The organism is Enterobacter sp. 18A13 (assembly GCF_007035975.1).
GTDB lineage: Bacteria > Pseudomonadota > Gammaproteobacteria > Enterobacterales > Enterobacteriaceae > Enterobacter > Enterobacter vonholyi.
Genome location: NZ_AP019634.1, coordinates 4,341,635 through 4,399,305, shown reverse-complemented (window position 1 = coordinate 4,399,305; position 57,671 = coordinate 4,341,635). Strand labels below are relative to the sequence as shown.

Annotated in this window: 50 protein-coding genes (2 of these 50 running past the window's edge); 27 read left to right on the top strand and 23 right to left on the bottom strand. The window is 57.0% G+C overall.

Annotation, left to right across the window (positions count from 1 at the left end; genetic code table 11):
- The 7 genes from bcsA to FOY93_RS21250 all read left to right on the top strand — a co-directional run.
- On the top strand, window positions 1-1,503 hold the 3' portion of the coding sequence (gene bcsA, locus FOY93_RS21280; protein WP_143345642.1) for a UDP-forming cellulose synthase catalytic subunit. It extends 1,113 nt beyond the left edge of the window; the window shows 1,503 of its 2,616 coding nt (coding positions 1,114-2,616); its start codon lies beyond the left edge, outside the window; the stop codon is at window positions 1,501-1,503.
- 10 nt (window positions 1,504-1,513) lie between these two features.
- Window positions 1,514-3,934: a cellulose biosynthesis cyclic di-GMP-binding regulatory protein BcsB gene (bcsB, locus tag FOY93_RS21275; protein WP_133295302.1), complete on the top strand. Its 2,421-nt coding sequence runs from the start codon at window positions 1,514-1,516 to the stop codon at window positions 3,932-3,934.
- 6 nt (window positions 3,935-3,940) lie between these two features.
- On the top strand, window positions 3,941-5,047 hold the full coding sequence (gene bcsZ / locus FOY93_RS21270; RefSeq protein ID WP_133295480.1) for a cellulose synthase complex periplasmic endoglucanase BcsZ: 1,107 nt from the start codon (window positions 3,941-3,943) through the stop codon (window positions 5,045-5,047).
- Window positions 5,029-8,511 (top strand): cellulose synthase complex outer membrane protein BcsC, encoded by a 3,483-nt coding sequence (bcsC, locus tag FOY93_RS21265; protein WP_143345641.1) that lies wholly within the window; start codon window positions 5,029-5,031, stop codon window positions 8,509-8,511. The genes bcsZ and bcsC overlap by 19 nt, the downstream gene beginning before the upstream one ends.
- A gap of 119 nt (window positions 8,512-8,630) precedes the next feature.
- On the top strand, window positions 8,631-10,637 hold the full coding sequence (gene hmsP / locus FOY93_RS21260) for a biofilm formation regulator HmsP (protein WP_143345640.1): 2,007 nt from the start codon (window positions 8,631-8,633) through the stop codon (window positions 10,635-10,637).
- Between the two features lie 159 nt (window positions 10,638-10,796).
- On the top strand, window positions 10,797-12,083 hold the full coding sequence (locus FOY93_RS21255; RefSeq protein WP_023309587.1) for a dicarboxylate/amino acid:cation symporter: 1,287 nt from the start codon (window positions 10,797-10,799) through the stop codon (window positions 12,081-12,083).
- Between the two features lie 227 nt (window positions 12,084-12,310).
- Window positions 12,311-13,804: a M16 family metallopeptidase gene (locus FOY93_RS21250; protein ID WP_143345639.1), complete on the top strand. Its 1,494-nt coding sequence runs from the start codon at window positions 12,311-12,313 to the stop codon at window positions 13,802-13,804.
- A 63-nt stretch (window positions 13,805-13,867) separates the two neighbouring features.
- On the opposite strand, the gene kdgK is transcribed toward FOY93_RS21250, so the two are convergent.
- The gene (kdgK, locus tag FOY93_RS21245; protein WP_143345638.1) at window positions 13,868-14,797 is read right to left on the bottom strand and encodes a 2-dehydro-3-deoxygluconokinase; all 930 of its coding nucleotides are present in this window, start codon (window positions 14,795-14,797) and stop codon (window positions 13,868-13,870) included.
- Window positions 14,798-15,026: 229 nt separating this feature from the next.
- Between kdgK and pdeH the strand changes: the two genes are divergently transcribed.
- The gene (pdeH, locus tag FOY93_RS21240; RefSeq protein ID WP_115876804.1) at window positions 15,027-15,800 is read left to right on the top strand and encodes a cyclic-guanylate-specific phosphodiesterase; all 774 of its coding nucleotides are present in this window, start codon (window positions 15,027-15,029) and stop codon (window positions 15,798-15,800) included.
- Window positions 15,801-15,865: 65 nt separating this feature from the next.
- A complete protein-coding gene (locus FOY93_RS21235; protein ID WP_143345637.1) occupies window positions 15,866-17,908 on the top strand; it encodes an AsmA family protein in 2,043 nt (680 codons plus the stop codon).
- Window positions 17,909-17,968: 60 nt separating this feature from the next.
- On the opposite strand, the gene FOY93_RS21230 is transcribed toward FOY93_RS21235, so the two are convergent.
- The 3 genes from FOY93_RS21230 to FOY93_RS21220 all read right to left on the bottom strand — a co-directional run bounded on the left by FOY93_RS21230 (window position 17,969) and on the right by FOY93_RS21220 (window position 21,527).
- Window positions 17,969-19,291 carry an MFS transporter gene (locus FOY93_RS21230; RefSeq protein WP_111963705.1) on the bottom strand — a complete coding sequence of 441 codons (1,323 nt, stop codon included), beginning with the start codon at window positions 19,289-19,291 and terminating at the stop codon, window positions 17,969-17,971.
- Window positions 19,292-19,551: 260 nt separating this feature from the next.
- Window positions 19,552-20,577 carry an inner membrane protein YhjD gene (yhjD, locus tag FOY93_RS21225; protein ID WP_115876806.1) on the bottom strand — a complete coding sequence of 342 codons (1,026 nt, stop codon included), beginning with the start codon at window positions 20,575-20,577 and terminating at the stop codon, window positions 19,552-19,554.
- Window positions 20,578-20,627: 50 nt separating this feature from the next.
- Window positions 20,628-21,527, bottom strand: a complete 900-nt coding sequence (locus FOY93_RS21220; RefSeq protein WP_115876807.1) for a LysR family transcriptional regulator — start codon at window positions 21,525-21,527, stop codon at window positions 20,628-20,630.
- A gap of 119 nt (window positions 21,528-21,646) precedes the next feature.
- Between FOY93_RS21220 and FOY93_RS21215 the strand changes: the two genes are divergently transcribed.
- Complete coding sequence (locus tag FOY93_RS21215; RefSeq protein WP_136195983.1) at window positions 21,647-22,405, top strand: SDR family NAD(P)-dependent oxidoreductase; 759 nt, start codon at window positions 21,647-21,649, stop codon at window positions 22,403-22,405.
- A gap of 264 nt (window positions 22,406-22,669) precedes the next feature.
- Here FOY93_RS21215 and FOY93_RS21205 read toward each other — a convergent pair whose 3' ends face one another.
- On the bottom strand, window positions 22,670-23,209 hold the full coding sequence (locus FOY93_RS21205) for a GNAT family N-acetyltransferase (protein WP_143345636.1): 540 nt from the start codon (window positions 23,207-23,209) through the stop codon (window positions 22,670-22,672).
- A 148-nt stretch (window positions 23,210-23,357) separates the two neighbouring features.
- Here FOY93_RS21205 and FOY93_RS21200 point away from each other — a divergent pair, with 148 nt between their 5' ends.
- Complete coding sequence (locus tag FOY93_RS21200) at window positions 23,358-24,947, top strand: STY4199 family HEPN domain-containing protein (protein ID WP_143345635.1); 1,590 nt, start codon at window positions 23,358-23,360, stop codon at window positions 24,945-24,947.
- A gap of 61 nt (window positions 24,948-25,008) precedes the next feature.
- On the opposite strand, the gene FOY93_RS21195 is transcribed toward FOY93_RS21200, so the two are convergent.
- The 3 genes from FOY93_RS21195 to FOY93_RS21185 all read right to left on the bottom strand — a co-directional run bounded on the left by FOY93_RS21195 (window position 25,009) and on the right by FOY93_RS21185 (window position 29,106).
- Window positions 25,009-26,658 (bottom strand): alpha,alpha-trehalase, encoded by a 1,650-nt coding sequence (locus FOY93_RS21195; protein WP_133295295.1) that lies wholly within the window; start codon window positions 26,656-26,658, stop codon window positions 25,009-25,011.
- 181 nt (window positions 26,659-26,839) lie between these two features.
- Window positions 26,840-28,192 (bottom strand): glutathione-disulfide reductase, encoded by a 1,353-nt coding sequence (gene gorA / locus FOY93_RS21190; protein ID WP_143345634.1) that lies wholly within the window; start codon window positions 28,190-28,192, stop codon window positions 26,840-26,842.
- 71 nt (window positions 28,193-28,263) lie between these two features.
- Entirely contained in the window at window positions 28,264-29,106 is an 843-nt protein-coding gene (locus tag FOY93_RS21185; protein WP_047652937.1) for a 23S rRNA (adenine(2030)-N(6))-methyltransferase RlmJ, read from the bottom strand.
- A gap of 207 nt (window positions 29,107-29,313) precedes the next feature.
- On the opposite strand from FOY93_RS21185, the gene prlC reads away from it, so the two are divergent.
- Window positions 29,314-31,356, top strand: a complete 2,043-nt coding sequence (gene prlC / locus FOY93_RS21180) for an oligopeptidase A (protein ID WP_143345633.1) — start codon at window positions 29,314-29,316, stop codon at window positions 31,354-31,356.
- A gap of 7 nt (window positions 31,357-31,363) precedes the next feature.
- Complete coding sequence (gene rsmJ / locus FOY93_RS21175; protein ID WP_017384177.1) at window positions 31,364-32,116, top strand: 16S rRNA (guanine(1516)-N(2))-methyltransferase RsmJ; 753 nt, start codon at window positions 31,364-31,366, stop codon at window positions 32,114-32,116.
- A 92-nt stretch (window positions 32,117-32,208) separates the two neighbouring features.
- On the opposite strand, the gene uspA is transcribed toward rsmJ, so the two are convergent.
- A complete protein-coding gene (gene uspA, locus FOY93_RS21170; RefSeq protein WP_003861223.1) occupies window positions 32,209-32,646 on the bottom strand; it encodes a universal stress protein UspA in 438 nt (145 codons plus the stop codon).
- 283 nt (window positions 32,647-32,929) lie between these two features.
- Between uspA and uspB the strand changes: the two genes are divergently transcribed.
- Complete coding sequence (gene uspB / locus FOY93_RS21165; RefSeq protein ID WP_003861224.1) at window positions 32,930-33,265, top strand: universal stress protein UspB; 336 nt, start codon at window positions 32,930-32,932, stop codon at window positions 33,263-33,265.
- 43 nt (window positions 33,266-33,308) lie between these two features.
- Here uspB and FOY93_RS21160 read toward each other — a convergent pair whose 3' ends face one another.
- The 3 genes from FOY93_RS21160 to pitA form a co-directional block, all read right to left on the bottom strand.
- Complete coding sequence (locus FOY93_RS21160) at window positions 33,309-33,716, bottom strand: hypothetical protein (protein WP_136195968.1); 408 nt, start codon at window positions 33,714-33,716, stop codon at window positions 33,309-33,311.
- A complete protein-coding gene (locus FOY93_RS21155; RefSeq protein ID WP_197737686.1) occupies window positions 33,694-34,083 on the bottom strand; it encodes a polymorphic toxin type 44 domain-containing protein in 390 nt (129 codons plus the stop codon). The genes FOY93_RS21160 and FOY93_RS21155 overlap by 23 nt, the downstream gene beginning before the upstream one ends.
- 173 nt (window positions 34,084-34,256) lie before the next feature.
- Entirely contained in the window at window positions 34,257-35,756 is a 1,500-nt protein-coding gene (gene pitA, locus FOY93_RS21150) for an inorganic phosphate transporter PitA (protein WP_143345632.1), read from the bottom strand.
- Window positions 35,757-35,984: 228 nt separating this feature from the next.
- Between pitA and FOY93_RS21145 the strand changes: the two genes are divergently transcribed.
- Entirely contained in the window at window positions 35,985-37,181 is a 1,197-nt protein-coding gene (locus FOY93_RS21145) for a BaiN/RdsA family NAD(P)/FAD-dependent oxidoreductase (protein ID WP_136195967.1), read from the top strand.
- A gap of 32 nt (window positions 37,182-37,213) precedes the next feature.
- Here FOY93_RS21145 and FOY93_RS21140 read toward each other — a convergent pair whose 3' ends face one another.
- A complete protein-coding gene (locus FOY93_RS21140) occupies window positions 37,214-38,152 on the bottom strand; it encodes an NAD(P)-dependent oxidoreductase (protein WP_133295287.1) in 939 nt (312 codons plus the stop codon).
- Complete coding sequence (locus tag FOY93_RS21135; RefSeq protein WP_133295286.1) at window positions 38,152-38,844, bottom strand: RraA family protein; 693 nt, start codon at window positions 38,842-38,844, stop codon at window positions 38,152-38,154. Before FOY93_RS21135 ends, FOY93_RS21140 begins: the two co-directional genes overlap by 1 nt.
- Window positions 38,845-39,013: 169 nt before the next feature.
- Between FOY93_RS21135 and FOY93_RS21130 the strand changes: the two genes are divergently transcribed.
- On the top strand, window positions 39,014-39,751 hold the full coding sequence (locus FOY93_RS21130; RefSeq protein WP_133295478.1) for an IclR family transcriptional regulator: 738 nt from the start codon (window positions 39,014-39,016) through the stop codon (window positions 39,749-39,751).
- A 37-nt stretch (window positions 39,752-39,788) separates the two neighbouring features.
- Here FOY93_RS21130 and FOY93_RS21125 read toward each other — a convergent pair whose 3' ends face one another.
- On the bottom strand, window positions 39,789-41,123 hold the full coding sequence (locus tag FOY93_RS21125; RefSeq protein WP_143345631.1) for an MFS transporter: 1,335 nt from the start codon (window positions 41,121-41,123) through the stop codon (window positions 39,789-39,791).
- A gap of 317 nt (window positions 41,124-41,440) precedes the next feature.
- On the opposite strand from FOY93_RS21125, the gene FOY93_RS21120 reads away from it, so the two are divergent.
- Window positions 41,441-41,839, top strand: a complete 399-nt coding sequence (locus FOY93_RS21120; RefSeq protein WP_133295284.1) for a potassium channel family protein — start codon at window positions 41,441-41,443, stop codon at window positions 41,837-41,839.
- A 169-nt stretch (window positions 41,840-42,008) separates the two neighbouring features.
- A complete protein-coding gene (locus FOY93_RS21115) occupies window positions 42,009-43,034 on the top strand; it encodes a TerC/Alx family metal homeostasis membrane protein (RefSeq protein WP_023309545.1) in 1,026 nt (341 codons plus the stop codon).
- A gap of 60 nt (window positions 43,035-43,094) precedes the next feature.
- On the opposite strand, the gene FOY93_RS21110 is transcribed toward FOY93_RS21115, so the two are convergent.
- Window positions 43,095-43,757, bottom strand: coding sequence for an HAD family hydrolase (locus tag FOY93_RS21110; protein ID WP_111963721.1), 663 nt, complete (start codon window positions 43,755-43,757; stop codon window positions 43,095-43,097).
- 321 nt (window positions 43,758-44,078) lie between these two features.
- Between FOY93_RS21110 and FOY93_RS21105 the strand changes: the two genes are divergently transcribed.
- Window positions 44,079-44,525, top strand: a complete 447-nt coding sequence (locus FOY93_RS21105; RefSeq protein ID WP_232057358.1) for an NlpC/P60 family protein — start codon at window positions 44,079-44,081, stop codon at window positions 44,523-44,525.
- Between the two features lie 5 nt (window positions 44,526-44,530).
- Here the strand turns inward: FOY93_RS21105 and FOY93_RS21100 are convergent, their stop codons facing one another.
- Together FOY93_RS21100 and FOY93_RS21095 are read right to left on the bottom strand one after the other, a co-directional pair.
- Window positions 44,531-45,325 (bottom strand): SDR family NAD(P)-dependent oxidoreductase, encoded by a 795-nt coding sequence (locus tag FOY93_RS21100; RefSeq protein ID WP_115876820.1) that lies wholly within the window; start codon window positions 45,323-45,325, stop codon window positions 44,531-44,533.
- Between the two features lie 32 nt (window positions 45,326-45,357).
- Entirely contained in the window at window positions 45,358-46,239 is an 882-nt protein-coding gene (locus tag FOY93_RS21095) for a LysR family transcriptional regulator (protein WP_115876821.1), read from the bottom strand.
- Between the two features lie 99 nt (window positions 46,240-46,338).
- On the opposite strand from FOY93_RS21095, the gene FOY93_RS21090 reads away from it, so the two are divergent.
- From FOY93_RS21090 to arnF, 8 genes are all read left to right on the top strand, one after another.
- Window positions 46,339-46,842 (top strand): phenolic acid decarboxylase, encoded by a 504-nt coding sequence (locus FOY93_RS21090; protein ID WP_008503103.1) that lies wholly within the window; start codon window positions 46,339-46,341, stop codon window positions 46,840-46,842.
- Window positions 46,843-47,168: 326 nt separating this feature from the next.
- Entirely contained in the window at window positions 47,169-48,308 is a 1,140-nt protein-coding gene (gene arnB / locus FOY93_RS21085; protein ID WP_133295282.1) for a UDP-4-amino-4-deoxy-L-arabinose aminotransferase, read from the top strand.
- Window position 48,309: 1 nt separating this feature from the next.
- Entirely contained in the window at window positions 48,310-49,293 is a 984-nt protein-coding gene (gene arnC / locus FOY93_RS21080) for an undecaprenyl-phosphate 4-deoxy-4-formamido-L-arabinose transferase (protein ID WP_115876823.1), read from the top strand.
- On the top strand, window positions 49,290-51,272 hold the full coding sequence (gene arnA, locus FOY93_RS21075) for a bifunctional UDP-4-amino-4-deoxy-L-arabinose formyltransferase/UDP-glucuronic acid oxidase ArnA (RefSeq protein WP_133295281.1): 1,983 nt from the start codon (window positions 49,290-49,292) through the stop codon (window positions 51,270-51,272). Before arnC ends, arnA begins: the two co-directional genes overlap by 4 nt.
- Entirely contained in the window at window positions 51,269-52,171 is a 903-nt protein-coding gene (gene arnD, locus FOY93_RS21070; protein ID WP_143345630.1) for a 4-deoxy-4-formamido-L-arabinose-phosphoundecaprenol deformylase, read from the top strand. The genes arnA and arnD overlap by 4 nt, the downstream gene beginning before the upstream one ends.
- Window positions 52,168-53,823, top strand: coding sequence for a lipid IV(A) 4-amino-4-deoxy-L-arabinosyltransferase (gene arnT / locus FOY93_RS21065; protein WP_143345629.1), 1,656 nt, complete (start codon window positions 52,168-52,170; stop codon window positions 53,821-53,823). The genes arnD and arnT overlap by 4 nt, the downstream gene beginning before the upstream one ends.
- On the top strand, window positions 53,823-54,158 hold the full coding sequence (gene arnE, locus FOY93_RS21060; RefSeq protein WP_232057400.1) for a 4-amino-4-deoxy-L-arabinose-phosphoundecaprenol flippase subunit ArnE: 336 nt from the start codon (window positions 53,823-53,825) through the stop codon (window positions 54,156-54,158). The genes arnT and arnE overlap by 1 nt, the downstream gene beginning before the upstream one ends.
- On the top strand, window positions 54,155-54,544 hold the full coding sequence (arnF, locus tag FOY93_RS21055; protein WP_115876827.1) for a 4-amino-4-deoxy-L-arabinose-phosphoundecaprenol flippase subunit ArnF: 390 nt from the start codon (window positions 54,155-54,157) through the stop codon (window positions 54,542-54,544). Before arnE ends, arnF begins: the two co-directional genes overlap by 4 nt.
- On the opposite strand, the gene acpT is transcribed toward arnF, so the two are convergent.
- The 5 genes in view from acpT to FOY93_RS21030 are tightly spaced (at most 2 nt apart) and all read right to left on the bottom strand, a layout consistent with a single transcriptional unit that may run on beyond the window.
- Window positions 54,492-55,109 carry a 4'-phosphopantetheinyl transferase AcpT gene (acpT, locus tag FOY93_RS21050; protein ID WP_127732533.1) on the bottom strand — a complete coding sequence of 206 codons (618 nt, stop codon included), beginning with the start codon at window positions 55,107-55,109 and terminating at the stop codon, window positions 54,492-54,494. The two genes, arnF and acpT, sit on opposite strands and share 53 nt — an antisense overlap.
- 2 nt (window positions 55,110-55,111) lie before the next feature.
- Window positions 55,112-56,341, bottom strand: a complete 1,230-nt coding sequence (locus FOY93_RS21045; protein WP_048960810.1) for a beta-ketoacyl-ACP synthase — start codon at window positions 56,339-56,341, stop codon at window positions 55,112-55,114.
- Window positions 56,338-57,069 carry a 3-ketoacyl-ACP reductase FabG2 gene (locus FOY93_RS21040; protein ID WP_111963734.1) on the bottom strand — a complete coding sequence of 244 codons (732 nt, stop codon included), beginning with the start codon at window positions 57,067-57,069 and terminating at the stop codon, window positions 56,338-56,340. The genes FOY93_RS21045 and FOY93_RS21040 overlap by 4 nt, the downstream gene beginning before the upstream one ends.
- Window positions 57,066-57,539: a hotdog family protein gene (locus FOY93_RS21035; protein WP_133295278.1), complete on the bottom strand. Its 474-nt coding sequence runs from the start codon at window positions 57,537-57,539 to the stop codon at window positions 57,066-57,068. The genes FOY93_RS21040 and FOY93_RS21035 overlap by 4 nt, the downstream gene beginning before the upstream one ends.
- On the bottom strand, window positions 57,536-57,671 hold the end of the coding sequence (locus FOY93_RS21030; RefSeq protein ID WP_127732530.1) for a beta-ketoacyl-[acyl-carrier-protein] synthase family protein. Its footprint extends 1,034 nt past the window's final position; 136 of the gene's 1,170 nt are visible here — the last part of the coding sequence; the start codon falls outside the window, past its right edge — the gene reads right to left on this strand; the stop codon is at window positions 57,536-57,538. The genes FOY93_RS21035 and FOY93_RS21030 overlap by 4 nt, the downstream gene beginning before the upstream one ends.

Below are 57,671 nucleotides of genomic sequence, written 5' to 3'. Positions count from 1 at the left end.
ATGACCATGGGCTGGTTCCTGAAGGAGAAAGAGCTGGCGATGATGCAGACGCCGCACCACTTCTTCTCGCCGGACCCGTTTGAACGTAACCTTGGCCGCTTCCGTAAGACCCCGAACGAAGGCACCCTGTTCTATGGCCTGGTGCAGGACGGGAACGACATGTGGGATGCCACCTTCTTCTGCGGCTCCTGTGCGGTTATCCGCCGTAAACCGCTGGATGAAATTGGCGGTATCGCCGTCGAAACGGTAACTGAAGATGCGCACACCTCTCTGCGCCTGCACCGTCGTGGCTATACCTCTGCCTATATGCGTATTCCTCAGGCAGCCGGTCTGGCAACGGAGTCACTGTCGGCGCACATTGGCCAGCGTATTCGCTGGGCGCGCGGGATGGTGCAGATTTTCCGTCTCGATAACCCTCTGATCGGGAAAGGACTCAAGCTGGCGCAGCGTCTCTGCTACGTCAACGCCATGTTCCACTTCTTGTCCGGCATTCCGCGGCTAATCTTCCTGACCGCGCCGCTGGCGTTCCTGCTTCTTCACGCTTATATCATCTACGCTCCCGCGCTGATGATTGCGCTGTTTGTTCTGCCGCACATGATCCACGCGAGCCTGACGAACTCGAAGATACAGGGTAAATACCGCCACTCCTTCTGGAGTGAAATCTACGAAACGGTGCTGGCCTGGTACATCGCGCCGCCGACGATGGTGGCGCTGATTAATCCGCACAAAGGTAAATTCAACGTCACCGCGAAGGGCGGGCTTGTGGAGGAGGAGTACGTCGACTGGGTGATCTCCCGGCCGTATATCTTCCTGGTGCTGCTGAATATCGTGGGCGTCATTGCGGGTATCTGGCGTTACTTCTACGGCCCGGAAAACGAAATCCTGACCGTCTTCGTCAGTATGGCATGGGTCTTCTACAACCTGATTATCCTCGGCGGCGCGGTGGCGGTGTCGGTGGAAAGCAAACAGGTTCGTCGTGCGCATCGTGTTGAAATCTGCATGCCTGCGGCGATTGCCCGTGAAGATGGCCACCTCTTCTCCTGTACCGTGCATGACTTCTCTGACGGCGGTCTGGGGATCAAAATCAACGGCCAGGCGAAGGTGCTGGAAGGGCAAAAAGTTAACCTGCTGCTTAAGCGCGGTCAGCAGGAGTATGTCTTCCCGACGCAGGTTGTTCGCGTGGCGGGCAATGAAGTCGGTCTGCAGCTGATGCCGTTGACCAAAAAGCAACATATCGATTTTGTGCAGTGTACGTTTGCCCGCGCGGATACGTGGGCTCTCTGGCAGGACAGCTTCCCGGAAGATAAACCTCTGGAAAGCCTGCTGGATATTCTGAAGCTGGGGTTCCGTGGCTATCGTCACCTTGCAGAATTTGCCCCGTCGTCGGTGAAATTAATTTTCCGGTCACTTACTTCGCTGGTTTCCTGGGTCGTGTCGTTCATTCCTCGTCGTCCTGAGCGGGATGAGGCGAAGCAGGCGGACCCGGTTATGGCTCAACAATGATGATAACGCGATGAAAACAAAACTTTCCTGGTTATGTGCAGTGGCAATGGGGATGAATGCGATCCCCGCAACAATGGCTAACGCAGCCCCGGGTAACGCAGCGGCAACGCCTGCGCCAACGGTACCTGTCGTCGCGCAAGCAACCGATCCGGTTGTCACCGCGGCACCTGGCCAAACAGAAAATATCACGCCGAACCAGCCGACGGAGGGGAACACATTGCCGGCAGACGGCCAGGTCATCGGGCAGGTGATGCCGGGCGTCCGGGGGGCGAATGCGCCCGTCGTTGCGGACAATGCGCCGTCGCGCGACGTGAAGCTGACCTTCGCGCAAATTGCGCCGCCTCCGGGCAGCATGGTGCTGCGCGGCATCAACCCTAACGGCGGCATTGAGTTTGGCATGCGCAGCGATGAGGTCGTCTCTAATGCGGTGCTGAACCTTGAATACACCCCGTCGCCGTCCCTGCTGCCGACGCAGTCTCAGCTGAAGGTCTACCTGAATGACGAGCTGATGGACGTACTGCCGGTCACGAAAGAGCAGCTGGGCAAGAAAACTCAGGCTCAGGTGCCGATCAACCCGCTGTTCATCACCGATTTTAACCGTATTCGCCTGGAGTTTGTCGGTCACTACCGCGATGTCTGCGAAAACCCGGCCAGCAACACGCTGTGGATGGACGTCGGACGTAACTCCTCGCTGCAGATGACCTACCAGTCGCTGGCGCTGAAAAACGATCTCTCCGCATTCCCGGTTCCGTTCTTTGATCCGCGTGATAACCGTCCGCTCACGCTGCCGATGGTGTTTGCCTCGTCCCCGGACGTGACCGAACAGCTGGCGGCCACCATTGTGGCGTCCTGGTTTGGTTCACGCGCGGGCTGGCGTGGACAGAGCTTCCCGGCGATGTATGACAAACTGCCGGACAGAAATGCCATTGTGTTTGCGACCAACGCGAAACGCCCGGCCTTCCTGCGCGATCGTCCGGACGTCAAAGCGCCGACCGTTGAGATGATAAGCCACCCGGAAAACCCGTACGTGAAGCTGCTGGTGGTCTTTGGTCGTGATGATAAAGACCTGGTGCAGGCAGCAAAAGCCATTGCTCAGGGTAACGTCCTTTTCCGCGGCAACAGCGTGGTGGTGGATGAGGTCAAACCGCTGCTGGCGCGTAAACCTTATGATGCGCCAAACTGGGTGCGTACCGACCGTGCGGTGACATTCGGTGAGCTGAAAACCTATGAAGAACAGCTGCAGGCGACGGGGCTTGAGCCAGCGCCGATTAGCCTGTCGCTGAATCTGCCGCCGGATCTGTACCTGCTGCGTACCAACGGCATTGATATCAATCTGAACTACCGCTATACCGCGCCAGCGACCAAAGACAGCTCGCGCATGGATATCAGCCTGAACAACCAGTTCCTGCAATCCTTCAGCCTGCAAAGCACGCAGGATACTAACCGCCTGATGCTTCGCCTGCCGGTGCTGCAGGGTCTTCTGGATGGCAAAACGGATGTCTCTATTCCGGCACTGAAGCTTGGCGCGATAAACCAGCTGCGCTTTGACTTCCAGTACATGAACCCAATGCCTGGCGGTTCTGCGGAAAACTGCATCACCTTCCAGCCCGTACAGAACCACGTTGTGATTGGCGATGAGTCGACCATCGACTTCTCGAAGTACTATCACTTCCTGGCGATGCCGGATCTGCGCGCCTTTGCTAACGCGGGCTTCCCGTTCAGCCGCATGGCCGATCTTTCTGAGTCCATCGTAGTAATGCCAAAAGCGCCAACTGAAGGGCAGGTAACGACCCTGCTGGATACCATGGCGACCGTTGGAGGACAGACGGGATTACCGGCGATTAACGTTACGTTGACGGACGATGGCAGCCAGATTCAGAACAAAGACGCTGACATCATGCTGATCGGAACCATTCCGGACAAGCTGAAGGATGACAAACGTATCGATCTGCTGGTGAAAGCGGCCCAATCCTGGGTTAACACGCCGCTGCGCCAGACCGAGTTCCCGAGCATTATGCCGGATGTGAACGACCGTCAGGCCAGCGCGCAGACGACGGTAACGTCTCAGGGGGCAATGGCCGCGGTGGTCGGCTTCCAGTCACCGTACAACGAACAGCGTAGCGTGGTGGCTCTCCTCGCGGACAGCCCGCGCGGGTATGAACTGCTCAATACGGCTATGAACGACAGCGGTAAACGTGCCGCGATGTTTGGTTCCGTGTCGGTGATCCGTGAGTCCGGCGTCAATAGCCTGCGCGTGGGCGACGTGTACTACGTGGGCCATCTGCCGTGGTTCGAACGCCTGTGGTATGCGCTGGCTAACCATCCGGTTCTGCTCGCTATCCTGGCTGCGGTCAGCGTGGTCTTGCTGGCATGGGTGCTGTGGCGTCTGCTGCGTATCATCAGCCGTCGTCGCCTGAACCCGGATGAGTAAGATGTGATGAAAGCCTTTCGCTGGTGTGCATTAGCAGCGTTGATGCTGGCGGCGCTTCCTCTTCGCGCCGCCTGTACCTGGCCTGCCTGGGAGCAGTTTAAAAAGGATTACATCAGCGAGGGCGGGCGTGTCGTTGATCCCAGCGACACGCGCAAAATTACGACCTCGGAAGGGCAAAGCTACGCCCTGTTCTTTGCCCTGGCGGCGAACGATCGCAAATCTTTTGACCAGCTGCTGACCTGGACGCGCGATAATCTTGCCAGCGGCGATCTCAACGACCATCTGCCTGCCTGGCTATGGGGTCAGAAAGATAAAGAGACGTGGGCGGTGATTGATACTAACTCCGCCTCTGACGCCGATGTCTGGATCGCCTGGTCACTGCTCGAAGCGGGTCGACTGTGGAAACATCCGGATTATACCCGCACGGGTAAAGCGCTGCTGAAACGCATTGTCAGCGAGGAAGTGGTGAAAGTCCCGGGGCTCGGCGCAATGCTGCTTCCCGGTAAAGTCGGCTTTGCCGATGAGAACGTATGGCGCTTTAATCCCAGCTATCTTCCTCCGCAGCTAGCGAGTTATTTCACGCGTTTTGGTACCCCGTGGACCACGCTTCGTGAAACCAATCAGCGCCTGCTGCTGGAGAGTGCGCCGAAAGGATTTTCGCCGGACTGGGTGCAGTATCAGAAAAACAAAGGCTGGCGGTTACAGCAGGATAAATCGCTGGTGGGCGGCTACGATGCCATCCGCGTTTATCTCTGGGTGGGAATGATGAGTGATAAAGATCCTCAGAAAGCCCGGCTGCTGACGCGCTTCCAGCCGATGGCGGCCAAGACAATGAAACGGGGTGTGCCGCCGGAGAAAGTGGATGTGGCGACGGGTAAACGCACCGGGAATGGTCCGGTCGGGTTCTCTGCCGCCATGCTGCCGTTTTTACAACAACGTGATGCCCAGGCGGTTCAGCGCCAGCGCGTTGCAGACCATTTTCCCGATAATAATGCCTATTACAGCTACGTGCTGACTCTCTTTGGGCAAGGATGGGATCAGCATCGTTTTCGCTTCACCGCAAAAGGTGAATTAATACCGGATTGGGGCCAGGAATGCGCAAGTTCACAATAAATCTACTCACTTTATCGCTTGGCCTGGCGCTTATGCCGTGGGCCCAGGCCGCCAACTCACCGCAGCAGAAACAGCTGCTGGAACAGGTTCGGCTGGGCGAATCGACACAGCGTGAGGATTTGGTTCGTCAGTCGCTTTATCGTCTTGAGCTGATTGACCCGAACAACCCTGACGTCATTGCCGCACGCTTTCGCTACCTGCTGCGCCAGGGCGATAACGCCGGCGCGCAAAAAGAGCTGGACCGTCTGAAAGGGATAGCACCGGGCTCGAGCGCGTACCAGTCATCACGCAACACGATGCTGCTGTCCACGCCGGATGGCCGCCAGCAGCTCCAGCAGGCGCGATTGCTCGCTACCACGGGACACACGCAGGAGGCGATTGCAGCCTATGACAAGCTGTTTGACGGTAACCCACCGGGCGGCGACGTGGCGACGGAATACTGGAACGTGGTGGCGAAAGATCCTGCTCGCCGGAATGCAGCCATTAACCAGCTCAAGAAAATAAACAGCAGCAGCCCCGGAAATACACAGCTGCAGGCGACGCTGTCCCAGCTTCTGTTCCAGAGCGGACGCCGTGACGAAGGCTTTGCGCTATTGCAGGAGATGGCCAAATCCACCAACGGGCGCAGCCAGGCGTCTGATATGTGGTATGACCAAATCAAAGACCAGCCTGCCAGCAGCGCGAGCGTTAGCGCGCTGCAAAAATACCTGAGCGTATTCAGCGACGGTGATAGCGTCGCGGCGGCGCGTGCCCAGCTTGAAGCCCAGCAAAAACAGCTCGCTGACCCTGCATTCCGCGCGAAAGCGGAAGGGCTGGCGGCGGTGGATGCCGGGCAGGGCAGTAAGGCGGTGGCGGAGCTGCAAAAAGCCGTCAGCGCCAACCATGCCGACAGTGAAGCGGTGGGTGCCCTGGGACAGGCTTATTCCCAGAAAGGCGACCGCGCCCGCGCGGTGGCACAGTTTGAAAAGGCAATTGCCCTCGATCCCCAGAGCGATAACCGGGGTAAATGGGACAGTTTGCTGAAGGTTAACCGCTACTGGCTGCTGATCCAGCAGGGCGATGCGGCGCTGAAGGCGAATAACCCGGCGCAGGCGGAGCGTTACTATCAGCAGGCACGCAGTATCGACAATACCGACAGCTATGCCGTGCTGGGGCTGGGCGACGCCGCCGCGGCGCGTAAAGATAACGACGCGGCGGAGCGTTATTACCGTCAGGCGCTGCGAATGGACAGCGGCAACAGCAATGCGGTCCGCGGTCTGGCCAATATTTACCGTGCGCAGTCCCCGGAGAAAGCCTCGCAGTTTATCCAGTCTCTCTCCGCCAGCCAGCGCAGAAGCATAGATGATATTGAACGTAGCCTGACCAACGAACAGCTCTCCGCCCAGGCCGAGCAGCTTGAAAATCAGGGGAAATACGCTCAGGCGGCAGAGATTCAGCGTCGTCGTCTGGCGCTCTCTCCCGGCGATGTATGGATAACCTATCGTCTCTCGCGCGATCTCTACAGCGCGGGTCAGCGCAGCCAGGCGGATACCCTGATGCGTCAGCTTGCCAGCCAGAAACCGTCCGACCCGGATCAGGTTTATGCCAACGGGCTCTATCTTTCCGGAAACGATCAGGACCGCGCCGCGCTGGCGCATCTGGATACGCTGCCGCGAAGCCAGTGGAACGGCAATATTCAGGAGCTTGCTGACCGTCTGCAAAGTAACCAGGTGCTGGAAACCGCCAACCGTCTGCGCGACAGCGGCAAAGAGCAGGAGGCTGAAAACCTTTTGCGCCAGCAGCCAACCTCCACCCGCATCGACCTGACGCTGGCGGACTGGGCGCAGCAGCGTGGCGATCTGGACTCGGCAAAAACGACGTACAACGCCGTTCTGCAGCGTGAACCGCAGAACGAAGACGCCATCCTCGGCCTGACCGAGATTTATAGCGCTCAGGGTAACAAAGATGCCGCGCGCTCGGAGCTGGCGAAGCTGCCCGCCGCGCAAAACGGTCAGCCGCTGTCGCTCAATATGCAGCGCCGCATCGCGATGGCGCAGGCGGGTCTGGGCGATTCCGCCGCCGCAGAACAGACCTTCAATAAAATTATTCCGCAGGCTAAATCGCAGCCCGGCTCCATGGAAAACGCGCTGGTGCTGCGTGATGCCGCGCGTTTCCAGGCGCAAAACGGGCAGCCTCAGCAGGCACTGGAAACCTACAAAGACGCGATGGTGTCGTCTGGCATCACCACGACGCGTCCGGTGGATAACGACAGTTTCACTCGTCTGACGCGTAACGATGAAAAAGACGACTGGCTGAAACGCGGCGTGCGCAGTGATGCCGGTGACTTGTACCGTCAGCAGGATGTTAACGTCACGCTGCAGCACGACTACTGGGGCTCCAGCGGCACGGGCGGCTATTCCGACCTGAAAGCGCATACTACCATGCTGCAGGTGGATGCCCCGCTCTCTGACGGGCGCATGTTCTTCAGAAGCGATCTGGTCAACATGGACGCTGGTTCATTTGATAACAATAACGGAACCTACGATCCTAAATGGGGGACCTGCTACGAAACGCCGTGTAGCGGCAATACCCATCAGTCCGACAATGGCGCAAGCGTTGCCGTCGGCTGGCAGAATAAAACCTGGGCGATGGATATTGGCACCACGCCGATGGGCTTTGACGTTGTCGACGTGGTGGGCGGCATCAGCTACAGCAGCGATCTGGGCCCCATCGGCTATACCGTTAACGCCCATCGTCGCCCAATCTCCAGCTCTCTGCTGGCGTTCGCCGGGCAAAAAGATACCAACACCGGCACCACCTGGGGCGGCGTACGTGCCACCGGTGGCGGCGTAAGCATGAGCTATGACAAAGGTGAAGCGAACGGCATCTGGTCGAGCCTGAATGCGGAAACGCTGACGGGTAAAAATGTTGAGGATAACTGGCGCGTCCGCTGGATGACGGGTTACTACTACAAGCTCATTAATAAAAACAATGAGCGCCTGACGGTCGGCGTCTCCAATATGCTCTGGCACTACGACAAAGACCTGAGCGGGTATACCCTGGGTCAGGGCGGTTACTACAGTCCGCAGGAGTACGTCTCCTTCGCACTGCCGGTGACCTGGCGTAAACGCACGGAGAACTGGTCCTGGGAGCTGGGTGGCTCGGTCTCCTGGTCTCACTCGAAAACCAAAGACGAACTGCGCTACCCGATCCAGAATCTGATCCCGACCGATGAGCCAGACCGCTATACCGACCGGGGCGCAATGGAAACCGGCAGCAGTTCATCAGGAACGGGTTATACCGCGCGGGCCATTATCGAGCGCCGCGTAACGTCCAACTGGTTTGTAGGCATGGGCGTGGATATTCAGGAGGCGAAAGACTATACCCCAAGCCATGCGCTGATCTATGTGCGCTACTCTGCCGCAGGCTGGCAGGGCGATATGGACTTACCGCCGCAGCCGCTCATCCCTTACGCGGACTGGTAATCGGATTTTCCTTAATCCATTTGTAAGTCTCTCTTAATAGCGCGGCAATCGGGTATACTCAGGCGCGCCGGGTTTACACCCTGGCGCGCCCTGCGCTTCGAGTTTTGTGGAGAGTCATTTTGCGTGTCAGCCGTTCCTTAACAATCAAACAGATGGCGATGGTCTCTGCCGTCACCATGCTGTTTGTCCTGCTCTTCTGCGTAATTTTGCTGTTTCATTCCGTACAGCAGAATCGCTATAACACGGCTTCGCAGTTAGAAAGTATCGCCCGCTCGGTGCGTGGCCCGCTTTCTGCCTCTATCCTGAAAGGGGATATTCCCGAAGCGGAAACCATTTTAAAACGTATTCAGCCTGCCGGCGTCGTTAGCCGCGCCGATGTCGTCTTGCCCAACCAGTTTCAGGCGCTGCGGATGAGCTTTATCCCGGAGCGTCCCGTCCCGATGATGGTGATGCGCCTGTTTGAACTGCCGGTGCAAATTTCGCTTCCCGTTTATTCGCTTGAACGCCCTGCGAATCCGCAGCCGCTGGCCTACCTGGTTTTGCAGGCGGACTCCTACCGCATGTATAAATTCGTCATGAGCTGGGTGGTTACGTTAGTGACCACTTGCTTACTTATGACGCTTATTCTCAGCGTGGCGCTCACCTGGTGCATTAACCGGCTGATTGTTCATCCGCTGCGCCGTATCGCCCGTGAGCTGAATACGCTTGCGCCGCAGGATCAGATGGGACATCAGCTTGAGCTGCCGCGTCTGCATCATGACGATGAGATAGGTATGCTGGTGCGCAGCTACAACCTCAATCAGCAGCGCATCCAGCGTCAGCAGGATGAATTAAACAGCAGCGCCACCCGTTTTCCGGTATCGGAGCTCCCCAATAAAGCCTTCCTGATGGCGATGCTGGAGCAGACCGTTGCCCGTCAGCAAACTACGGCGCTGATGGTTATCGCCTGTGAAACCTTGCAGGACACGGCTGGCGTGCTTCAGGAGAGCCAGCGCGAAATGCTGCTGCTCACCCTGGTGGAAAAGATCAAATCTGTCCTTGCCCCGCGCATGGTGCTGACCCAGGTCAGCGGTTACGATCTGGTGGTGATTGCCAACGGCGTAAAAGAACCGTGGCATGCGATCACCTTAGGTCAGCAAGTACTCACTGTCATTAATGAGCGGTTGCCCATTCAGGGTATCCAGCTTCGTCCGAGCGCCAGTATCGGTATCGCCATGTACTATGGTGATTTAACGGCGGAGCAGCTTTATCGTCGCGCGTTCTCGGCGGCGTTTACCGCCCGGCGCAAAGGGAAAAATCAGATCCAGTTCTTTGAACCGGAGCAGATGGAAAAGGCGCAGCAGCGCCTGACGGAAGAGAGCGACATCCTGACCGCGCTGGATAACCGGCAGTTTGCCCTCTGGCTACAGCCGCAGATGAATTTGCTGACGGGAGAAGTGAAAAGCGCCGAGGCACTGCTGCGCGTGCAGCAGCCGGATGGTTCATGGGAACTGCCGGAAGGGCTGATTGAGCGCATTGAGTCCTGCGGCCTGATGGTTACCGTCGGCTACTGGGTGCTGGAAGAGTCCTGCCGTCAGCTGGCCGCCTGGCAGGAGCGCAGCGTGACGCTGCCGCTGTCGGTCAATTTGTCTGCTATGCAGCTTATGCACCCGACCATGGTTTCAGAGATGCTGGAGCTGATCCATCGTTACCGAATCAAGCCTGATACGTTAACTCTGGAAGTGACGGAGAGCCGACGCATCGACGATCCTAATCAGGCGGTCGCGATTCTCAAACCGCTGCGTAATGCCGGTATTCGTATTGCCCTGGACGATTTTGGCATGGGATACGCCGGGCTGCGTCAGCTTCAGCACATGAAAACCCTTCCGGTAGATGTGCTCAAAATTGACAAAGCGTTTGTCGACGGTCTGCCGGGCGACAGCAGCATGGTGCAGGCGATTATCCAGATGGCGCGTAGCCTCAACCTGCATCTTATTGCCGAGGGGATTGAAACCGAAGCGCAACGCGCCTGGCTGGCAGAGGCGGGCGTGGAGAGCGGACAAGGCTTCCTTTTCGCCCCTGCTGTTCCTTCGGATGTCTTTGAAGAACGATACCTTTCTGGTGCTGACAATAACGCAAAAGTGTAATTTTGTTGCTGGCTTGTGCGAGCCAGCTCAAAGTTCTTAACATTTGTGTTTCAAATTTGAACTGAGTTTATTTCTGTCCTGTTATGTGGGTGTTATTTTAAAGCCGCAGGTTAACCATAACCTTACAAAGCCTGTGGTTTTTCTTCCCAAGGACACCTTATGAAAACCTCACTCTTCAAAAGTCTTTATTTCCAGGTCCTGACAGCCATCGCCATCGGTATTCTGCTGGGTCACTATTATCCTGAGCTGGGCGCGCAAATGAAACCGCTTGGCGACGCGTTCGTTAAGCTCATTAAAATGGTCATCGCTCCGGTGATCTTCTGTACCGTCGTGACGGGCATCGCTGGCATGGAAAGCATGAAGGCGGTCGGTCGTACCGGTGCAGTGGCGCTTCTCTATTTTGAAGTGGTCAGTACCCTTGCGCTGATTATCGGTCTGATCATCGTCAACGTGGTGCAGCCGGGCGCGGGGATGAACGTAGACCCGTCAACGCTGGATGCCAAAGCGGTCGCGGTGTATGCCGAGCAGGCGAAGGATCAGGGCGTGGTGGCATTCCTGCTGGACGTAATCCCGGGCAGCGTCATTGGCGCGTTCGCCAGCGGAAACATCCTGCAGGTTCTGCTGTTTGCCGTGATGTTTGGTTTTGCCCTGCACCGTCTGGGCAGCAAAGGCCAGCTTATCTTTAACGTAATCGAAAGCTTCTCGCAGGTGATCTTCGGCATCATCAATATGATCATGCGCCTGGCGCCGATCGGTGCTTTTGGTGCGATGGCCTTCACCATCGGTAAGTATGGCGTCGGTACGCTGGTGCAGCTGGGTCAGCTGATTATCTGCTTCTATATAACCTGTATCCTTTTCGTGGTCGTGGTGCTGGGCTCCATCGCCCGCGCGACGGGTTTCAACATCTTCAAATTTATCCGTTACATCCGCGAAGAGCTGCTGATTGTTCTGGGGACCTCCTCTTCAGAATCGGCGCTGCCGCGTATGCTCGACAAGATGGAAAAGCTGGGGTGCCGTAAATCGGTGGTCGGGCTGGTGATCCCGACGGGCTACTCCTTCAACCTGGACGGTACCTCGATATACCTGACGATGGCGGCCGTGTTTATCGCTCAGGCGACCAACAGCCATATGGATATTTTCCACCAGATTACCCTGCTGGTGGTGCTCCTGCTCTCTTCTAAAGGCGCTGCAGGGGTGACGGGCAGCGGCTTTATCGTGCTGGCTGCTACTATTTCCGCTGTGGGTCACCTGCCGGTGGCGGGTCTGGCGTTGATTCTCGGTATTGACCGCTTCATGTCAGAGGCGCGTGCGTTAACCAACCTGGTGGGTAACGGCGTGGCAACGGTGGTGGTGGCGAAATGGGTGAAAGAGCTGGATCACAAAAAGCTCGACGATACTCTGAATAATCGTTCAACTGACAGCAAAAATCCTGGCTTAACCTCTTAATCTTGTCACAAATGCCCGTATTCCCTTGTCGGGATGCGGGCTCCTGCGCATAATAACTGTTCGTACCTGTCATAATTCGACAAGATTTTTTTTGGGTATATTTCACTTCTGACCGTGACGTTTTGCCGAACGCGCGGTCTAATCGACGTGTTTTCATCGTCATCTTTAAGAGTGAAGCGCGTCGCGAGGCACTCTTTTTTAACCAGGAATGTTGATCAGGGGTTCACATGCAGGGCACAAAAATTCGACTCTTAACCGGCGGTTTGCTGATGATGGCAGCAGCCAGTTATGTGCAGGCAGATGCGCTCCAGCCAGACCCGGCCTGGCAACAAGGGACATTAGCGAACGGTTTTCAGTGGCAGGTGTTAGCCACTCCGCAACGTCCCAGTGACCGTATAGAAATCCGTCTGTCCATTAATACCGGTTCCCTCACGGAAAGCACCCAGCAAACCGGTTTTAGCCATTTTATTCCCCGGCTGGCGCTCACGCAGAGCGGCAGCCTGCAAGCGGTTCAGGTGCGTTCACTTTGGCAGCAGGCCATCGATCCGAAGCGCCCGCTTCCTCCGGCTGTTGTCTCGTATGACTACACCATGTTTAACCTGAGCCTGCCTAATAACCGTAACGACCTGCTGAAAGAAGCGCTTACGTATCTCTCCGATGCCTCTGGCAATCTGGCGATTACGCCGGACACCGTTAACTATGCGTTGAGCAACAGTGACATGGTGGCGACCTGGCCCGGAGATACCAAAGAGGGCTGGTGGCGCTACCGCCTGAAGGGCTCAACGTTACTGGGACATGACCCGGCCGAACCGCTGAAACAACCGGTCGATGCCGAACAGGTAAAATCGTTCTACCAGAAGTGGTACACCCCGGACGCCATGACGCTGATCGTGGTAGGTAACGTGGACAGCCGCGCGGTGGTGGAGCAGATCAACAAAGCGTTTGGTGATTTGAAAGGTAAGCGTGAAACGCCAGCCCCTGTCCCGACGCTCTCTCCGCTGCGTGCAGAGCCTGTCAGCATTATGACGGACGCCGTGCGTCAGGATCGCCTCTCCGTCATGTGGGATAACGCTTGGCAGCCCATCCGTGAGTCAGCGGCAATGCTGCGCTACTGGCGTGCCGATCTGGCGCGTGAGGCGCTGTTCTGGCACGTTCAGCAGACGCTGAGCAAGAACAACGTCAAGAATATCGGTCTTGGCTTTGACTGCCGCGTGCTGTTCCAGCGCGCGCAGTGTGCCATTAACGTTGAATCGCCGGGCGATAAGCTGAATGCCAATCTGGGCGTGGTCGCGAAAGAGCTGGCAAAAGTGCGTAAAGAGGGGCTTTCCGAAGAGGAATTCAATGCTCTCGTGGCTCAGAAAAAACTCGAGCTGCAGAAGCTGTTTGCGACCTACGCACGTGCCGATACCGACATTCTGATCAGCCAGCGTATTCGCTCCCTGCAGAATCAGGTGGTGGACATTGCGCCGGAACAGTACCAGAAACTGCGTCAGGACTTCCTGAACGGTCTGACCGTCGAGATGCTCAATCAGGACCTCCGTCAGCAGCTGTCACAGGAGATGGCGTTGATCCTCCTGCAGCCGAAGGGCGAGCCGGAATATGACATGAAGGAACTTCAGACGACCTGGGATTCCATTATGGCCACCGCGTCGCAGCCAGCGCAGGCCGCCACGGCGGATGATTTACATCCGGACGCGACGGATATTCCGCAGGGGCAGTAATGCTTAAACATTCCCTCTCCCTGTGGGAGAGGGTTAGGGTGAGGGCATCAGCCCGCACCTTACTTAAACTGGCATCGCCTCGCGCGGAATAATCGCCCCGCGATACTGAATCACCGTGCTGGCCGTCAGGTGCCCACGCTGTGCCGCCGCTTCCGGCGTTCCACCCGTCAGACGTACCGCCAGATAGCCCGCGCTGAATGAATCCCCCGCCGCCGTGGTATCAATCACTTTCTCTTTGGCAAGCTTCACCGCCGGAACGTCAACCAGCGTTTCACCCGCAATCGCGACCAGACAAGACTCCGCACCGCGCTTAATCACCACTTCGCTCACGCCAGCCGCCTGCGTGCGTGCAATCACGTCCTCTACCGGTTTCTCACCCCACAGGGCGTCTTCATCGTCGAGCGTGAGGAAGGCGATGTCGGTGCACTGCAGCATCTGTTGATAGACCTGCTGCGTCTCTTCGCGGCTGCCCCACAGGCGCGGGCGGTAGTTGTTATCGAAAATAACCTTGCCGCCGTTTGCACGGCATTCGCGCAGCAGCGAGAGCAGCTTTGCACGGCTGGTGGGGCTTAAAATCGCAAGGCTAATCCCGCTCAGATAGAGATAGTCAAAGGTCGCCAGCTCTTCGCAGATGGCCGCAGCCGCGTCGCTCTCCAGCCAGAATTTGGCCGCGGCTTCGTTACGCCAGTAATAAAACGTGCGTTCGCCGGTGCTGTCGGTCTCGATGTAATAAAGTCCCGGGAGGCGGTTTTCCATACGCTGAATCAGCGACGTTTCAACATGTTCACTCTGCCACGCCTCCAGCATCTGCTGGCTGAAGCTGTCCGTTCCCAGGGCGGTAACGTAGTTCACGGTGAGCGCCTCAGGCGCGACCTGGCGGGCAATATAAACGGACGTGTTTAACGTATCGCCACCAAATCCGCGGCTGACTTCAGCGCCTTTTTGTGACAGTTCAATCATGCATTCGCCAATCACGGCAATTTTTTTGGACATAGTCGTGAACCTGAACAGAAGAATTATCAGCAGTGTGCGCTGAGTGAATTAACCGGTCAACTATATTAAAACAACGTTCCATTATTTTATTTGAGCCAGCGCGTGTTCCCGCGCATTTCTGTCATCTTAATTTCATTTTCCCGGTGAATTGAACATAAAGTTCTCAATTGTCGCGCCGATAATCCTGTGACGAGTCCAGAAAGGCTATCCCAACAACAGGACATCTGAAATGAAGTCAGAGCAGGTTATCCAGCGGCTGAGCACTACGCCTGAGGCAAGTATTGAGAACTTGCAGGAGCATCGCTACTGGCTGCAATGTGAGCGTGCATACACCTATCAGCCGATCTACCGAACAGATGGTCGACTGATGGCAATTGAAATTTTGACCGTCGTTACGCACCCCTCAAACCCCACTCAGCGCATCGCGCCGGATCGCTATTTTGCCGAAGTTGCCGTTCGCCAGCGTCTGGATGTGCTGGAAGAACAGCTTCGCATGCTGGCGACGAAGCAGTCCTTTTTCGAACAGCACGATATCCTCGCCTCGGTGAACGTCGACGGCCCAACCCTGCTGGCGCTGCGGCAGAACGCAAAATTGCAGGAGCTGATCGCCACCCTGCCGTGGATGCGCTTTGAGCTGGTGGAGCATGTCCGTCTGCCGCAGGATTCCTCGTTTGCTTCGATATGCGAATACGGCCCGCTGTGGCTGGATGACTTTGGCACCGGCATGGCGAACTTTTCGGCTCTGAGTGAAGTGCGCTACGACTACATTAAAGTGGCCCGCGATCTGTTCATTATGCTGCGTCAGACCCCGGAAGGGCGGAACCTGTTTACGCTGTTATTACAGCTGATGAACCGCTATTGCCAGGGCGTGATTGTTGAAGGTGTGGAAACGCTGGAAGAGTGGCGTGATGTGCAAAGCTCGCCTGCCGCGGCGGCGCAAGGCTATTTCCTCTCCCGACCGGTACCCATGGATCGCCTCGATAGCGTGATTACTACCCTCTGATAAGCCCGCTTCCCTTTGTCTGGACTATAGTTTTACAGGACAGGTCATCAGGAAAGGGGATAAAAATGACAAGAACAACCAGGGTAATCTCCTGGACAGCAGGGATTTTCTTGTTGTTGATCGTGGTCGTCGCCATCATTATCGCGACGTTTGACTGGAACCGTCTTAAGCCGACCATCAACCAGAAAGTCTCAACCGAACTGAACCGCCCCTTCGCCATACGCGGTGATTTAGGTGTGGTATGGGGGCGTCAGAAAGAGGAGCCCGGCTGGCGAAGCTGGATCCCCTGGCCACACGTCCATGCCGACGACATCATTCTCGGCAACCCGCCGGACATCCCGGACGTCACCATGGTCCACCTGCCGCGCGTGGAGGCCACGCTAGCGCCGTTAGCGCTTCTGACCAAAACCGTTTATCTGCCGTGGATCAAACTTCAGCAGCCTGATGCGCGTCTGATCCGACTCTCAGAAAAAACCAACAACTGGACGTTTAACCTTGCCAGCGATGGCGACAAGGATCCGAATGCCCAGCCTTCTTCCTGGTCATTCCGTCTCGACAATATTCTTTTCGATCGCGGACGGATCGCCATCGACGATAAGGTCAGCAAGGCGGATATGGAGATCCTGGTCGATCCGTTGGGCAAACCGCTGCCGTTTAGCGAGGTCACGGGCACGAAAGCAAAAGGCGACGCGGCAAGCGTAGGTGACTATGTCTTCGGCCTGACGGCAAAAGGACGCTACAACGATCAGCCTCTCAGCGGTAAAGGGAAAATCGGCGGCATGCTGGCGCTACGGAGCGAGGGCACGCCGTTCCCGGTGCAGGCGGACTTCCGTTCCGGTAACACCCGCGTGGCGTTCGTGGGAACGGTTAACGACCCGATGAACATGGGCGGCGTTGACCTTCAGCTTAAATTTGCCGGTGATTCGCTGGGCGAGCTGTATGAACTGACCGGCGTACTGCTGCCGGATACCCCGCCATTCGAAACGGACGGGCATCTGGTCGCCAAAATCGATACCGAAAAATCGTCCGTTTTTGACTACCGGGATTTTAATGGCCGCATTGGCGACAGCGACATCCACGGCACGCTGACCTACACCACCGGAAAACCGCGCCCGAAACTGGAAGGGGATGTTGAATCCCGTCAGCTGCGTCTGGCCGATCTTGGTCCGTTGATTGGCGTGGATTCGGGCAAAGGCACAAAGTCCAAAGAGGTCAAAAAGGACGTTCAGCCTGCGGGAAAAGTATTGCCTTACGATCGTTTCGAAACCGACAAATGGAACGTAATGGATGCGGATGTACGTTTCAAAGGCGGGAAAATTGAACATGGCAGTACGCTGCCGATCAGCAATCTTTCGACCCATATCCTCCTCAAAAACGCCGACCTGCGCCTTCAGCCACTGAAGTTCGGCATGGCGGGTGGGACGATTTCCTCGAACATTCACCTGGAAGGCGATAAGAAGCCGATGCAGGGACGGGCGGAGATCCAGGCGCGTCGATTGAAGCTGAAAGAGCTGATGCCGAACGTAGAGCTGATGCAGAAAACCCTCGGTGAAATGAACGGTGATGCCGACATTCGCGGCGTGGGGAACTCGGTGGCGGCGCTGTTGGGCAGCGGCAACGGAAACCTGAAGCTGCTGATGAACGACGGACTGGTGAGCCGAAACCTGATGGAGATCCTGGGGCTGAACGTCGGTAACTACGTCGTCGGGCAAATCTTCGGCGATGACGAGGTGCGGGTGAACTGCGCGGCGGCCAATCTGGATCTGGTGAACGGCGTGGCGCGCCCGCAGATTTTTGCCTTCGACACGGAAAACGCGGTGATTAACGTGACCGGTACCGCCAGCATGGCTTCGGAGCAGCTTGATCTGACGATTGACCCGGAGAGTAAGGGGATCCGTATTATCACGCTGCGCTCGCCGCTGTACGTGCGCGGGACCTTCAAAAATCCGCAGGCGGGCGTGAAGCCAGGGCCGCTGATTGCGCGCGGTGCCGTGGCTGCGGCCCTTGCGACGCTGGTTACCCCAGCTGCAGCGCTGCTGGCACTGATTTCGCCGTCAGAGGGCGAGGCGAATCAGTGCCGGACCATTTTGTCGCAGATGAAGAAATAGCTCCCTTTCTCCCTCTCCCTGTGGGAGAGGGCCGGGGTGAGGGCATCAGGCCGCAGTGAATTACAGAGCCTGGTGCTTCGTCTCGTGCGTCAGCAGCAGCGCAATCAGCGTCAGCGCCGCCATGGCCGCAAGATAGACGCCCACATAGAACAGACCATAGTTTGCCTGCAGCCAGGTGGCGATATATGGCGCAACGGACGCACCCAGAATAGACGAGACGTTATAGGAGAACGACGCGCCGGTATAACGTACTTCAGTCGGGAACAGCTCGGGCAGCAGCGCGCCCATCGGGCCGAAGGTCAGCCCCATCAGGCTCAGGCCAATCAGCAGATAGGCCATCACCAGCGCCGGGCTACCTGAACCCAGCAGCGGCGGGAAGACGAACAGGGCAAACAAAACGATCAGCGTGGTGATCGTAATCATGCTCGCACGACGACCGAATTTATCCGCCAGCAGGCCGGCAATCGGAACCATCACGCCAAACCCGATCACCGCCATCATCAGCATCCACAGCACTTCGTTACGCGGCAGCCCCAGCCCAACCGGCGCGGCGGCGGTACTGAACGTCATGGAATAGACGGTCATGATGTAGAACAGCGTATAGGTGGCGAGCATGATAAACGTGCCCAGCACGGTCACGCGAACGTGTTTGGTCAGAAGCGTACCCAGCGGCACTTTCACCTGCTTGTTCGCCGCGGCCACTTTCGCGAAGACAGGCGTTTCATGCAGAGAAACACGCACATACAGGCCAATCAGCACCAGCACGGCTGAGAAGATAAACGGAATACGCCAGCCCCAGCTCATGAACTGTTCATCCGTCAGCAGCCAGGAGAGCAGCAGGAACGTCCCGTTGGCAAAGAAGAAGCCAATCGGAGCGCCAAGCTGTGGGAATGAACCGTACAGCGCGCGCTTGCGCGCCGGGGCGTTCTCGGTGGCCAGCAGCGCCGCGCCGCCCCATTCACCACCCAGCCCCAGACCTTGACCAAAACGCGCCAGCGCCAGCAGGACCGGCGCCAGAATACCGATGGTTTCGTAGGTCGGCAGCAGGCCGATGGCTACGGTGGAGATCCCCATCGTCAGCAGCGAGGCCACCAGCGTGACTTTGCGGCCGATGCGATCGCCAAAGTGTCCAAACAGCGCAGAGCCAATCGGACGCGCAACAAACGCAATCGCAAAGGTCGCCAGAGACTGCAGCGTGGCCGCCGTCGGATCGCCCTGCGGGAAGAAAATGTGCGGGAATACGATGACCGCGGCGGTGGCATAAATATAGAAGTCGAAGAACTCGATGGCGGTGCCAATCAGCGATGCGACAACGACTTTATTGCGCGAATTTACTGGAACGTTTTCCGTTTCTGAGTCGAGTGTGGTGGCGGTTGCTTGCATAATATTTTCTTATTTTTGTCGAACGAAAGGCCATATTACGCACAGCAAAAGCGACATTTCAATCTGTAACAAAGCCGCGACCCGGTGATAAAAACAGCAAAAAGCGGATAATTTTCAGACCAGCCAAAACACGTCTATGAAATGCTTCACAGATTTTAAATATCAGTCAATTAAACTGGTTTTCGGTTAAATAAAAGTTACGGGCTGGATTTATATGCTGAAATGATGAATCGGGCTGAAATTTCAGCCCGATGGCGGGGCTAGCGGTGCGTTTTGCCGGGCATTCGCGTGTCGCCTTTGTACTCGGCGGTGGCAATCCATGCCGCGCAGAACAGTGTCAGGCGGGCGAAGAAGTAGAAGAAGGCCATCAGTCCCAGCACCGAGCCAAACGCCGCGCCGGAAGGGGATTTAACCAGTGACGGCAGGGTGTAAGTCATCACGATTTTGATCACCTCAAAGCCGATCGCCGCAATCAATGTGCCGCGGAGCAGCGCCTTCTTGCGCGGCCGATGCCGGGGCAAGCGCCAGAAGATCCAGAAGAACAGCAGGTAGTTGGCGAAGATGGAAATAGCCAGCCCAATGCCGCGCCAGGCGGGCTTCAGCCATTCGATGTAATCCAGATAGAGCGCGGAGATGATCATCTGCTGCGCCGAGCCCGCCACGGAGGTAATGGAAAGCGTCACGATGAGCGCGACCAGCAGGCCAATCAGCGAAACAAAGTCGCGGAGATACTTGACCCAGATTTTCTCCTGGTCCTGCGGCTTACGCTCCCAGACGTCGCGCGACTGGGCGCGAATGGCCTCGCGCAGGTTGCCCATCCAGTTAACGCCGGAGTAAAGGGCAATCAGCAAGCCGACGATGCCGACGGTGGTACGCTGCTGAACGGCGGTATTGATAGTGCTTTTGAGCGTACTGGCAAGGGTCGGGTCACTGACGTTATTCAGGATCTTATTGAAGATATCCTGCAGCAGCGTCGGGTGCGACGCGAGGACAAAACCGGCTGCCGCGAACGACACCATCAGGATCGGTATCATAGACAGGAAGGAAAAATAGGTGATGGCGGCACCAAACTGGTTTCCCATGCGGTCATTAAAGCGTTCGGTCGCGCGTATCAGATGCGCAATCATGGGAAACTGCTGAATTCTCGCGGCGATGCCGGTTACGGTTCCCAGCGCTTTGCTGGCGGTACCTGGCGTTTTGGCCTCTTCGGGTCCTGTTTCCATCTTTTTGACGGGCTCATACTCTAAATGTTGGGTGGGTCGTTGCGGGTTGTTTTCCGGCGTCACGCGTCTTTTCCTTTTCGTTTGGCTGGATGTTATTGAATTATAGCTTGCGACTAGTCCACGTAAGCTTTTGTGAGTTCGGTTAGCCACTCCATGAACAGATGGACCCGGCGGGAGAGGTTGCGCCGGTGGGGATAAATCAGGGAAACAGGCATCGGTTCGGCCCGGTATTGCGGGAGGATCTCAATCAGCTTCTTCGCGCGCAGTAAATCGCGCACCCCAACCCGCGGCACCTGAATAATGCCCAGTCCGGCGAGACAGGCAGCCTGGTAAGTTTCCGTGCTGTTGACGGTTAAGACCCCGCCCGTTTTTATCCACTGTGTTGTACTGCCGTTATAAAACTCAAAGCCCTGTGGGCGTGTTCCCAGCGTAGCGGTGTAGTGAATAACGGCGTGCGAGCCTAAATCGTCCAGGGTTTCCGGGTAGCCAAAACGCGCCAGATAGTCCGGGCTGGCGCAGTTAATCACCGACAGCTTGCCCAGTGGACGGGCAATCAGCCCTGAATCCTTCAGCGTGCCGACGCGTACCACGCAATCAAACCCTTCGCGGATCACATCCACCAGACGATCGCTGCTGCTGAGCTCCAGTTCAATGCCAGGATAGTGCTGCAGAAAAGCAGGCAGTTTGGGGATGACCAAATTTCGAGCAACGCCGACGGGCATATCCACGCGGAGCCGGCCGCTGATGCTGGAGGGATCGTGCTGAAACATACCGTCGAGTTCATCAAGGTTTGCCAGCAGATCTTTTGCCCGCTCGTAATAGACCATGCCGTCCTGCGTCAGGCTGACGCGGCGCGTGGTGCGGTGTAATAGCTGGGTGCCAAGCCGGTTTTCCAGGGCCTGAATTTGCCGCGAGACGCTGCCTTTCGGCAGAGTTAATGTTTCGGCCGCGCGGGAAAAACTCTCCAGTTCCGCGACGCGGACGAACAACTGCATTGCGTGAATTTTATCCATAGAGGAAGCTCATTGTTGTTTCTGGTGAAACAGTGAAGCGTTTTAACCCATCTTTATTGATTTTCTATCACCTAATAAGCTCTTTCTCAATCTCCTTAACAGCCAAAACGAGGTTTATGATGAGTGAACGTATCGCATTAGTGACGGGTGGTAGCCGTGGTCTGGGCAAAAACGCTGCGTTAAAGCTGGCGGCAGACGGCACGGGAATTGTCCTGACATACAACCGTAGCCAGCAGGAAGCGCTGGATGTTGTGCATGAAATTCAGCAAAAAGGCGTCAACGCAGCGGCATTACAGCTCAACGTCGGGGATATCACGGGATTTGAACATTTTGCCCAACAGCTTCAGGAAACCCTTAGGACCGTCTGGCAGCGTGAAACCTTTGACTATTTATTGAACAATGCCGGGACGGGTTTATATGCACCCTATGCCGACACGACGGAAGCCCAGTTTGATGAAGCGTTGAACATTCATTTCAAAGGGCCTTTCTTCCTGACCCAGCGCCTGCTGCCGCTGCTTAACGACGGGGGACGTATCCTCAACGTCTCCAGCGGGCTGGCCCGTTTTACCCAGCCGGGCTCAGGGACCTACGCGGCCATGAAGGGGGCGATGGAAGTGCTGACGCGCTATCAGGCGAAAGAGCTGGGCGCGCGCGGCATTTCCGTCAATATCATTGCGCCTGGCGCGATAGAAACAGACTTTGGCGGCGGACGCGTGCGCGACAACGCGGAGCTGAATCAGTTGCTGGCCTCGCAGACGGCGCTGGGACGGGTGGGTCTACCGGACGATATCGGTGATGCCATTGCGGCACTGCTCAGCGATAAGCTGGGCTGGATGAATGCGCAACGTATTGAAGTGTCAGGCGGTATGTTCCTGTGATGCCCGGACTTAAGGGGAAGGAACCTCTTAAGGAACCCTTAATATGGATGTGTCTGCACACTGACAGCGATAAAGAACGCAGTTAGCCATAGCCGATAACCCATTTTCATCACGATATTTCTCCAGAGAAAAACCCTGATGTTTTTTATTAACGCAATGGCCGCAGAAAATATTTTCAGCGCATGACGTTTGATATTCGTTTCCTCTTAATAGCGACCCTGAAGAGGAAACGACGTCCGGAAATATCGGCTAAATTACTATTGGTCAGGAATTATTATTCAGGTATTCCTGCTGTAATAAACCAAATAGCCAGTCATTTTGCCAGCGCCCCGCAAGATAATAGCTCTCACGTAATTCACCTTCCAGGTGAAAGCGGGCTTTTTCCAGCAGGCGTCTTGAAGCAGCGTTTCCCGCTGTTACGGTGGCGGTGAGTCGCCGTATCCCGCCCTGAAGAAAAGCGTAATCGCAAAGCGCTTTCAGGGATTCAAAGCCGTAACCTTTCCCCTGTGCCTCGGGGGCGAAAAGGAAGCCCACTTCTGCGCAGTCCACCTCCCGATGAATATACCCGGTAACGCCCAGCGGGGCCTGGGAGGCGGTGTCACGTACGACGAGACAAAGCCAGTGCGCGCTGCCCGGAGCCCATGCCGTCAGGCGCGAATCAAACGCCTCTCGTATCGCCGCGACGGGGCGGTCTTCCGCCACAAAGCGCATAACGTCCGGATGCTGCTGTAACGCCAGAAAAAAGGGCCAGTCTTCTTCCTGCAAAGGTGAGCAGTTCAGGCGAGGGGTAATTAAAACGGGCATTCAGATTCTCCTGACACTTTTTAAATGATTTTAGGGTTGTCACTTTATTTCAACAGAAAGTCAGGTATGGTTAACCACGTATAAATAAAAAGAATAAAGGGCGTCTCGCGCCCATTCCTGATGTCTTCGTTGTCGCTTAAGGAAAACAATGACTCTCAGCACATCACATCATATTCGCGAACAGTTTGAACACTGTCTGGCGGTCATTCGCCATGCGTCGGTGGAAATTTTACTCCTTCTGAATGTACATGCTTCTGAGGGCAAAGATCCACGCTGGTTTCTGGAACAACTCGACAGCGCGCGATTAGCTTTGGGCGGCTGGGGAGCCGTTGCGAAAAAACTAAACCTGAATGATGCCGAGATGTCGGAATTTACGCTCCAGCTGCGCCTGCTGCAGCAGCGCGTACCGCAGTATGAAAGCGGACAGGATGTGAGTGAAAACCAGCTTATTGCGGCGATGCGGTTTGTGACCGCGCTGGAACATCTTCGTCTTCAGCAGCCGCTGTTGACCTATAGCACGGAGCTGGCACCGGGCAGCGAACTCCAGCAGCAGCAGGCGCACAAGCAGGTACGCGCAATTGAGCTGATGCTTAAAGGGCTTATCCAGCAGGCCTGGCCCGATCAGGTAAAGCTGAACAACCATCTTAAGACCCTGTTTAACGCTGACCGCGTAAGGCGCTGGCTGAAGCTTGGCGAGATCAACGATGTCCTGAGCGGCATGATGTTCAGCGAGCTGGCGCAGATGCTGGTGGATAAAAAAGAGTTCAGCCGCTATTACGCTTCGCTTTTCCGCGACCCGTCCATGCTGACGCTGCTGGTTGAACCGCGCAAAACGCTGCAAACCTTTCTCGACGATATTCGGCAAATCCGCAACAGCATCACCGTTCAGAAGACGTTAAGCTCGGCGCAAATTCAGCTGCTGGACAACTACTACGCGCAGATCGCGCGGCCCGTTCAACGCGCGTTTGAAGAGGGGAGAACGCGCGTTAATCCGGCAGGATTCATGGCGGTAGATGCCAGTGAATTGCATACCTTCTGGGAAAAGGCGCAGAAAATGGATCGGGTTACCGGTGGGGATCTGTTTGAAGTCCGTGACACTATTGAAAAGCCGACCCAGCGCGCGCCGCGCACCCCCGAACAACGCGAGCAGCTCATTTCCGGTGCGTTATGGGGGGCAGTTGGCGTTATGGTGATTGCCATTGTGGCAGGGGGCTTCTGGCTGGTGACCAGCAGCAAGCCGCAGCCAGCGGCCGTCAGCGCGGCTGAAGCGGCTCCACCGCAGGAAATGCGTGAGACGCCTTCCTCGCGCGAAACGCTCACGCGCATGGGGGTGACCTGGGACGAGAATAATTTCCGCTCGGCTATTAACCGCAACGATACCCGCGTGACCCAGCTCTTTTTGCAGGGCGGTATGGACTGGAAGCTGTCCTGGACCGAAGAGGCGATGTCGGCAGGCCATGACGACGTGCTGGAGCTGATGTTACGCTACCGGCAAAACATGGTGGAAGAGAAGCCGTGTCGCCGCTTCATCAACACGCTCAGCCACGCGATGTCGAACGGCGAGTCTCTGACCTCGGTACGTAAAGAGTATCTTAAAGCGTTCTGCACCGTGCCTGCCGTAGTGAAACGCCAGCAGCACGATCTCGACATGGCCACACGCCGCGCGCAGTCACAGCCGGATGCCACCACCAAAAAATGGCAGTCTATTCAGAGCGCCATTTATGAGGTGATTCGCTAACATTTTCCCCTCACCCCAGCCCTCTCCCCTGAGGGGCGAGGGGGAAAAGATCACACCCTGCTTAAGGCTCCCCATACAACCCAATCAGCCGCCGCACCACGCCGTTCGTCCAGCCGAAACCGTCCTGCAGCGGATACTCACCCCCGCCACCTTCGCGCGGCGTGCTGCTGGCGATGTGGTATTTCTCAATCAGCTTGTGGTGCGTCTTGTAGAAATGGTTCACCGTATGCAGCCAGCTCCAGGCGATCTCATCCCCCAGCGAGTCGTTTCCGTACTGCTTGAATCCCTGAATCGCCATCCACTGCAGCGGCGCCCAGCCGTTGGGTTTATCCCACTGCTCGCCGGTTTCGTACTCGGTCGCCAGAATTCCGCCCGGGGTCAGCAGACGCGCCTTGACTGCATCCGACAAGCGCTCCGCCTGCTCGTGAGTTGCCATGCCAACGTACAGCGGCACGATGCTGGCGGCAGAAAACAGCGCCAGCTCTTCGCGCCGCCAGTCGTAATCGCGGTAACAGCCGCTCTCCTCGTCCCACAGATAGCGGTTCACCGCCGCGCGGCGATCGTTGGCTTTCTGGCGGAATTCCTCTGCCGTCTCTTTATCTCCTTTCGACGCCGAGATGTTGGCGATAGCGCTTTCCAGTTTGAACAGGAAGGCGTTCAGATCGATGGGGATGAACTGCGTCGTGCGGATGCTGGCGAGCCGCGACGGATCGCGCAGCCAGCGGGACGAGTAATCCCAGCCGGACGCCGCACCCGCGCGCAGGTCGCGATACACCTCGTTTGGCGGACGGCCCGAGTGGCGCGCGGTTTCCACGTCCTCAATCCACGATTCGTCGCGCGGGGTATCGCGGTCATCCCAGTAGCGGTTGAGCAGTGAACCGTCCGGCATGCGCACGGCGCTGCGGTATGCCTGATTAAGCAGTAGCGACTCCGCACCGTCCATCCAGAAGGCGTACTCCATTTTGAGGTGATCAAGATAGCGTTTCGCACCTCGCACGCCGTCCTCCTCAAACAGCTCCACCATCAGCGCAAAGACCGGCGGCTGTGAGCGGCTGAGATAATAGGTGCGGTTGCCGTTGGGGATATGCCCGTAGCGTTCAATCAGCCAGGCGAAGTTGTCCGCCATACATTTGAGCAGATCGTTACGGCCGCTCTCCGCCAGCCCCAGCATGGAGAAATAAGAATCCCAGTAGTAGGTCTCGCTGAAGCGCCCGCCGGGGACGATATAGGCCTGCGGCAGCGCCAGCAGGGAAGACCAGGGAATATGATCCTGCGGCTCGCGCGTCAGCACCGGCCACAGGTTATCAATGTGCTCTTTCAGGGAGAGTCCCGGGTCGGAAACATATTCTGTGCCGTACGTTTCCGGCATCCAGAAGTGGTTCTCCACAAACTGGCGCAGGTCGAAATCCCGGTGGCGTCTGACCTTGCGGTAGCGGATCAGGATATCCAGCGGATCCATCTTCGGCGCGCAGTCGGGGAAGGTTTTACTGTCCGCAAACAGCCGCGTCGATTGCACGTGTTCGAACAGTTCAAGGTAGCGGTCTGCGGGCGTCAACGCATCGGAGGCGGGTAGCCCCTCGATCATTTCGGGTTCCGGCTCCGCCTCAATCATTTCATCCAGTTTCAACTCGCAGGGATCGGTCTCGTAGCGCAGCTCTTCTGCAATCTCGAACTCGATGTTCTCGGTAGCCTGTAGTTTCTGGTTGAACATGGTGATAGGGACCTCCGGTTGTGTGTTCAAAAGACAGGTTTATCCGGGCGTCTTATAAGCGTAGACATTCGCTTCGGTAGATGGGGAGGGAAATGTGCGGTAGATCACTATTTTCGGAGCATTCGTTTTGCAACGATTTATGAATGTTAAAAAAATGCCCCTCCGGGGAGGGGCATCAGGATTAACGCATGGTCACAAACTCTTCCGCGGCCGTCGGGTGGATTGCCACAGTATTATCGAAGTCTTTCTTCGTTGCGCCCATCTTCAGTGCCACGGCGAAGCCCTGCAGGATCTCATCCATGCCGAAGCCAATGCCGTGGATACCGACAATCTTCTCTTCCGGGCCGACGCAGACCAGCTTCATGCGGCACGGCTGACGGTGCGAGGTGACGGCGGTATACATTGCGGTGAACGCCGATTTATACACTTTCACCTGGTCGTCGCCGTACTGCTCGCGCGCCTGCGGCTCGGTTAAGCCGACGGTGCCGATTGGCGGATGGCTGAAGACCACGGTCGGGATGTTGCTGTAGTCCAGATGCTCGTCCGGCTTGTTGTTAAACAGGCGCTCGGAGAGACGACGACCCGCCGCAACGGCGACCGGCGTCAGCTCAACCGCACCGGTATTGTCGCCGACCGCGTAAATGCCCGGTACGCTGGTGTTCTGGAATTTATCGACGACGATATAGCCTTTTTCGTCGGTTTTCACGCCAGTCACGCCCAGGTTGAAGTTATCGTTCGCCGGTTCACGGCCAATCGCCCAGATCAGGCAATCAACGGTCTGGCTGCGACCATCTTCCAGCTCCAGGGTCAGGCTTCCGTCCGCGTTTTTCACCACCGCTTTTGGTACGGCGTTGGTGTGCAGGGTTGGGCCTTCGGTGTTCATCACTTCAACCAGCGTATCGACAATCAGCGGGTCAAAACTGCGCAGCGGCGCGTGTTTACGTACGAACAGGTGCGCTTCTGCGCCCAGGCCGTTAATCACTCCGGCCAGTTCAACCGCGATGTATCCCGCGCCTACCACGGCAACGCGCTGAGGCAGGGCTGGCAGCTCGAAGAAACCGTCGGAGTCGATGCCGTATTCCACGCCCGGGATGTTCGGATGGCTCGGACGACCGCCGGTGGCGATCAGGATGTGATCGGCGGTGATCGTCTCGCCGTTCACTTCGATCGTTTTCGCGTCAACGAAGCGAGCGAAACCGTGGATAACGTCGACGTTATTTTTCCCCAGCACGTTGTCGTACGAGGTGTGAATGCGATCGATGTACGCGGTACGGCTGGCGATCAGCTTGTCCCAGTCGAAGCGGTTGATGGTGGTGTCAAAGCCGTAGTCCGGGCCATACATATGGATAGCTTCACGGATCTGCGCCGCATGCCACATCACCTTCTTCGGTACACAACCCACGTTCACGCAGGTGCCGCCCAGCGCTTTGGCTTCAATCAGCGCGCACTTCTGGCCGTACATGGCCGCGCGGTTGATGGAGGCGATGCCGCCGCTGCCGCCGCCGATTGCGATGTAGTCATAATGCTTAGTCATAGCTTTTGTCCTTAATCGTGAATTGCCGCGATTGTATACCTGAAATCAATAGTTTCCACCGATGGCTGCGATTACTCCGGCACTATCCAACTGACGGTAGCGTGGCCTGTACCCGCCGGCACCAGCGTTTTATGCAGCCACGGCAGCACGTTGTTCATCTGCGCTTCGAGCTTCCACGGCGGGTTGATTACAATCATGCCGGAGGCGGTCATACCGCGCTGATCGCTGTCCGGACGTACCGCCAGCTCGATCTGCAGGATCTTGCGGATGCCGGTCGCTTCCAGGTCTTTGATCATGCGTTTGATCTGCGCGCGCAGCACCACCGGGTACCACAGGGCATAGGTGCCGGTAGCAAAGCGTTTGTAGCCTTCGTGGATACCCGTCACCACCGCCTGATAGTCGGTTTTGATTTCGTACGGCGGGTCGATGAGCACCAGGCCGCGACGGGAAACCGGCGGCAGTTTGGCCTTCAGCTGCTGGTAGCCGTCGGCTTTTTCGACGCGGGCGCGGCTGTCTTTCTGGAATTCTGAACGCAGCAGCGGGAAGTCGCTCGGGTGCAGCTCGGTCAACTGGATGCTGTCCTGCTCGCGCAGCAGCTGGCGGGCAATCAGCGGCGAGCCCGGGTAATAACGCAGCTGGCCGTTGCGGTTGAAGTGGTTCACCACGCCGATGTACGGCTCCAGCTCGGCAGGCAGGTCGTCCTGCTGCCAGATGCGGGCGATCCCTTCCAGATATTCACCGGTACGCTCGGCATGCTCACCGCTCAGCTGATAACGGCCCGCGCCCGCGTGGGTGTCCAGATAGAGAAACGGCTTCTCTTTCTCTTTGAGCGATTCGATGATCAGGCTCTGAACGGTGTGTTTAAGGACGTCGGCGTGGTTGCCTGCGTGGAAGCTGTGGCGATAACTGAGCATGGGTAATGATATTCCGCTGAATTGACGATTTGCCACAGTTTACAGCAGAACGGCAAAGATTACCCGTAGGCCCGGTAAGCGCAGCACCACCGGGCTCTTTTCGACAACGTCCGGCATTGAAATCCTCTACACTTAACCCCATTCTAGATCCCATATGCACAGCGCCGGATGCGCGCTTCATTCACCTATTTCAACAGGACAGCGTTTATGACCAATCCATTACTGACGCCTTTTTCGTTGCCACCGTTTTCTAAAATCCTCCCCGAGCATGTGGTTCCAGCGGTTACGCAATCGCTGGACAACTGCCGCGCGGCGGTAGAAAGCGTGGTCGCGCAGGGCGGGCCGTACACCTGGGAAAATCTGTGTCAGCCGCTGGCCGAAGTGGACGACGTGCTGGGGCGTATCTTCTCCCCGGTAAGCCACCTGAACTCGGTAAAAAACAGCCTGGAGCTACGTGAAGCCTACGAGCAAACCCTGCCGCTGCTCTCTGAGTACAGCACCTGGGTCGGCCAGCACGAAGGGCTCTACAAAGCCTACCGCGACCTGCGCGACGGCGATCACTACGCCGAGCTGAACACCGCCCAGAAAAAATCGGTCGATAACGCCCTGCGTGATTTTGAGCTGTCCGGGATTGGCCTGCCAAAAGAGAAGCAGACCCGCTACGGTGAAATCGCCGCGCGCCTGTCCGAGCTGGGCAACCAGTACAGCAACAACGTGCTCGACGCCACCATGGGCTGGACGAAGCTGATTACCGACGAAACGGAGCTGACAGGCATGCCGGAAAGCGCCCTGGCGGCGGCAAAAGCGCAGGCCGAGGCGAAAGAGCAGGACGGTTTCCTGTTAACCCTGGATATCCCGAGCTATCTGCCGGTAATGACCTACTGCGACAACCAGGCCCTGCGCGAAGAGATGTACCGCGCCTACAGCACCCGCGCCTCCGATCAGGGGCCGAATGCCGGTAAGTGGGACAACAGCCCGGTCATGGCGGAAATCCTCGCCCTGCGCCACGAGCTGGCCCAGCTGCTGGGCTTCGAAAACTACGCCGATAAATCCCTCGCCACCAAAATGGCGGAGAACCCGCAGCAGGTGCTCGACTTCCTGACCGATCTGGCGAAACGCGCCCGTCCGCAGGGTGAAAAAGAGCTGGCCCAGCTGCGCGCCTTCGCGAAAGCGGAGTTCGGCGTGGACGAGCTGCAGCCGTGGGATATCGCGTACTACAGCGAAAAACAGAAGCAGCACCTCTACAGCATCAGCGACGAGCAGCTGCGCCCGTACTTCCCGGAAAACAAAGCCGTGAACGGCCTGTTTGAAGTGGTGAAGCGCATCTATGGCATCACCGCCAAAGAGCGTACCGATATCGACGTCTGGCATCCGGACGTGCGCTTCTTCGAACTGTATGACGATAAAAACGAACTGCGCGGCAGCTTCTACCTCGATCTCTACGCGCGTGAGAACAAGCGCGGCGGGGCGTGGATGGACGACTGCGTGGGCCAGATGCGTAAAGCAGACGGTTCTCTGCAGAAGCCGGTCGCCTACCTGACCTGTAACTTCAACCGTCCGGTGAACGGCAAACCTGCGCTCTTTACCCACGATGAAGTGATCACCCTGTTCCACGAGTTCGGTCACGGCCTGCACCATATGTTGACCCGCATCGAAACCGCAGGCGTGGCAGGCATCAGCGGTGTGCCGTGGGATGCGGTCGAGCTGCCAAGCCAGTTTATGGAAAACTGGTGCTGGGAGCCAGACGCGCTGGCGTTTATCTCCGGCCACTACGAGACCGGCGAACCGCTGCCTAAAGAGCTGCTGGACAAAATGCTGGCGGCGAAAAACTACCAGGCGGCGATGTTTATCCTGCGCCAGCTGGAGTTCGGACTGTTCGACTTCCGCCTGCACGCCGAGTTCAGCCCGGAGCAGGGTGCGAAGATTCTTGAGACCCTGGCCGAGATTAAAAAGCAGGTCGCCGTGATCCCTGGGCCAACCTGGGGCCGCTTCCCGCACGCGTTCAGCCACATCTTCGCTGGCGGCTACGCGGCGGGTTACTACAGCTACCTGTGGGCCGACGTGCTGGCGGCGGATGCCTTCTCTCGTTTCGAAGAAGAGGGGATTTTCAACCGCGAAACCGGCCAGTCGTTCCTCGACAATATCCTGACCCGCGGCGGTTCCGAAGAGCCAATGGTGCTGTTCAAACGCTTCCGCGGCCGCGAGCCGCAGCTGGATGCGATGCTTGAGCATTACGGGATCAAAGGCTGATTGTTACGTGAAGATCTGCTTAGTAGATGAAACGGGCGCCGGAGACGGCGCCTTATCTGTTCTGGCCGCCCGCTGGGGGCTGGAACATGATGAAGATAACCTGATGGCGCTGGTGATGACACCAGAACACCTCGAATTACGTAAACGCGATGAACCGAAGCTCGGCGGGATTTTCGTCGATTTTGTCGGCGGCGCGATGGCGCACCGGCGCAAGTTCGGTGGCGGTCGTGGTGAAGCGGTTGCCAAAGCGGTTGGCATCAAAGGGAGCTACCTCCCGGACGTGGTCGATGCCACGGCGGGGCTGGGGCGCGATGCGTTTGTGCTGGCGTCTGTCGGCTGTCGCGTGCGGATGCTGGAGCGTAATCCGGTGGTCGCTGCGCTGCTCGACGACGGGCTGACGCGTGGCTACGCGGACCCGGAAATCGGGCCGTGGTTGCAGGAACGATTGCAGCTGATTCACGCCTCCAGCCTGACGGCGCTGACGGATATCACCCCGCGCCCGCAGGTCGTCTATCTCGACCCGATGTTCCCGCACAAGCAGAAAAGCGCGCTGGTGAAGAAAGAGATGCGGGTGTTTCAGTCTCTGGTGGGGCCTGATCTGGATGCGGATGGCCTGCTGGAGCCGGCTCGTCAGCTGGCGACGAAGCGGGTAGTGGTGAAGCGTCCTGACTATGCACCGCCGCTGGCGGACGTGGCGACCACTAACGCGGTGACCACCAAAGGGCACCGGTTTGATATCTACTCAGGTACGCCGGAATAAAAAAAGCCGGGTGGCGGCTTCGCCTTACCCGGCCTACATTTAGTGCCGCCTGTAGGCCCGGTAAGCGTTAGCGCCACCGGGCTTTTTTGCACTTACTCGTCTTCTTCGTCACGCAGTGGAACAATCAGCATATCCACGTGGACGGTATTAATAAGCTGGCGCGCGGAAGACATCAGCTTGCTCCAGAAGTCCTGATGGTGACCGCACACCACCAGGTCCATGTCGTATTTCTTGATCGCATCAACCAGCACCTGGCCCAGGTCACCGCTGCCGCTCAGGGTTTCGGTAATGGGATAACCCGCGTTGGTGGAGAGTTCGCTCAGGGCGTGGTGCGTCTCTTCGGAGATACGCTTCTGCATATCGCCCAGATTGACGTCGATCAGACCGGTGTAGAGGTCGGAGTAATTCACGTCAACGTGAATCAGCGAAACTTTCGCGTTGTAGGGACGTGCCATGGATACCGCTTTATCAACCAGCACTTTGCTCTCCGGGGAGAGGTCTACCGCGATGAGAATGTGTTTGTAAGCCATAGTGTTACTCCTTCCTTAAGTTATCGATGACTAAATAGGAAAGCCGTCGTCTGATGCTTTCATTACGGCCCAGTTAAACATATTTTTCAAGCTTTGGTGTTGATAACGATTAACCTTGTGGCAAAAAAATTAACGGATCTCCTACACTATTAAATGAGCCGTTCGGATATTAAAACGCGAACCGGATCGACTTTTGGTCATTCTTTCACTGAACTGTCTGTCAGGGCATTGGGGTGCGGTAGCTCAGAAGCCTTGCTTCGTGGGCGGACGCCGGGGAGGATGTATGATTAGCACCGTCGCATTGTTTTGGGCGTTATGCGTAGTTTGCATAGTGAATATGGCGCGCTACTTCTCATCGTTACGTGCGCTGTTAGTGGTACTTCGTGGTTGCGATCCGTTGCTTTATCAGTATGTGGACGGTGGAGGGTTCTTCACCTCGCATGGACAGCCCAGCAAACAGATGCGTCTGGTGGGATACATCTACTACCAGCGCTACCGCGATCATCACGATGAAGAATTTATCCGTCGCTGCGAGCGCCTGCGTCGTCAGTTCATTTTGACCAGTGCCCTGTGCGGGCTGGTCGTCGTCAGCATGATTGCATTGATGATTTGGCACTGATCACCACAGCAGGCGGGGTCAGCCCCGCCTTCTTTCCTCTGGTTCAGGGCTTAACTGAGAACCGAAGACCGGAGATATTGGTCTCAATCGAAGTAACCTTCCCGCTATAGGCGATGTTAACGTCTCCGTTTGTATCAATGCTGGCCGCAGTAATTGTACCCGTACCTTCAATGACAGGATGCTTCTTAGCCAACTGATGGATAATGTCGGTGTCTTTCCCTGTTATCTTTTCCGAGAGATAGTAACGGTAGATTGTGGGTACGGTGGCGCCACCCTGATTGTTCACGGTCATATAGAGCCAGACGCTGTCAGATAATTTATAAGCGTGTTGAAGTGCATCGTTATTTCGCTGATTGGGCTGGTGGTTTAGCCACACAAATCCAATGACCAGAGCCAGAAGCGAAACCGTAACAAGGCGATGAATCCATTTAGTAGCCGTTTTGAATGGCATACTCTATTCCTTCTCTGATATTGCGTTGGTCCGTTGGATCGTCCCCGTAAGGCGGCTTTTCGTACCATTTTCCCCATTCAGGTTTTGATGTGCCAGCACGGCTTTGAGCCCAAACTGCTCCCATAAGAAGGATGTTTGCAGGAATGCCTGCTGCAGTTCCGGCGGCTCCGAAGTTGAAATTACCAAATGCAGCAAAATAAGGGTCGAACTTTTTGCAATCCCAGGGACCACCATTTCGGACTTTTTGGTAGAACCAGTAATACGTTGAGGGAGTGGCCATATTGCGTGACATTCCGTTAAGGCGTGCCTCACGCATATTGTTCGCTATAACGATTGAACCCGGTCCTGAGATAGGGACAGAAGCCATACATTCTCCTTTGTCTGGTTTTTCTTCTGACCGTCATCATAGTGTTATCTTCGCAATTCTTTTGAGCAAAAAATGTTCAGGAAATCCTAATGTTATAAAATGTTCGATTGCAAATAACAGCCATAAAAAAGCGGGTCAGTTTCCTGACCCGCTTTTTTGTCGCCTTCAACCGATTAAATCAGCTTCAGCGAAATCCAGTACAGCCCGCCAGACAGCAGGATTGAGGCCGGAAGGGTGAACACCCAGGCCATCAGAATGTTGGTCACGGTTTTGCGCTGCAGGCCGCCACCGTCAACAATCATGGTACCTGCTACGGACGAGGAGAGTACGTGGGTTGTGGATACCGGCATACCGGTGTAACTCGCCAGACCGATAGACACTGCCGCCGTCATCTGCGCGGACATGCCCTGCGCATAGGTCATGCCTTTCTTACCGATCTTCTCGCCGATGGTGGTCGCCACACGACGCCAGCCAATCATCGTACCGATACCGAGCGCCAGCGCGACGGCCATGATGATCCAGATTGGCGCGTACTCAATGGTGTTGAGCATATCGCCTTTCAGTTTCTTCAGCAGACGCTGGTCGTCACCATTCACCTCTGGCAGCTTCGCGACTTTATCGGTCACATCAGAGATACAGAGCATGATACGACGCAGCTGACCACGCTGTTCTACAGCCAGTTTGTCGTAGCTTTCGATATCGCCCAGCATGCCTTTCGCACGTTCCAGCGCGTTAATCGCGTTTGCCGGATGGCAGTGGAACTCGCCGGGTGCAGTAGTGGCACCGGCTTCCGGAGAAGGGATCAGCTGATCAACGCCGGTCGCTTTTTTCAGCAGATCGGGATGCTGCTGGAAATAGGTTTCAACGTTGTTGACCGCATCGCGGGTACGGGTGATTTCGTAACCCGAGGCGTTCATGTTCACCACGAAGCCTGCCGGTGCGACGCCGATCAGAACCAGCATCACCAGTCCAATGCCTTTCTGTCCGTCGTTCGCGCCGTGAGAGAAGGCCACGCCGATAGCGGAAATGATCAGGGCGATACGCGTCCAGAATGGCGGCTTTTTCTTGCCGTCCTTCTTCTCACGCTCTGCTGGCGTCAGGTGGATACGCGCACGTTTTTTGGTATTGCTCCAGTAGCGACGCAGGATAAAAATCAATCCACCCGCGACTACCAGGCCCACGATAGGGGAGATGATCAGAGAGCCGAAAATGCCCAATACTTTAGGCAGGTTCAGCGCATCAACGACGGAGGTTCCGGTCATCAGGGCGTTGGTTAACCCGATGCCGATAATCGCGCCGATGAGGGTGTGAGAACTGGATGCAGGCAGGCCAAAATACCAGGTACCGAGGTTCCAGATAATTGCAGCAAGCAGCATTGAAAACACCATAGCGAGGCCATGGCCAGAACTAACGTTAAGCAGCAGATCCGTTGGCAGCATATGCACAATGGCATACGCAACGCTCAGCCCGCCCAGGAGGACACCAAAGAAGTTAAATACCGCCGCCATAACAACCGCAAGCTGCGATCGCATTGCGCGAGTGTAGATAACCGTCGCTACTGCGTTTGCAGTGTCGTGGAAGCCGTTGATCGCTTCGTAAAACAGTACAAAAACCAGAGCAAGCAATAATAAAAGCCCGGTATGTAAATCCAGGCCGGCAAACAAATGTAGCATAGGACGTTACGCCATTTTGAGGACATGAACGCGGCGCATTATCCAGGACAAATGCGCGGCGGGCAAAGTGAAATATAGACTTTTTTTGACATACCACCTGATTTGAGAAATGCCTCATAAAGGATATTCTTTAAATTTCAATGGAATGCCTTTGTAATATCTTTTTACGCTGGTGTGACCACAGAGGAAACTTTACAATCCGCGGCAGTTAACAAAGAGGGTTTTGACGTGGAAAGGTTTGATGCCGTGGTAATTGGCGCCGGTGCGGCGGGTATGTTTTGTGCGGCAATGGCCGGACAGGCGGGTCGCCGCGTGCTGCTGCTGGATAACGGTAAAAAGCCAGGCCGTAAGATCCTGATGTCCGGCGGCGGGCGCTGCAACTTTACTAATCTGTATGTTGAACCCGCGGCCTATTTGAGCCAAAACCGTCATTTTTGTAAATCTGCGCTGGCGCGTTATACCCAGTGGGACTTTATCGACCTGGTCGGTAAGCACGGTATCGCATGGCATGAAAAAACGCTGGGACAGCTATTCTGCGACGACTCCGCGCAGCAGATTGTCGATATGCTGGTGGCCGAGTGCGAGAAGGGCGGCGTGGTCATGCGCCTGCGCACCGAGGTGCTGGAGGTTTCCCGCGACGACCAGGGCTACACGCTGCAGCTCAACGGCGAAACCGTCAGCGCCGATAATCTGGTGATTGCCAGCGGCGGCCTGTCCATGCCGGGGCTGGGCGCTTCCCCGTTCGGCTATAAAATCGCCGAGCAGTTTGGCCTGAAAGTCCTGCCTACGCGCGCCGGGCTGGTGCCGTTCACGCTGCATAAACCGCTTCTCGAGCAGCTTCAGACGCTGTCCGGCGTGTCCGTTCCCTCCGTCATTACCGCCGAAGACGGGACCGTGTTCCGTGAAAACCTGCTCTTTACCCATCGCGGCCTCTCCGGCCCTGCGGTACTGCAAATCTCAAGCTACTGGCAGCCGGGGGAATTCGTCACGGTTAACCTGCTCCCCGATTGCGATCTCGACGCGTTCCTTAACGAGCAGCGTACCGCACACCCGAACCAGAGCCTGAAAAATACCCTGGCAATGCAGCTACCAAAACGTCTGGTGGAATGTTTGCAGGCGCTGGGGCAGATCCCCGACGCGTCGCTCAAGCAGCTTAACAGCCGCGAGCAGGATGTTCTGGTGGAGACCCTGACAAACTGGCGCGTGCAGCCAAACGGCACGGAAGGCTACCGCACCGCGGAAGTTACGCTGGGCGGGGTCGACACGAATGAGCTCTCTTCCCGCACCATGGAAGCGCGCAACGTGCCGGGGCTCTATTTTATTGGCGAAGTGATGGATGTGACCGGCTGGCTCGGCGGCTACAACTTCCAGTGGGCATGGGCAAGTGCCTGGGCGTGTGCTCAGGCGCTGGCAGAAGACAAGTGACATAAGCGCGCTGCCACTCGTCGCGGTTGGCTTTACAAGCTGACGGTGGTTGCGTCCGTCACGGCCAGAATATTGCTCGCGGCCACGGTCCCCATCCTGATATATGACGCTGCGGTAACGCCGCCAATATGCGGTGAAATAACCACGTTTTCTACGGACTGCCAGAGGTGCGGCGCGGTCAGCGGCTCGTGGGGAAAGCTGTCCAGCGCGGCGCTGTGCAGCGTGCCATCCCTGAGCGCCGCCAGTAACGACTCATCGTGGATCAGTCCACCGCGTGCCGTATTGACCAGAATGGCGTTCCGCTTGCAGTGTGCGAGCGTTTCGCTATTGATCATCCCCCGATTCTCATCGGTCAGCGGACAGTGCAAAGAGATGACATCGGAACGGGAAAGAAGTCCGTTCAGCGTTTCTGCGCGTTCGCACAGGGCAGGCATAGTCTTAGCATAGGGATCGTAAGCCAGCACCTTCATACCGAAGGCGTGGCCAATTGTCGCCACGCGCGAGCCAATAGCGCCCAATCCGATTAGCCCCAGCGTTAATCCCTCCAGCTCAATGGATTTATGCGTCGCCTTATCCCAGTGCCCGTCCCGCAGCCGCTTGTCCAGAGGCACCACGGACTTTGCGCAGGCGAGGATCAGCGCCCAGGTATGTTCAGCCACTGCCGCCGCGTTTGCGCCTGGCGCAGCGCGGACGGCGATGTTGCGCTCGGCCGCTGCCGCCTGGTCTATCACATCGATCCCGCTTCCGTGCTTGGAAATAACCTGCAGAGCCGGGGCGGCATCCATAACCTTCGCGGTGATCCTGCCGTAACGTACCAGGATCGCCACGGGATTGTGTCGTTCACACAGCGCGATCAGGTCATCTTCTGTCGGCTGGCGGCCCGCAAACACCACTTCAAAGCCCTGCAGCATCACCATGGCCTGCTCCGCCAGGTCGCTTCCGGTAACCAGAATTACGTCTTTGCCCCCCATCACAGCGTCTCCCCGTCGGCTAACATACCTGCCTTGCGAAGCGCGTCATCTAGCCAGCGTGGGCGTAAATCGCCTTCACGGATGGCGGCAAGACGCCGGGTCTCCATCTCCAGCTTTTCTTTTGCCAGGGCGATGACCTGCTGAACCTCATCACGCGGGATGACGACCACGCCGTCGATATCCGCGACAACCAGATCCCCGGCCTGAACCGTCGCCCCGGCGACTGAAATGGGATGATTAACCCGGCCAGAAATTAACTTTGTCGGGCCGCAGGGGTTCAGACCGGCAGAAAAGACAGGGTAGTGACCTTTGCTCAGGGAATCGGCGTCACGTACAGCGCCGTCAATAATAATGCCCGCAATGCCGCTCGCCTGAGCCTGAGTGGCCATGATTTCGCCAAGCAGCGCGCAGCTCAGGTCGCCTTTGCCATCGACGATCAGGACATCGCCGGGCTGCGCCACGGCCATCGCGGCATGAATCGCCAGATTATCCCCCGGACGGACTTCCACGGTGATGGCCGGACCCGCAACGGACATGTGTGGGGCCAGCGGTTTGATGCGGCCATGAAGCGTACCGCGGCGACCGGCCACGTCGGCCAGAATGGCTGCCTGATACTCGGCTGCCCGACGAACATCCTCGGCAGAAACGCGTTCGAACTGGCGATTAATCGGTTTTTTTTCAGAAACGGACATGAATGTCTCCATATTGTTTTACTGAGTACAATGCAGGTGTACAGAACAAAACAACTATAGCGGTGTTGCTTTCCTTTTAGCCAGACCCGAGGTGGCGTTTGTGATGTAAACACGAAGTGACTCACAAAATTTGAGGTACACTCACTGCCGGGCTAACAAGGAGATAATGATGGGGAATGAAGGCGTTGTAGCGGTTGAAAAAGCGCTGGCTTTACTGGATTGCTTCCGTCCTGGAGATGAGAGCCTGACGCTGACCGCGCTGGCACAGCTGTCGGGTTATCATAAAACCACGGTTTACCGCCTGATGAATTCTCTTGAACGGATGAATTACGTCGTCAGGCATGAAGACGGCAATTATGCGCTTGGCCCACGTCTGCTTTACCTCGGCAAGCTGTATGAACAATCTTTCCATCTTTCGCGGGTGGTTCAGCCAGAGCTTCAGGCGCTCTCCCTGGCGTCTCAGGAGAGTGCCAGCTGGTATGTGCTGGAGGGCGGCCAGCGCCTTTGCCTGTTTCGCGCGGAAGCGTCGCACGGCCTGCGACACAGCAATCTTCCCGGCAGCCAGTTCCCGCTCGATAATTCGGCCATCAGTAAGGTATTGCGCCATTGGGGGCTCAATGAGAGCCTGCCGGAGGGAGACGCTGACCTCCCTTTCTACACGTCAGGCGCACGCGATCCCCACACCGCGGCGTTTGCGATGCCTGTCTTCGGCGTTCACGACAAGCTGGTTGCGGCGTTAGCCCTGACCGGCCCCATCTCACGGCTGACGGAAGATCGTCGTGAGAAGGAGATAGGGCCATTGATGAAGGCGGCGGCCAGCCGTCTGTCGCAGAAAATGGGAGCCAGTAAGCCCTTCTGTCAGCAGTTCTTTGGTGAAACGAGCGACGCGGCGGAAGAAAATCTTTAAACGCAGAAGCGGGACATTTGTCCCGCTTCTGTCATCACTAATGTGTGACCTGTTTTTCGTGTAGCTGAGCGTTGCGGGCCTGCCGTCCCATAATGAGCACCGCGATACCCCCGGCCAGGCAAAGCGCGGCTAGCGGAAGCATAGCCAGCGTGTAGCTGCCCGTTCTCTCGCTGATCATGCCGTAGGCATTTACCATTACCGCCCCGCCAATCAGGTTCGCGATGGCGCCAATCGCGGCCAGCCCCGCCGCTGCCGAGGAGCTGCTCATCCATCCGGATGCCAGCGCCCAGAAAGGTCCTTTCATAGAATACGCACCCGTCAGGATAATGCTCAGGATCACGATAGTGGCAAAGAGCGAGACGTTTACAAAGGCAGCGAACACGCCCGCAGCAATCATGAACAGCGTCAGCGCGGTATGCCAGCGGCGTTCGTTGGTGCGATCGGAGTGTCGTCCCCAGACAATCATCAGAACCGATGCCAGGCCGTAAGGGATAGCGTTAAACAGACCTGTCTCAAGATTATCGAGATGGAAGGATTTCAGCAGCTGAGGAGACCAGACGCTGATGGTGGTGCCCGCGGACGATGCGCCCGCGTAAATCAGCGCCATCAGCCAGATTTGGCGATGCTTCAGCAACTGCCACGTCGTCTGATGCCCAATGTTCTTTTGCTGGCTCCGCTCGGTTTCCAGCGTGGTTTCCAGCCACTTTTTCTGTTCATTGCTCAGCCATTTCGCCTGATGAGGGCGATCCCGGAGAATAAACCAGGCCGCAATACCCAGCAGCACCGCAGGTAAGCCTTCAATGATGAACAGCAGATGCCAGCCGCGAAGACCCAGCCAGCCATCCAGCGACAGTATCAACCCTGAAAGCGGGGAACCGATGAAGTTAGCGAGCGGGATGGCGACCATAAAGGACGCAATAATGCGCGCGCGGTAGCGGGCAGGGATCCACCAGGTCAGATACAGCACGACGCCCGGGAAGAAGCCTGCTTCCGCTGCTCCGAGAAGAAAACGGACGATATAGAGCGACGTGGTGTTTTGAACCAGCGCCATGCCCATGGAGACGATGCCCCAGCTTATTATAATGCGCGGGATCCACAGCCGGGCGCCGACTTTCTGCATGGCCAGATTACTGGGTACCTCAAACAAAAAATAGGCCACGAAGTAAAGGCTGCTGGCGAAGCCAAACGCCGCTTTGCTGAGGCCAAGGTCCTCATTCATCTGCAGCGAAGCCATGCCGATATTCCCGCGATCGATAATGGAGACCAGGTAACTGACAATCAGAAACGGGAGAATACGCCAGATCACCTTCCGCATCGTCTCTCTTTCTATGTCCTCGGTGGCGGTCGCGCCGTTACGTAAATGTTCTGTCATTGTATCCTCGCAGGGTGTGTTCTTGGTTTTATTAGGTACAACTTAGTTTTATTAAACAAAACCACTATAGCGACGGCGCGTTATTTTTATCCAGTTAATGGAAGGTTTAAATGATGTAAATAAGAGGTGACTCACAGATAGTGCGCTGCGGATATATTGTTTTCAGCTGCTAACCAGCCGCAAGCTGGTCGTGCCGGCAGAGAAATAATCACGCAACGCAATTATTGCACCAACTTTTCCTCTCCGTTCAACTAAGCTTCGACAAGATGCCCCGCCGCGCTCGCGGGGCCATACTCTCTTTGGTCAGAGCACGCATCATGCAGCTACTCAGTATTATTGTTTTGCTTACCCTAACCGTGGTGATTCATTCGCTGTGGATGTTTGGCGTTTTAAAATTCATTAAATTAGACGTCGATTCTGCGGTACGCATTGTTTTACGCAATGTCGGTATCGTGATCTCCATGATCTTCGCCCATCTCCTTGAGGCCGGACTGTTTGCCGCGTTTTATTTTGTCATCGACGCGTTTAATGACTGGAACACCAGCTTCTACTTTTCACTGGTGAGCTATGCGACGGTAGGGTACGGCGACGTCACGTTACCCCAGCACTGGCGGCTCATCGGCGGGGTGGAGGGGCTGGTGGGCGCGTTGATGGTGGGCTGGTCTGTAGCGGTTCTGGTGGCGGTGCTGCAGCGCTTGCGCGGAATGAGCGCCTAAACGGCAGATGCGCGATCCCCGCCTGGTAAGGTAAAGTACACCCCTCTTTACGTAGCCGACAGGGCTGCGGCTTTGAGGGTGAAAAGGCTGATTAACAGCCCACCCTTTTCTGTTCCTGGTTTACGCCAGTTTGCATGGTGTTGTGTTTTGTCTGCCAAAAGGGTTTTGTATGTCTGCTGCTCATCTCGGTTTCCCGACTGAAACCGTTGTTGTCTTTGTGGTGATGGCCGTTGGAGCGATGTTTATCGACCTCTTTATGCACCGTCACGATAAACCGATCTCGCTGAAAAGCGCGGCGATGTGGTCCGTTTTCTGGGTCATGATGGCGATGGCCTTCGCCGGGTTCCTGTACGTTCACCACGGCGCCGAGATGGCGAGCCTGTTCCTCACCGGCTACGCGCTGGAAGAGGTGCTTTCCGTCGATAACCTGTTCGTGATGATGGCGATCTTCGCCTGGTTCGGCGTGCCGGATAAGTACCGTCACCGCGTGCTCTACTGGGGCGTGCTGGGGGCGATAGTCTTCCGCGGTATTTTCGTGGCTATCGGCACCAGCCTGTTAAGCCTGGGGCCCTACGTCGAAGTGATTTTCGCGCTGGTCGTCGGCTGGACGGCGGTGATGATGCTCCGACGCAATGAAGAGAGTGACGAAGTGGAAGATTACTCGGGTCATCTCGCCTATCGTCTGGTGAAGCGCTTCTATCCGGTCTGGCCAAAAATCAGCAGCAATGCCTTTATTCTGACGCAGAAAGAGGTGGATGCGGAGCTTGAAAAGCCGGAAAACCAGGACGTGATGGTCGGACGCGTGAAGAAGGCGAAGCGCTATGCGACGCCGCTATTACTTTGCGTGGCCGTCGTCGAACTCTCTGACGTGATGTTCGCGTTTGACTCCGTGCCGGCCATTATTGCCGTGAGCCGCGAACCGCTGATTATCTACAGCGCCATGATGTTCGCCATTCTTGGCCTGCGTACGCTTTACTTCGTGCTGGAAGCGCTGAAGCAGTATCTGGTGCATCTCGAGAAGGCGGTGGTGCTTCTGCTGTTCTTCGTGGCGTTCAAGCTGGGGTTAAATGCCACCGATCACTTCTGGCATCACGGTTACAGCATTGGCGCCACGGCCAGCCTGTTTGTGGTATTGGGCGTGCTGGCGCTGGGAATTATTGCGAGCGTGATGTTCCCGGGAAAACGTGAGGCCTGATGCATCGTTTTTCTCCCTCTCCCTGTGGGAGAGGGCTGGGGTGAGGGCACCAGACCGCACCTAACCCTTAATCGGTGAATTCCGACGTTTGCGCGGGTGATGGAAGTGCCGCCAGTGCGGATCCTGCGCCGCCGCCAGCAGCTCGTGGTCGCCGCGGGTGTCTCCCCAGGCGCGCAGGTGATAGGCGTTGAGATCGCCATACACTTTTTCCAGCCTGGCCACCTTCTGGGCGCAGCGGCAGTTATTGCCCGTGATGCGCCCCGTCAGCTTGCCGTCTTTCACTTCCAGCTGCGTGCCAATCAGCTTAATGCCCAGTTTGTCAGCCCACGGCTGGAGCACCAACGCCGGGGATGCGGAACAGATGGTCACTTCCGCACCGGAATTCACCTCAGCCGCCACCGCCAGAACTCCTTCGGGACGCATCAGCTTGTTCCAGTATTTTTCGCAAAACGCTTCCGCCTGCTGTCGCAACCAGTGTTCATCCACGCCCGTCAGGAACGTTTTAATCAGCACTTCCTTCAGCTCATCGCGCGTCAGCTTGCGACGCACGCAGTGGAGCGTGGGCAGCGCCATGCGCACCAGGCGGCCCGCGAAGTAACGTTTACCGAAGGCAAAACGCAGGAAAGGAATAAAGCTGTCGTGGTGCGTTAACGTCCCGTCAAAGTCAAAGACAGAGAGCACGTTAGATTTTGCCACCGTCTCGTCGGCAATCATATTGGTCATAAATACGTCTTAGCTGAAATACACATTCTGCGGATCAGTTTACCTGCTTTAGCAGGACAGTCCTTATATCCCCACCATTTTTTTCTCGATCTTGCGATCTCAAAGTCAGTCTATTTTTGGCCTCGATAAGGATTGGCGAAAAAACGACCTGTCTATATTATCGCCACATCGCAAGATATTTAGGGGAACCCATTGAACCCCACAGGTAAGGAAAAACTCACTCACTACTTCTTTCTTGATATGACTCTTAGATCGCTTATTTCAATCCTCACGTTAAGTTTTGCTTCGTTTTCTGCGTTTAGCTTTCAACTTTCAGCGTCGATGGTCTCGATGAACAGTGAGCTGGCAGTTTCACCGGCGAAATCTGCGCTGGTGCATCAGGAAACAGGCCCGCTGCGCTCGCGTATTCTCGATCAATACCAGAAATGGAAAGGCACCCAGTACCGGTGGGGCGGAACCACGCATCGCGGGGTGGATTGCTCCGCGCTGATGCAGCACCTGTTTAGCGATGCGGCACACCTTAATTTACCCCGCACGACGCGCGAGCAAATTCATCGCGGCGTGCAGGTGGCGCAATATCGCCTGAGGCCCGGAGACCTGGTATTCTTCCAGACGGGTCCGAACCGCAAGCACGTTGGCGTTTATATTGGCGACAGCCAGTTTATTCATGCCTCAAGCAGCCAGGGCGTAACGGTTTCAACCCTGACGGATGATTACTGGCAAGCACACTATATTACCGCTCGTCGGGTCGCAGGCAGCGCGGCCTGACTGCATCAGATGATGTCATCCACGACGCCACCATCGACGCGCAGCGCCGCGCCCGAGGTGGCGGAGGCCTGGGTCGAACAGACATAAATCACCATATTGGCCACCTCTTCAACCGTGGCCGCGCGCTGGATAACCGAGCTGGGGCGGTTGGCCATCACAAACTCTTTCGCCAGCTGCTCCAGCGATTTGCCGGTTTTTTCGATTTCATCTTTCATCATCTCTGCGAAACCGTCAGACATCGTTGGCCCCGGCAAGACGCTGTTGACCGTCACGCCGCTTCCCGCCACGAACTTCGCCAGCCCGCGCGCCAGCGAGAGCTGCGCCGTTTTGGTCACGCCGTAGTGGATCATATCTGCCGGAATATTGCAGGCCGACTCGGAGGAGATAAACACCACACGTCCCCAGCCTTTCTGCACCATGCCCGGCAGAAGGGCGCGGGACAGACGCACGCCGGACATCACGTTGGTCTGCCAGTAACGCTCCCAGGTCTCATCGTCGGTGGCATAGAAATCCTGCGGACCGTAAATCCCGGCGTTGTTGACCAGAATATCGACGTTATTCGCCACCTTCAGCAGCGATTCTACCCCTTCCGCCGTGCTGAGATCGGCAATCGCGGCGCGCACCTGTACGCCTGGCACTACCTGCTGCAGCTGCTGAATGCCTCTATTCACCGATTCCGTGCTCCGGCCATTGACGATCACTTCCGCACCGCTTTCTGCCAAACCTCTGGCAATGGCGAATCCGATCCCGCCGGTTGAGGCGGTTACCAGCGCCACTTTCCCCGCAAAGTCGATTTTCATCATCTGCTCCTTATCGTTTTAACGTTCGGACCTTAAAGCGTAGCAGGTGAGGATGGCGGCTCCTGGCTAAAAAGGCGCAATAGCGTCTCAACCTGCTCATCAAGCGGGGCGAGAGAGCGCTTTATAATCAGGTGTAGCGGCGTTGCCCTGCGTGCGCCGTGGCTCAGCGGCAGGCGTTTCAGTACGCCCTGATCCAGCTGGGTCTGGATACGTTCCTCCGGCAGCCAGCCGTAGCCGACCTGAGAGACCACGGCCTCAATGGCGGCATCAATGGTGGAGAAGGTCCACGACTCGCCGGCCGCGCGCGCGGCGGGCTGGCTGTCCGCAATCTGGATAAGCGGCCACGGGCGTAGCATGTCGTCGTTAAGCGGCGCGTCGAGGTGAAAGAGGGGATGCTGATGATGGGCCACGGCAACAAAGTCGATATTCATCAGCCATTCGCCGAGCCCGGTAATATCCTGGCGGCGGGTTAAGACCATCACATCGGCTTCGTCGTTAATGGCATCGGCGCGGGTATTTTCCAGCACCTCGGTCAGACGTACCTGGGTCTGCGGATACTGCTGCTGGAACTCACGTAGAATAGCGAACAGGCGGCGGCGCGGGAAAATGGAGTCCACCACCAGATCCAGCCGCGTGCGCATTCCGTTGCGAAGGGTCGCTGCGCGCGTCTCAACGTACGAAAAGGCTTTCAGCAGCGGTTTAACCTGGTTGAGCAGCAGTTCTCCTGCCGGCGTTAACACCGCCCGTCGTCCTTCCGGCACCAGCAGCGCCACGCCGAGTCGCTCCTGCAGCAGCGACAGGTTATAGCTCACCGAGGACTGGCTGCGGTGGGTTTCTTCCGCGGCTTTGGCAAAGCTGCCCGCTTCCACCACTTTCGCCAGTAAAGACCATTGTTCCAGCGTCGTCTTGTGCATAATTTATCTAAATTTTGGATGAATTTGATTAAAACATAGCGTTATTCATTCATTTTTTGAAGGGGTACGATCGTCTCATCAAAACAAAGGAGACATCTTATGAACACCTTCGACAAACACGACTTAAGCGGCTTCGTTGGCAAACACCTTGTTTATACCTACGACAACGGCTGGAACTACGAGATTTACGTCAAAAATGAGACCACGCTTGATTACCGTATTCACAGCGGCCTGGTGGCAAACCGTTGGGTGAAAGATCAGCAGGCTTACATCGTGCGGGTAGGGGAGAGCATCTATAAAATTTCCTGGACCGAGCCAACCGGCACCGACGTCAGCCTGATTGTGAACCTGGGCGACAAACTGTTCCACGGCACCATCTTCTTCCCGCGCTGGGTCATGAACAACCCGGAAAAAACAGTCTGCTTCCAGAACGATCATATTCCGCTGATGAACAGCTATCGCGATGCGGGCCCGGCGTATCCAACCGAAGTGATTGATGAATTTGCCACAATCACCTTTGTACGCGACTGCGGTGCCAATAATGAAAGTGTGATCGCCTGCGCGGCCAGTGAATTACCGAAAAACTTTCCAGATAACCTGTAATAAGCGCGACAATTAACTAAAAAGAAAAGTTCCCGGCTATTTCATATTATTTTGAAATGGCCGGGATTTTTTTTGTTTGTTGATGTATGGTTTAAATCATCCCATTTCAAAATGTTGCGGAAGATCACATCAAAAATATTTAATATTAAATTAACTTGTTGTTTTTCAATTGGCTGCTAGTTGTCTTATAGCGTTGTAAACGCTGTCTTAATTTTTCCCTAAGGAAAGAGAGATACTTTGATATAAGTTTATGGTTCGTTGAAATAAACGGGCCAGCATTTGGTTAATATCAAAAACGTGCCATTTTGATTGCAAGGAAATTAATAATGAGTGATTTTCTGCCTTTTTCGCGACCGTCGATGGGCGCTGAGGAAATTGCGGCGCTTCAGGACGTTTTGATGTCGGGCTGGATCACCACTGGGCCTAAGAATCAGGAACTCGAAGAGGCATTCTGTCAGCTTACCGGGAATCAACACGCAATTGCCGTCTGTTCCGCCACCGCGGGAATGCACCTCACGCTGATGGCGCTGGATATTGGCCCGGGCGATGAAGTCATTACCCCCTCCCAGACCTGGGTCTCCACGCTGAATATGATCGTACTGCTGGGCGCCACGCCGGTCATGATTGATGTGGATAAAGACACATTAATGGTGACGCCAGAAGCCATTGAAGCTGCCATTACCCCGCGTACCAAAGCCATTATTCCCGTTCACTATGCCGGCGCGCCGTGTGAAATCGACGCCATTCACGCCATTGGTGAACGTCACGGTATTCCGGTGATTGAAGATGCGGCCCATGCCGCCGGAACGTACTACAAAAACCGTCACGTTGGCTGGAAGGGAACGGCAATTTTCTCCTTCCACGCCATTAAAAACATGACCTGCGCGGAAGGCGGCCTGGTGGTCACCGATAATGCCCAGCTGGCACAGCGGATCCGCAGTCTGAAATTCCATGGCCTCGGCGTAGACGCCTATGATCGTCAGACGCACGGCCGCGCGCCGCAGGCGGAAGTGATCGCACCGGGCTATAAATACAACCTGGCGGACATCAACGCCGCGCTGGCGCTGGTGCAGTTAGGCAAACTGAAAGAGGCCAACAGGCGCCGCCAGGAAATCGCTGAACGCTACCTGCGGGAGCTTGCCGATACGCCGTTCCAGCCGCTCACCATCCCGTCATGGCCGCACGTGCACGCCTGGCACCTGTTTATTATTCGCGTTGATGAAGCGCGCTGCGGGATCTCACGCGACAACCTGATGGCGGCGCTGAAAGAGAAAGGCATCGGTACCGGCCTCCATTTCCGCGCGGCCCACACGCAAAAATACTACCGCGAGCGTTTTCCTGATGTATCGCTCCCGAATTCTGAATGGAATAGCGCGCGTATTTGTTCTCTCCCTCTTTTCCCGGACATGACTCATGACGACACAACCCGCGTCATTACCGCACTCCATCAGCTTGCAGGACATTGATATGTTCAGTGCACCGCCTGTACAAAAAGTTTCCGTGGTAATCCCGGTTTACAACGAGCAGGAGAGCCTGCCCGAACTGATCCGCCGTACAACGGCCGCCTGCGACACGATGGGCAAGGCCTACGAAATTCTGCTGGTGGATGATGGCAGTAGCGACAATTCCGCGCTGATGCTGACCGAAGCCGCACAGGCTGAAGGCAGCCACATTGTGGCCGTGCTGCTCAACCGTAACTACGGCCAGCACTCGGCAATTATGGCGGGGTTTAGCCACGTCACGGGCGATCTAATCATCACCCTGGACGCGGACCTGCAAAACCCGCCGGAAGAGATCCCGCGCCTGGTGGCCAAAGCCGACGAAGGCTATGACGTGGTCGGCACGGTACGTCAGAACCGCCAGGACAGCCTGTTCCGTAAGCTCGCCTCGCGTACCATCAACCGTCTGATCCAGCGCACGACCGGTAAAGCGATGGGCGATTACGGCTGCATGCTGCGCGCCTACCGCCGCCACATTGTCGACGCCATGCTGCATTGCCATGAGCGCAGCACCTTCATTCCGATTCTGGCGAATACCTTTGCCCGTAAGGCAACGGAAATCCCGGTCCTGCACGCCGAGCGCGAGCACGGGGAATCGAAGTACAGCTTTATGCGTCTCATCAACCTGATGTACGACCTCATCACCTGCCTGACCACCACGCCGCTGCGTCTGCTGAGCGTTTTCGGCAGCATCATCGCCGTGGCCGGTTTTGGGCTGTCCGTTCTGCTGGTGGTACTGCGACTGGTCTTTGGCCCGCAGTGGGCGGCGGAAGGGGTCTTCATGCTCTTTGCCGTGCTGTTTATGTTCATCGGCGCCCAGTTTGTCGGGATGGGGCTCCTCGGTGAATACATTGGCCGTATCTATAACGACGTTCGCGCACGTCCGCGCTACTTTATTCAACGTGTTGTCCGTCAGGAACACAAAGCATCTCAAGAGGAAATTCACCCATGAAAGCTGTTGTATTTGCCTATCACGATATGGGGTGCACGGGCACGCTGGCCCTGCTGGAAGCGGGCTATGACATTGCGGCAATCTTTACCCATCCGGACACGGCCGGAGAGAACAACTTTTTCGGCTCCGTGGCGCGTATCGCCGCCGAGCGTGGAATTCCGGTTTATGCGCCGGACGACGTCAACCACCCGCTGTGGGTGGAGCGCATTCGCGCCCTCGCGCCTGACGTCATCTTCTCGTTCTACTATCGCAACCTGATCTGCGACGAGATCTTAGGCCTGGCCGCAAAAGGCGCCTTTAATCTTCATGGTTCTCTGCTGCCCGCCTACCGTGGCCGCGCCCCGCTGAACTGGGTGCTGGTGAACGGTGAAACGGAAACGGGCGTGACGCTGCACCGCATGGTACGCCGTGCGGATGCGGGCGCTATCGTGGCACAGCAGAAGGTCGCTATTGATGCGGACGATACCGCGCTGCAGCTGCATCAAAAGCTGAACGCGACGGCACAGACGCTGCTGCGTGATGCGCTGCCGGGCATCCTTAACGGTAACTTCAGCGAAACCGCACAGGACGAGAGCAAGGCAAGCTGCTTTGGCCGCCGCGCGCCGGAAGATGGTCGTCTGGACTGGAATAAACCGGCCCGCCAGCTGCACAACCTGGTACGCGCCGTAACCGATCCGTGGCCGGGCGCCTACAGCTTTGCGGGCGTAAGCAAATTCATTGTCTGGAAATCCCGCGTGCGTGACGACATCCCGGCCGCTAAACCGGGCACCGTCGTCTCCGTCTCCCCGCTGATTGTGAGCTGCGGCGAGCAGGCGCTGGAGATCGTCACCGGACAAACCGACAACGGCCTGTACGTTCAGGGCACCCAGTTGGCGCAGTCTCTGGGCCTGGTGGCCGGGGCGCTGATCACCAGCGCGCCGGTTGTTGCCATCAAACGCCGCACCCGCGTGCTGATCCTCGGCGTGAACGGTTTTATCGGTAACCACCTGACCGAACGTCTGCTTAAGGACGATAACTACGAGATTTACGGTCTGGATATCGGCGCGGACGCGATCAGCCGCTTCCTGGACAACCCGCGCTTCCACTTCGTGGAAGGGGACATCAGCATCCACTCCGAGTGGATTGAATACCACATCAAAAAATGCGACGTGGTGCTGCCGCTGGTCGCCATTGCCACGCCAATCGAGTACACCCGTAACCCGCTTCGCGTTTTCGAGCTGGACTTCGAAGAGAACCTGAAGATCATCCGCGACTGCGTGAAATACGACAAGCGCATCATCTTCCCGTCCACCTCTGAAGTGTACGGCATGTGTACCGATAAGAACTTCGATGAAGACACCTCTAACCTGGTGGTCGGGCCGATCAACAAACAGCGCTGGATTTACTCCGTCTCCAAACAGCTGCTGGACCGCGTGATTTGGGCCTACGGTGAGAAAGAGGGCCTGCGCTTTACCCTGTTCCGTCCGTTCAACTGGATGGGGCCACGTCTGGATAACCTGAACGCGGCGCGTATCGGCAGCTCCCGTGCAATCACCCAGCTGATCCTGAACCTGGTGGAAGGCTCGCCAATCAAGCTTATCGAAGGCGGGAAACAGAAACGCTGCTTTACGGATATCAGCGACGGTATCGAAGCGCTGTTCCGCATCATCGAAAACAAAGATAACCGCTGCAACGGTGAAATCATTAACATCGGTAACCCGGACAACGAAGCGAGCATTCGCGAGCTGGCCGAGATGCTGCTGGCCAGCTTTGAGCGCCATCCTCTGCGCGATAAATTCCCGCCGTTTGCCGGTTTCCGCGAAGTGGAAAGCAGCAGCTACTATGGTAAGGGCTACCAGGACGTTGAGCACCGTAAGCCAAGCATTCGCAACGCGAAGCGCTGCCTTAACTGGACGCCGACGGTGAAGATGGAGCAGACCATTGATGAAACGCTCGATTTCTTCCTGCGCACCGTGGAGCTGTCGGAACAGGTCTCATGAAAAAAGTCGGTTTACGCATTGATGTCGACACCTTCAGGGGAACGCGTGACGGCGTACCCAAACTGCTGGAGCTGCTGAGCAAGCACGGCGTGCGCTCCAGCATTTTCTTCAGCGTGGGGCCTGACAACATGGGGCGCCATTTATGGCGTCTGATTAAACCGGCATTTCTGTTCAAAATGCTGCGCTCGCGCGCAGCATCCCTCTACGGCTGGGATATTTTGCTGGCAGGCACCGCCTGGCCCGGCAGACGCATCGGCGCGGGTAATGAAGCGGTTATCCGCGAGGCGGCGCAGCATCATGAGGTGGGTCTGCACGCCTGGGATCACCATGCCTGGCAAGCCTGGGCGGGCGTCTGGGATATCCCGCGCCTGTCCCGTGAGGTCGAGCGTGGAATGCTGGAGCTGGAGGCCATTATCGGTCAGCCCGTGCGCTGCTCCGCCGTGGCGGGATGGCGTGCGGATCAGCGCGTGGTGAAAGCTAAAGAGGCCTTCGCGTTTCGCTACAACAGCGATTGCCGCGGAACCGGGCCCTTTTTACCGCTGTTAGGCGAAAATCGCTACGGTACGGTGCAAATTCCGGTCACGCTTCCCACCTGGGATGAAGTGGTCGGACGCGAGGTTAAGGCGGATGAGTTCAATCGCTACATTCTGGACCGCATTCATCGTGACGCCGGCACGCCGGTGTATACCATCCATGCCGAAGTGGAAGGGATTGCGTATCAGCATGATTTCGACGAACTGCTGACCATGGCCGCTCAGGAGGGCATCGAATTCTGCCCGTTGAGCGAGCTGCTGCCAGACGACCTCAGCACCCTGCCCGTAGGCAAAGTTGTCCGTAATGAAATGGCTGGCCGGGAAGGCTGGCTTGGCTATCAACAAACCGTGAGTCCGGCCCCATGAAAACAGCCCGTTATGGCTTAGCGCTTCTCGCACTGTTTATCGTTTACTACCTCATTCCGGTCGATATCCGCCTGCTCTGGCAGCCTGATGAAACGCGCTATGCGGAAATCAGCCGTGAAATGCTGGCCTCCGGAGACTGGGTAGTCCCGCATTTTCTGGGGCTGCGTTACTTTGAAAAGCCGATTGCCGGCTACTGGATCAACAGCATCGGACAGATGCTGTTCGGGCACACGAACCTCGCCGTGCGCGCCGGGTCTATCTTCTCTACCGGCTTAGCCGCGCTGCTGGTCATCTGGATGGCCTGGCGTCTCTGGCGGGATAAGCGGACCGCCATTTTCTCCGGTCTTATCTTCCTGACCCTCTTCCTGGTGTATGGCATCGGCACGTATGCGGTGCTGGATCCTATCATCACCCTGTGGCTGGTGGCGGCGATGTGCAGCTTCTGGCTGGCGTCACAGGCCCAAACCGTTGCCGGAAAAGCGGGTGGCTATGTGCTGCTTGGGCTGGCCTGCGGGATGGGGGTGATGACCAAAGGCTTCCTGGCGCTGGCCGTTCCGGTGATTGGCGTGCTGCCGTGGGCGATCGCCCAGAAGCGCTGGAAAGAGGTGCTGATTTTTGGCTGGCTCGCGATCCTGAGCTGCGTGCTGATTGTTCTGCCATGGGGGCTGGCCATTGCGCAGCGTGAGCCTGACTTCTGGCGTTACTTCTTCTGGGTGGAACATATTCAGCGTTTCGCCCAGAGCGACGCGCAGCACAAAGCCCCGTTCTGGTACTACGTGCCGTTCCTGATCGCGGGTAGCCTGCCGTGGCTGGCGCTTTTACCCGGCGCGTTTCGTCTCGGCTGGAATGACAGACAAAACGCGGGCGGTGGGTTCTATCTGCTGGGTTGGGTGGTGATGCCGCTGCTGTTCTTCAGCATCGCCAAAGGCAAGCTGCCGACCTATATCCTGCCGTGCTTTGCCCCGCTGGCGATCCTGATGGCGCGTTATGCCTGCCTCGCAGCGGAGAAAGGCGCCAGAGCGTTACGCATTAACGGCGGAATTAACCTGGCGTTTGGCGTTATCGGCGTGGTGGCCGCGCTGGTGGTCTCCCCGTGGGGACTGTCTAAGCATCCGGTCTGGACCTCGGTCGAACTGTATAAAGTGTTCTGCGCGGTGGTCGCGTTCCTCATCTGGGCCGCGGTAGGCTGGTTTACGTTCCGGCAGAGCCAGCAGCGCTGGTGGCTGGCGGCTCTGTGTCCAGCAGGCCTGGCGCTGCTGATTGGTTTTGCTATTCCTAACCTGGTGGTGGATTCCAAACAGCCGCAGTCGCTGGTCGATACCGTGCGCGAGCCGCTGCAGGAGAGCCGATTCGTGCTCGCCAATAACGTAGGCGTGGCGGCTGGCCTTGCGTGGGAGCTGAAGCGCAATGACATCACGCTGTTTGGTCAGAGCGGCGAACTGCGCTACGGGCTGGATTATCCCGATGTGAAAGATCGTTTTGTCAGTGAAGACGACTTCGCGCAGTGGCTGGCAACGCATCGTCAGCAGGGGCGCGTGTCGCTGGTCATGCTGCTCTCAAAACGCGACGATATTTCACGGGCGAATTTACCGCAGCCGGACAATCTCTATATCCAGGGGCGTCTGGCCTTGCTGGAGTACCTGCCGAAGTGATGACCTGGATCTGGCTGATACTGGCAAGCCTGCTCAGCTGCGCTGGGCAGCTGTGCCAGAAACAGGCCACCCGTCCGGCGAAAGCCGGGCGGCGCGGGACGCACATCGCGCTGTGGCTTGGTCTGGCACTGCTGGCGCTGGGCAGCGGGATGCTGGTCTGGCTGGTGGTGCTGCAACGCCTGCCTGTCGGCATCGCGTACCCTATGCTGAGCCTCAATTTTGTCTGGGTGACGCTGGCGGCGAAGGTATTCTGGCGTGAAAACGTCGCGTCGCATCACTGGCTGGGGGTGGGGTTCATCATCATGGGGATTGTTATCCTGGGAGGGAGCCTGTGAAAGGGACTTTCTGGGCCTTATGCAGCGTGCTGTTAGTCAGCGCAGCGCAGCTGTTGCTGCGCGATGCCATGCAGGCACTGCCGCCGGTCAGCGATGTTCTGGCGCTTATTTCCGCGCTGTGGCACTTCTCATCCGGCACGGGGGCGCTGCTGCTGGGGTTGATGGGGTATGTGGCCTCCATGGGCTGCTGGTATCTGGCGCTGCATCGTATGGCGCTCAGCAAAGCGTATGCCTTGCTGAGTCTTAGCTACATCCTGGTGTGGGCCGCGGCGATCCTGCTGCCCGGCTGGGGAGAACGCTTCTCCTGGCACGGGCTGGTGGGCGTCGGGTTTATTATTCTGGGTGTGTTAGTGATTTTTCTGCCCCGAACGTCCCGACGTGAATAATCGACTCGGTGGTCAGGGTGTAAGGGGTCGATGTACAGACGGCAAGGCTCAGCGAACCGACCTGTAGCTGGCTGACCGCGTGCGTCTGCGCCGTGCTGTCGATGCTGACAATCTGCCAGGCGCTGCCGCCGCGCTGCTTTATGATCGCCTCTTTTCGCGTCCAGATACGCCAGAAGGCGGCAAGCCGTTCCTCTGGCGCCTCGCGCTCAAGCTCATCATGCTCCGTCATGCTGAAGACCGCATTCGCCAGCGCCTGCCAGTTTTTCCTGGGACGAATCACTTCGATATCACAGCCGACTTCGCCTTCATCGCTCATCAGCAGGGCGATATCGTCACCGCTGTGGCTCAGGTTAAACCACAGCGGATGACCCTTCGCAAAGGCCGGTTTCCCCTGCTCGCCGTAAATAATGTCGGGGAGTGGGTGAGGGGATAACGTTCTCGCGAGCAGCGTCCTCCCGGCCAGCCAGGAGGCCTGTTGGGCACCCTGAGGTGCCCTGTCTGCGAGCGTTGACGCCAGCGGGTCCGCGCAAAGGGTGGAGATTTTTCCCAGTACAAACTGGTACATAGTTACGCCCAGCGTTTAATGATAATCGAGGTGTTGATGCCGCCAAACGCGAAGTTATTGCTCTGCAAATACTCGCAGTCAATCTGACGGGCTTCTCCCATAATATAATCTAAAGCACCGCATTGCTCATCCGGCTGCGTTAAATTGAGCGTCGGGGCAAACCAGCCTTCACGCATCATCTGCAGGCTCATCCACGCTTCCAGCGCGCCACAGGCCCCAAGCGTATGGCCAAAATAGCTCTTCAGCGAGGAAACCGGCACGCTGTCACCGTAGATAGCGGCAGTGGCCTGGCTTTCGGCGATATCGCCGCGATCGGTGGCGGTACCGTGCGCGGAAATATACCCCATATCCCGGGCGCTTAATCCCGCCATGGCCAGCGACTGCTCCATGCAAATCTGCATGGTGTCACGCTGAGGCTGGGTGATATGGGCCGCGTCACAGTTGGTGGCAAAGCCCACGATCTCGCCATAGATTGTGGCCCCGCGCGCTCTGGCGTGCTCCAGCTCTTCCAGAATCAGGGTGCCAGCGCCTTCCCCAATGACCAGACCATCGCGCTGCGTATCGAACGGTGAAGGGGTGGTTTTGGGTTCGTCGTTACGCTGGCTGGTGGCAAACAGCGTGTCAAACACCGCTGCTTCAGACGGACACAGCTCCTCCGCGCCACCCGCGACCATCACGGTCTGATACCCGTGGCGAATCGCCTCCCAGGCATAGCCAATCGCCTGGCTGCCGGAGGTACAGGCGCTCGACGTCGGGATCACGCGGCCACGCAATCCAAAGAACAGGCCGGTATTCACCGCGGTCGTGTGCGGCATCATCTGGACGTAGGTTGTCCCGGTGATGTTATTGGTGTGCTTTTCGGTAAGCATGGTGGCGAATTCGCTGACCGGGCCGGTGCTGCCTGTCGAAGAACCGTAGGCGATACCCGTTTGACCATTGGTGAGCACCGCTTCGCCAATCAGCCCCGCCTGCTCCAGCGCCAGCTCGGTGGCGCGGGTCGACATCAGCGACACCCGGCCCATGGCGCGAATACGCTTGCGGGTATAGTGTTCCGGCAGCGTGAAATCATCGATCGGCGCGCCGAGCAGGGTATGCAGGCCATCATAGACCTGCCATTCCGGCATTTTACGCACCGCGTTTTCATACGCCAGCAGCCTGCTGGACACGGATTGCCAGTTTTCGCCAAAGGCGGTCACGCCGCCCATGCCCGTAATCACCACGCGACGCGTCATAGCATTCCTCCGTTAATGGAAATGACCTGGCGGGTAACGTAGCCCGCAATATCCGACATCAGATAGCTTGCCAGCCCGGCGACTTCTTCAGCCTGGCCCATACGTTTCATTGGGATGATGGACATCGCTTCCTTCAGCGCGGCTTCTTCCATCTCAATCATGCCGGTATCAATCAGCCCCGGGGCAATGCAATTCACGGTGATTTTGCGTTTTGCCAGCTCAATCGCCAGCGCTTTGGTGGCGCCGATAATGCCCGCTTTTGCCGCGCTGTAGTTCACCTGCCCGCGGTTACCCATCACGCCGGACACGGACGATAAGGTGATAATGCGTCCTCCTTTACGGGTGCCAATCATCGGCATAATGCAGGGGTGAATGACGTTATAAAAACTGTCGAGATTGGTGTGGATCACGCTGTCCCAGTCGTCTTCGCTCAGCGCCGGAAAGGCGCCGTCGCGGGTAATTCCGGCGTTGCTGACAACGCCATACCATGCGCCATGGGTTTCAATCTCCTGCTCCAGCACCTCGCGGCACTGTTCGCGGTTGCCCACATCAAAGGCGAGTAGACGACCGTTCCCACCCGCCTGCGTGATGGCGTCCAGCGTCTCCTGCGCGCCTGCGGCATCACGATGGTAATGCACGCCTACGGTAAACCCGTCGGCGGCAAGCTGGCGGGCAATGGCGCGCCCTATGCCTTTGCTGGCCCCTGTGACCAGTACGGAACGACTCATGCGTTAGATCCCTGATTAAATAGCGATGTTAATTCTTCTGCGCTCGGCTGGAAGGTATTGACCCGGCCCGTGGCTAGCGTCTCTTCATTAGCGGAAATTGCGCATTCAAAACTGCCGAAGCGTTCGTCCTGCATCAGCAGCTTAACGGTAATGTCCAGCGTCAGGCCTGCGGCGAAATGCCCGCTGGCGCAGACCAGCTCACGCGCGCCGAGCACCATGCCCAGCGCGATATGTTCCTGCCCCTGCTGCTGACGATGCCAGCCTGACCAGGCGCCAACGGTCTGCGCCATTAGCTCAAGCGCGTACCAGCCCGGCAGGTCGCCATCGGCATTGAGAAACGGCGCCAGCACGCTTCGCCCGTTGACTGCCACGCGGCAGACCGCCATCTCGTCCGTAACTTTCTCTACGGACCCCAGCAGCATCATCGGCGCCTCGTGCGGCAGATAGGCTTCGGGTGATAAGTAGCTCATGAGGCTCTCCCCAGCAGAATGCTGGCGTTGTTGCCGCCAAACGCGAACGAGTTAGACAGAATAACCGGCTTTTTCAGCGCGATGTGCCGGTGCAGCAGGCCGCACGGCGCCAGCGTGTCGTCGGGCGCGTAG

Coding starts and splice junctions, on each gene's coding strand:
- arnA (WP_133295281.1), top strand. CDS start 49,290: ATGAAAGCTGTTGTATTTGCCTATCACGATATGGGGTGCACGGGCACG.
- FOY93_RS21035 (WP_133295278.1), bottom strand. CDS start 57,539: ATGAGCTACTTATCACCCGAAGCCTATCTGCCGCACGAGGCGCCGATG.
- bcsB (WP_133295302.1), top strand. CDS start 1,514: ATGAAAACAAAACTTTCCTGGTTATGTGCAGTGGCAATGGGGATGAAT.
- FOY93_RS21220 (WP_115876807.1), bottom strand. CDS start 21,527: ATGGATAAAATTCACGCAATGCAGTTGTTCGTCCGCGTCGCGGAACTG.
- FOY93_RS21115 (WP_023309545.1), top strand. CDS start 42,009: ATGTCTGCTGCTCATCTCGGTTTCCCGACTGAAACCGTTGTTGTCTTT.
- bcsZ (WP_133295480.1), top strand. CDS start 3,941: ATGAAAGCCTTTCGCTGGTGTGCATTAGCAGCGTTGATGCTGGCGGCG.
- FOY93_RS21120 (WP_133295284.1), top strand. CDS start 41,441: ATGCAGCTACTCAGTATTATTGTTTTGCTTACCCTAACCGTGGTGATT.
- FOY93_RS21100 (WP_115876820.1), bottom strand. CDS start 45,325: ATGAAAATCGACTTTGCGGGGAAAGTGGCGCTGGTAACCGCCTCAACC.
- arnE (WP_232057400.1), top strand. CDS start 53,823: ATGACCTGGATCTGGCTGATACTGGCAAGCCTGCTCAGCTGCGCTGGG.
- FOY93_RS21255 (WP_023309587.1), top strand. CDS start 10,797: ATGAAAACCTCACTCTTCAAAAGTCTTTATTTCCAGGTCCTGACAGCC.
- arnB (WP_133295282.1), top strand. CDS start 47,169: ATGAGTGATTTTCTGCCTTTTTCGCGACCGTCGATGGGCGCTGAGGAA.
- FOY93_RS21160 (WP_136195968.1), bottom strand. CDS start 33,716: ATGCCATTCAAAACGGCTACTAAATGGATTCATCGCCTTGTTACGGTT.
- FOY93_RS21200 (WP_143345635.1), top strand. CDS start 23,358: ATGACTCTCAGCACATCACATCATATTCGCGAACAGTTTGAACACTGT.
- FOY93_RS21185 (WP_047652937.1), bottom strand. CDS start 29,106: ATGCTCAGTTATCGCCACAGCTTCCACGCAGGCAACCACGCCGACGTC.
- FOY93_RS21045 (WP_048960810.1), bottom strand. CDS start 56,341: ATGACGCGTCGCGTGGTGATTACGGGCATGGGCGGCGTGACCGCCTTT.
- FOY93_RS21125 (WP_143345631.1), bottom strand. CDS start 41,123: ATGACAGAACATTTACGTAACGGCGCGACCGCCACCGAGGACATAGAA.
- FOY93_RS21205 (WP_143345636.1), bottom strand. CDS start 23,209: ATGCCCGTTTTAATTACCCCTCGCCTGAACTGCTCACCTTTGCAGGAA.
- FOY93_RS21130 (WP_133295478.1), top strand. CDS start 39,014: ATGGGGAATGAAGGCGTTGTAGCGGTTGAAAAAGCGCTGGCTTTACTG.
- FOY93_RS21250 (WP_143345639.1), top strand. CDS start 12,311: ATGCAGGGCACAAAAATTCGACTCTTAACCGGCGGTTTGCTGATGATG.
- FOY93_RS21230 (WP_111963705.1), bottom strand. CDS start 19,291: ATGCAAGCAACCGCCACCACACTCGACTCAGAAACGGAAAACGTTCCA.
- bcsC (WP_143345641.1), top strand. CDS start 5,029: ATGCGCAAGTTCACAATAAATCTACTCACTTTATCGCTTGGCCTGGCG.
- arnC (WP_115876823.1), top strand. CDS start 48,310: ATGTTCAGTGCACCGCCTGTACAAAAAGTTTCCGTGGTAATCCCGGTT.
- arnT (WP_143345629.1), top strand. CDS start 52,168: ATGAAAACAGCCCGTTATGGCTTAGCGCTTCTCGCACTGTTTATCGTT.
- FOY93_RS21095 (WP_115876821.1), bottom strand. CDS start 46,239: ATGCACAAGACGACGCTGGAACAATGGTCTTTACTGGCGAAAGTGGTG.
- prlC (WP_143345633.1), top strand. CDS start 29,314: ATGACCAATCCATTACTGACGCCTTTTTCGTTGCCACCGTTTTCTAAA.
- kdgK (WP_143345638.1), bottom strand. CDS start 14,797: ATGTCCAAAAAAATTGCCGTGATTGGCGAATGCATGATTGAACTGTCA.
- FOY93_RS21135 (WP_133295286.1), bottom strand. CDS start 38,844: ATGTCCGTTTCTGAAAAAAAACCGATTAATCGCCAGTTCGAACGCGTT.
- FOY93_RS21105 (WP_232057358.1), top strand. CDS start 44,079: ATGGTCTCGATGAACAGTGAGCTGGCAGTTTCACCGGCGAAATCTGCG.
- pitA (WP_143345632.1), bottom strand. CDS start 35,756: ATGCTACATTTGTTTGCCGGCCTGGATTTACATACCGGGCTTTTATTA.
- FOY93_RS21110 (WP_111963721.1), bottom strand. CDS start 43,757: ATGACCAATATGATTGCCGACGAGACGGTGGCAAAATCTAACGTGCTC.
- FOY93_RS21090 (WP_008503103.1), top strand. CDS start 46,339: ATGAACACCTTCGACAAACACGACTTAAGCGGCTTCGTTGGCAAACAC.
- pdeH (WP_115876804.1), top strand. CDS start 15,027: ATGAAGTCAGAGCAGGTTATCCAGCGGCTGAGCACTACGCCTGAGGCA.
- arnD (WP_143345630.1), top strand. CDS start 51,269: ATGAAAAAAGTCGGTTTACGCATTGATGTCGACACCTTCAGGGGAACG.
- FOY93_RS21235 (WP_143345637.1), top strand. CDS start 15,866: ATGACAAGAACAACCAGGGTAATCTCCTGGACAGCAGGGATTTTCTTG.
- FOY93_RS21155 (WP_197737686.1), bottom strand. CDS start 34,083: ATGGCTTCTGTCCCTATCTCAGGACCGGGTTCAATCGTTATAGCGAAC.
- FOY93_RS21215 (WP_136195983.1), top strand. CDS start 21,647: ATGAGTGAACGTATCGCATTAGTGACGGGTGGTAGCCGTGGTCTGGGC.
- FOY93_RS21040 (WP_111963734.1), bottom strand. CDS start 57,069: ATGAGTCGTTCCGTACTGGTCACAGGGGCCAGCAAAGGCATAGGGCGC.
- uspA (WP_003861223.1), bottom strand. CDS start 32,646: ATGGCTTACAAACACATTCTCATCGCGGTAGACCTCTCCCCGGAGAGC.
- gorA (WP_143345634.1), bottom strand. CDS start 28,192: ATGACTAAGCATTATGACTACATCGCAATCGGCGGCGGCAGCGGCGGC.
- FOY93_RS21195 (WP_133295295.1), bottom strand. CDS start 26,658: ATGTTCAACCAGAAACTACAGGCTACCGAGAACATCGAGTTCGAGATT.
- FOY93_RS21140 (WP_133295287.1), bottom strand. CDS start 38,152: ATGGGGGGCAAAGACGTAATTCTGGTTACCGGAAGCGACCTGGCGGAG.
- uspB (WP_003861224.1), top strand. CDS start 32,930: ATGATTAGCACCGTCGCATTGTTTTGGGCGTTATGCGTAGTTTGCATA.
- acpT (WP_127732533.1), bottom strand. CDS start 55,109: ATGTACCAGTTTGTACTGGGAAAAATCTCCACCCTTTGCGCGGACCCG.